This is a genomic window from Embleya sp. NPDC020630, assembly GCF_044334985.1.
Taxonomy (GTDB): domain Bacteria; phylum Actinomycetota; class Actinomycetes; order Streptomycetales; family Streptomycetaceae; genus Embleya.
In genome coordinates this window covers 616,435-674,105 of record NZ_JBIRUB010000001.1, presented here as the reverse complement: position 1 = coordinate 674,105, position 57,671 = coordinate 616,435, and the positions used below count along the sequence as shown (strand labels likewise).

The following is a 57,671-nucleotide window of genomic DNA, read 5'->3' as shown; positions in this document are numbered from 1 at the left end:
TCGCCGATCGTCATGGTCCTGGCCTTCGTCCCGATGTTCCTGATCGCCTACGGCTACAAGGAACTCAACGAGGACAACCCGGACTGCGGCACCACCTTCACCTGGGGATCACGCACGTTCGGCCCGATGACCGGCTGGATGGGCGGTTGGGCCATCATCGTCGCGGACGTCATCGTGATGGCCAACCTCGCGCAGATCGCCGGCCAGTACGGCTTCCAACTGGTCGGCGCCCACGGCCTCGCCGAGGACACGTTCTGGACCACCTTCGCGGGCGTGGTCTGGATCATCCTGATGACCTGGATCTGCTATGTCGGCATCGAACTGTCCGCCAACCTGCAGAAGGTATTGCTGACCATCGAGATCGTGGTCCTGGTCGCCCTCGGCCTCACCGCGCTCTGGAAGGTCTACTTCGGCAACGCCCCCGATGGCTCGGTCCACATCGCGGGATCCTGGTTCAACCCGTTCGAGATCGACTCCGTCGACGCGCTGACGAAGGGCGTCCTGGCCGCGGTGTTCATCTACTGGGGCTGGGACACGGCCGTGTCGATCAACGAGGAGACCGCGGACTCCGCGCGCACCCCCGGCCGGGCCGCGGTGATCTCGACCGTCCTGCTGCTGCTGATCTACGTCCTGATCAGCACCTCGGCGCTGTCCTTCGCGGGCGCCGGCGACACCGGCAGCGGTCTGGCCAACCCGGACAACTCCGGGGACGTACTGTCCGGCCTCGGTTCGAGCGTCTTCGGCAGTGTCGGATTCGGCTGGTTCATGGCCAAGTTGCTGGTGTTCATGGTGCTGACCTCGTCGGCGGCGTCCACCCAGACGACCATCCTGCCGACCGCGCGCACCGCGCTGTCGATGGCCGCGCACCGGGCCATCCCGGAGAAGTTCGCGCGCGTGCACACCCGCAACCAGGTGCCGACCTGGTCCACGGTCGGCATGGGGATCGCGTCGGTGGCCTTCTACGTGGCGATCACCCGGGTCAGCACGAATGTACTGACCGACTCGATCGGTTCGATCGGCCTGGCCATCGCGTTCTATTACGGCATCACCGGTTTCGCCTGCGTCTGGTACCACCGGCGCGTGCTCACCCGCAGCCGGCGCGACCTGATCACCAAGGGCGTCATGCCGGGGCTCGGCGGCGCACTGCTGGCGTACTTCTTCATCGACGCCTGCTACGTCTACTCGGACAAGGACTACGGCACGACGTACTGGACCCTGCCGTTCGCGCCGCACTGGCAGCTCGGCGGGGTGTTCCTGACCGGGATCGGCGCGCTGGTGCTGGGCGCGGTACTGATGCTCGGGTACCGGTTCGTCGCGCCGTCGTTCTTCCGGGGCGAGACGCTGCCGCGCGCGGTGGCACCGAGGGACGCCGTGGTCGAGTGGGCGGGGTCGGCGGGGGCTGCCGGGTCTCCCGGTTCGGCGGGCGCTGCGAAGAACGAGGGGTCCACGGGATCCACCGCGCTCTGACCCGCGTGGGTGGGCCCACTCCGCTCGGTGGGCCCACCGCGCCGTCGGTCGGTGTTCTCGATCAGTGTTCGCGGAACTGCTCCAAGAGGCGACGGTCGCGCTTGGTCGGGCGGCCCGTGCCACGGTCGCGCTGGGGAACCATCAGGAGCTCGTCCCGAGGCGGACGCGGCGGGCTGTTGTCGGTCAGGCACTCGGCGGCCACCGGCGGCCCGACCCGCTTGCGCACGACGCGCTTGACCACGACGATCCGCTCGTAGCCGTCCACGCGCACCCGCACCTCGTCCCCGATCTTGACGGTCTGGGCGGGCTTGACCTTGTCCCCGTTGACCCGCACGTGCCCGGCCTTGCAGGCCGCGGCGGCAAGCGAGCGGGTCTTGGTCAGCCGCACCGACCAGATCCAACTGTCGACCCGAACGGTCGTCGCCTCGTCTGTTGCCATGCCCCGACTCTAACCCGGCCGGTTCGGTTCACCCCACCTCCGCACACCGGGCTGCACCCCGGCCGGTTCGGGTGTCCGCACGGTCGTTGCGGCACCCCGCCGGGCGGGACCCTCGGGGGAGACCCGTACGTCCCCGAGGAGTCGGCGTGTTCCCGAATACGATCCACCTGCCCGGCAATCCCACCGTCGTGACCCGTCGTCGCTGCTGTGTACTGGCCGTGACACTGGCCGGGTCCGCCGTGGCCGCCACCGTGCCCGCAACCGCTGCCGCCGGCACGCAGCGGGCCCGGGTGAGTGGTGTACGACTGCGTCGGGAGGCGGAGTGGCTGCTGCGCGAGGGTGGCTACGTCAATGTCGCGATCCTGCTCCGGGACGGGTCCGAGCGGATCGAGGCAAGTGCCGGACCCGGCGAGTTGCACACCGGGCAACCGATGCCGCGCGGCGGCGCGTTGCGGGCAGGCAGTGCCACCAAGGCGTTCGTGGCCACCGTCGTCCTGCAACTGGTCGCCGAGGGGCGGTTGTCGCTCACCGATCCGGTGGACCGGTGGCTGCCGGGCGTGGTGGCCGGCAACGGCAACGACGGACGCCGGGTGAGCGTGCACAACCTGCTGCGCCACACCAGTGGGCTGCACAACTACACCATCGAACTCGGGGACACCGCAGCCGACTTCGAACGGCTGCGGTTCCGCCACACGGGGCCGGCCGAACTCGTCGCCGCCGCGCTGCGGTTCCCCCCGAGCTTCCCGCCCGCCTCGACCGACGACCCGGCGCCGAACTGGGAGTACTCGAACACCAATTACGTCCTGGCCGGGATGATCATCGAGCGGATCACCGGCCGACACTGGGCCGAGGAGGTGCGCGCCCGGGTGCTTCGACCGCTCGGTCTCACCGGCACCCACGCCCCCGGCGACGACCCGACCCTGCCCGCGCCGTACGCCCACTCGTACCACCGCTTCCCGGACCGGGACGAGTGGGTGGACACGACCGTACGCGCCATGTCCTGGGCCGACGCCGCCGGCGAACTGGTCACCACGCACGCCGACTTGGAGCGTTTCTTCACCGCGCTGCTGCGCGGCCGGCTGCTCCCGCCGGCGCAACTCGCGCTGATGCGCGAGACCGTGCCGATGCCGCCCGACTTCGAGCAGGTGATGCCGGGTGTGCGGTGCGGCCTCGGCCTGATGCGCCAACCGCTGCCGTGCGGCGGGTATCGCTGGGGCCACGGCGGGGACGTCGAGGGCTCCAAGATCCGCATGGGCGTCACCGAGCACGGCCGGCGCAGCGTGGTGATCGTGGCCAACGGCACCTACACGGACGACGAACACGGCCTGCGTGCCGAGGTGGCCGTGCAACAGCTCACCGACCGCCTGCTCTGCCCCGAAGGGAGTGCGCCACGATGACCGCGCCGAATCGGATCCACGGAAGGTTGTTACGCCCGGCGGCCCTCGCCCTGGGCATCGCCCTGACCCTGACGGCGGCCGCCCCGGGCTCGGCGAGCGCCGACGCCCGTGCCTCCGGCCTCCAACGCGATACCGACGCGGTCCACGCGGCCGGCGCGATCGGCGTCACCGTGTACTACACGGCTCGCCCGGCGCCCGGCGGGCCCACCACCGTCCGTACCGCCCGCAGCGGCGAGGCCGAACTCCACTCCGGTCGGCCGCTGCCCCCGAACGGCCACTACCGCACCGGCAGCACGACCAAGACATTTGTCGCCACCGTCGCCCTCCAACTGGTCGCCGAGGGCCGGTTGCGGCTCGACTCCCCGATCGAGACCTGGCTTCCGGGTGTGGTGCGCGGCAACGGCAACGACGGCCGCCGGATCACCCTGCGCCACCTGCTCCAGCACACCAGCGGCATCCCCGGCTACACCGCGCTGCCCGCCGCCGTACCCGCCCTGTACTCGGCGCGCGGCTACCTGGAGAACCGCTTCCGGCACTACCGGGCCGAGGATCTGGTCGCCGCCGCGCTGACCCTGCCGAGCCGCTTCGAGCCGGGGAGTTCGTGGGCGTACTCGAACACCAACTACGTTCTGGTGGGCCTGATCATCCGGCAGGTCACCGGCCGCTCGTGGGGCGAGGAGGTCCGGGATCGCATCATCCGCCCGCTCGGTCTGCACGACACCCGCGTCCCGGGCGACGATCCGTACCTGCCGCGCCCGCACGCACAGGCGCAGCACACGTTCACGGGCGACACCCGGCCGACCGACACCACCGTGCTCAACCACACCGTCGCCGACGCGTCGGGCGCCATCCACGGCACGCCGAGCGACATCGACCGGTTCTTCGTCGCATTGTTGTCCGGCCGGCTGCTCGGTCCCGCCGAGCTGGCCGAGATGCAACGCACCCATCCGATCCCCGACGAACCCGGGCGCGGTTACGGTCTGGGCCTGGAAAGCACCGGGCTGAGCTGCGGTGGTCGGTACTGGCAACACGGCGGCGACGATCTGGGCTTCTCCAGCGAGAACGGCGTCACCGGCGACGGGAGTCGCGCGGTCCTGGTGGTGCGCAACGGCGTCGACGAGAACGACGAGGCGGGCGGTGCACGGGTGGACGCGGCGACCCGGGCGCTGATCGACCACGCCCTGTGCGCCCCGGATCCACGCCACCCGTGAACCGGGCGACTACGGCCTGGGCGCGAGCAGTTCGGACCACCCCTCCAGTGTCGGCCGCTCCGCCAGGTCGGCGAAGTCCACGCTCACCCCGTGGTCGCGGGTCCAGCGCTCGACCAGCGCCATCACCCGCACCGAGTCCAGGCCGTAGTCGACCAGGTTCTCGTTGTCCGGGATGTCCGCCGGGTCCTCGCCGAGGATGTCGGCCACGTCGGTGCGGATCAGTTCGAGGGTCAGGGCCATGTCCGGTCTACTTTCCCGCGAAGAGTGATTCGGTATCGGTGACCACCGCGCAGTTCGCGGCGGCCCAGGACAGGGCCATGCGGTGGTTGTCCGAGGTGAAGTCGGCCACCGCGTCGGCCACCACGAACGTCTGGATGTCCTGCATCCAAGCGTCGCACGCGGTCGTGGTCACGCCGATGTGCGCGTACACCCCGACGATGATCAGTTGGTCGCGCTCCAGGTCGCGCATCCAGCGGCGCAACTCGGTGCGGACGAAGGCGCTGTACTTCCACTTGGTGAGCACGGTGTCGGCGGGGCCGGGCGCGACCGGTGCGGCGATGGCCGCCGCGTCCAGGTCGTCGGGCAGCCCCGGGCCCCAGAAGTCCTGTTGCAGGCCGCGCTGTTCGGCGGTCTGGCCGCCGGGCTGGGCGGAGTAGACCACGGGTACGCCGAGTCGGTCGCAGTCGTCCTTGAGGCGGGCGACGTTGGCGAGCAGTTCGGTGATCGGCGAGGCGTTCGGGGTGAACGCGGACAGGAAGTAGTTCTGGAGGTCGTGCACGAGGAGCGCGGCGCGGGTGGGGTCCACGGTCCAGTCCACCCGATTCGTCGGCAGGTCGGCCGAGGTCGGCATGGGATAGGGGGCGATCTTGGGGAGTGCCATCGGGGAGGCGGTCCTTCGGGAGGTGGATGTGTGGGGGTGGACGCGCGCTCAACCGGCCCGGGTGGCCAGTCCGGCCGCGATCGCCGCGCGCAGGTCCTTCTTGCTGACCTTGCCGACGCCGGTATACGGGAACGTCTCGACGAACTCGACGTGGTCGGGCACCTTGTAGCCGGCCAGGCCGCGTTCGCGGACGAAGCGGCGGATGGCCACGGGCTTGAGCGGTTCGGCGCCGGCGCGCAGGATCACGTACGCGCAGGTGCGTTCGCCCAGGTAGGCGTCCGGTACGGCGACCACGGCCGCGTCGTGCACGGACGGGTGGGCCAGGATGTGGTTCTCCACCTCCTCCGCCGCCACCTTCTCGCCGCCGCGGTTGATCTGGTCCTTGGCCCGGCCCTCCACCACGAGGTGGCCGGAGGCGAGTCTGCGGACCACGTCGCCGGTGCGGTAGAAGCCGTCCTCGGTGAACGATCTCGCGTTGTGCTCGGGGGCGTTCCAGTAGCCGCGGATGGTGTAGGGGCCGCGCGTGAGCAGGTGTCCGGTCTCGCCGTCGGGGACCGGGACGTCGGCGTCGTCGACGATGCGGATCTCGTCGTCCGGGGAGATCGGCCTGCCCTGTGAGGTGACGATGATCTCGTCGGGGTCGTCGAGGCGGGTGTAGTTGACCAGTCCCTCGGCCATGCCGAACACCTGTTGCAGGGTGCAGCCGAAGGTCGGGGTGATCCGGCGGGCCGCCTCCTCGCTGAACTTGGCGCCGCCCACGAGGAGTACGCGCAGACTGCTCAGGTCGAAGCCGCCGCGCTCGGCAGCTTCGGTCCAGGCCAGGGCGAGTGGCGGCACCACACCCGTGATGGTCACCCGTTCGCGTTCGATCAGCGCGAAGGCGACGTCGGGGGTGGGCTTGGGGCACAACACCACGCGCGCGCCCGCGTACAGCGCGCCGAGCGTGCCGGGCGAGCTGAGCGGGAAGTTGTGCGCGGCGGGCAGCGCGCACAGGTACACACTGTCCGCGTCGACCGCGCAGATCTCGTTGGAGCCGCGCAGCGAGTAGATGTAGTCGTCGTGGGTGCGCGGGATCAGCTTGGGCACGCCCGTACTGCCCCCGGACAGTTGCAGGAAGGCGAGATCGCCCGGGGCCGGGGGGTCGGTGATCTCGACCGGGTCGCGCTCGATGTCGACCAGCGCGGTGTGTTCGCCCGGGTCACCGACCACCAGGACGTGCCGGAGTGTGGGTGTGACCGCCTGTACGGCGCTTGCCAGGGTGCGGTGGTCGAAGCCGTCGGACACGTCGGGGATCACGTAGGCGACGGCCTCGCTGAACGCGCAGAAGTGGCCGATCTCGGTCTGGCGGTGTGCGGGGAGCGCGAAAACCGGCAGGGCGCCGATCCGGAACAGGGCGAAGATCACGGCGAAAAACTCGGCCACGTTGGGCAGTTGCACCACGACTCGCTCGCCCCTGGCGACGCCGAGCGCGAGCAGCCCGGCGGCGACGCGGTCGGCTCGCTCGTCCAGGTCGCGGTAGGTCCAGTGGCGTTCGCCGTCCACGATGGCGACCCGGTCCGGGTGCGCGGCGGCGCGGTCGCGCAGGACGCCACCGAAGGTCTCGCCGCGCCACCAACCGGCCGCCCGGTAGCGCTCGGCGAACTCGGCGGGCCAGGTGGGCGCGAGCGGGCCGGGGCTGGGGGTGCTGGGGGTGCTGGGGGTGCTCGGCGTGGTCGCGGTGCTCGGCGGCTTCGGGGTGCTCATCGTTCACCCGCCACGGCGTGCAGGAAGGTGCGGAACTTGGCCTCGGTCTCGGCGGTTTCGGCGTCCGGGGAGGACTCCGCGACGATCCCGGCACCGGCGTACAGGCGCAGCACGTCGCTCGCCGCCTCGGCGCAGCGGATGGTGACCACCCATTCGCCGTCGCCGTCCGCGTCGCCCCAGCCGACCATGCCGGTGTACAGACCCCGGTCGAAGGGTTCGAGGTCGGCTATGGTCTGCCGCGCGGTGGTGGTCGGGGTGCCGCAGACGGCCGGCGTCGGGTGCAGTGCGCAGGCCAACTCCAATGCGGAGGGCCGCCTTTCCGGGTCCACGGTGGCGGTGACGGTGGTGGACAGGTGCCACATCGCGGCGGTGCAGACCAGGGTCGGCCGTTCGGGGATCTCCAGGGTGGCGCAGTGCGGGGCGAGCGCGTCCCGCACGGCCGCCACCACGACGGCGTGTTCGTGCAGGTCCTTCTCGGATTCGAGCAGGGCCATCGCGCGGCGTACGTCCTCGGCCAGGTCGGTGCTGCGTTTGGCGGATCCGGCGAGCGGGTTGGCGATCACCCGGTCGCCGTGCCGGGAGACGAGCAGTTCGGGGCTGGCGCCGATCAGGGTGTGGTCGGGCCGGGTGGCCGGGACCGCGAAGGTGTATCCCTGCGGGTCGCGGCGGGCCAGGCGCTGCAACAGGACGGGTATGTCCGGCGGGTCGGCCGCGTGCAGTTCCAGGGTGCGGGCGAGCACGACCTTGTCGAACGCCCCGGCGCGCATGCGCCGTACGGCCTCCGCGACGCCCGCGCGGTAGGTCTCCGGCGCGGGTACCGGACGGATGTCCCAGTCGGTCGGCGGCGGCGCGGGGGCGGCCAGTGCGATCAGCGGGTCGGCGGACAGCGGCGGCCCCCAGTCGATCGTGCCGGGCACCACGAGCGCGGCGGGTGCGCCCTGGTCGAACGGCACCGCGCCGAGCACGATCGGGGGCCGGCCGCCCACCGGGCTCGCGTCGGCCAGTGTCGCGGCCACGCGGGTCGGCAACGGGCTTGCGTCATGCGGGACTTCGGCCTGGGTGCCGTGCGCGAGCAGGGTGCGGGTGGGGGACGCGAAGAAGCGTGTGTCGCCCGGACGATACGCCTCCAGCAGCGCGGTCGCCGCGCCCACTGTGGCCAGGCCGGTGGCTTCTGGGGTGGTCACCTGAGGCTCCTTTGATTCTCCGACGGGGTGGTACGGAGTCCGTGCGGCACCGACGACCGGCCGGTCGGCCGGTGGGCCGGGCGAGTGGGGCACGTCGAACCGGTGCGCGCGGTCCGCTGCCACGGTCTGCGGTACCGGTCGCCGCGCGCGGTGTTTGCGATGCGGGTGTGCGTGCGGGTACAGGTGCATGGCCGTTCCGCCGGGCGGCTCGTGGCCGAAGTCCCATACGAGGGGCGCCCGTTCGTCACACGTGCAGCGTGGCGCCGCCGTCGACGTACATGTTGTGCATGGTGATCTGCCGCGCTCGGTCCGAGGCCAGGAACACGACCGCCTCGGCGATGTCGGCGGGGTCCGCGATCCGGCCGAGCGGAATCCCGGTGCGCCACGTCGCCGGATCGCCATCGAGCACCCGCTTCGGCGCCTCGGGGTCGGTCCACAGGGCGCGTTGCATCGGGGTGTCGGTGGAACCCGGCGAGACCACGTTACAGCGCACACCGCTGCGTGCCAGCTCGAGTCCCAGACACATCGTGAACATCGTGGCGGCGGCCTTGGATGCCGCGTAGGCCGCCATCCCGGTGCGTGGGATGCCGGCCGCGTTGGAGCCGACCGTGACGATGCTGCCACGCCCGCGCTCGGCCATCGATCCGGCCACCGCCCGGCCGGTGTGGAACACCCCGGTGGTGTTGACCGCGAAGGTGTCGGCCCAGTCCCGATCGGTGAGTTCGGTCACCGGCGAGACGTGCAGCACGCCGGCCACGTTGACCAGGATGTCGATCGGCCCGAGCCGGCTCTCGATCGCGGCGATGGTGGCCTCGACCGCCGAGGCGTCGGTGACATCGAGCGGGTAGGCGATCACCGCGTCGGTGCCGTCGTCGGCCATCAGGTTCTTGACGCCGGTCGGATTGCGGTCGGTGGCGGCGACGGTCGCGCCGTGGTCGACGAGGGCCCTCACGACGGCGGCACCGATGCCCTGCGCGGCTCCGGTGACCACCGCGACGCGACCGGCGAGGTCTGATGGGTGCACGAAACTCCCCTTGGCAAGCACAACCCCGTTGGTCGGGATTTAGGTTAGCCTAACCTAATATCGATCTCGTGGTCGATCCCGGTGGGGCCCTCGGCGCGGGCTCGAAGTCGGCGTGATGCGGCCTTCCAAGGGTGCTCGGTAGTTAGGTTAGCCTCACTTTATGACTGTGCATCAGCCGATTCTGCAAAACCTGGGTGGCCCGCCGAGCATGTCCACCGACGCCACGCCCGGGGTGCACTCGGACGATCGCCGCGACGACCCCTCGGGGGGCGCGGCCGGTCGGCGTACGGTCCTGATCGCCGCGATCGCGCTGACCGCGACGGTGGTGGTGCTGACCGGGATCTCGCTTTCGGTGGGCGCCGGCGAGGTCGGTGTCGGCGGCGCCTTCGACTACATATTCAACCGGCACGGCGCCCGCTCCGACAGTCATCTGACCCTGGTCGTTCGCGACCTGCGGCTGCCGCGCACGCTGACCGCGTTGCTCACCGGCGCCGCGCTGGGCACGGCGGGCTGCCTGTTGCAGACCGTCACCCGCAATCCGCTGGCCGAGACCGGCCTGCTCGGGGTCAACGCGGGGGCCTCGCTCGGCGTCGTGCTCGGCATCACCCTGGTCGGTGTGCAGACCGGATACGGCTATCTGGTCTGGGCGTTCGCCGGTGCCGCCGTGGCCGGGCTGCTCGTCCTGGCCATCTCCGCCCGGCGCGGCGGCGGTTCGCCGATGCGACTGGTACTCGCGGGCGCGGCGCTGAGCGCCACCTTCGGCGGGATCACCAACATCCTGATCGTCAACTCCACCGAGGCGTACGACAACTTCCGCTTCTGGATCCTCGGTTCGCTGGCCGGCATCCAGGGCTTCGACTCGCTCGGCAGCCTGGCGCCGGTGCTCGCGGGCGGGTTCGTGCTCGCCGTGCTGGTCTCGCGGTCGTTGTCGGCGCTGGTCCTGGGCGACGACCTGGCTCGCGGGCTCGGCCATCGCCCGGCGCTGACCCGGGCCGTGGTCGCGGTGTCGGTGACCCTGCTGACCGCGTCGTCGGTGGCCCTGGTCGGCCCGATCTCCTTCCTCGGCCTGCTCGCCGGCTTCCTCGCCCGGACGCTGGCCGGTCCGCGCATCCTTGCCCAACTGTGCTTCTCCGCGCTGATCGGCGCGGCCGTACTGACCGCCGCCGACGTCGCGGCCCGGGTGGTGGCTCGGCCGTTCGAGGCGCCGGTCTCGGTGATCGTGGCGCTGATCGGCGCGCCGCTGTTGATCGGCGTGGTGCGGTCGCGGCGGCTGGGCGCGCTGGGGCTGACGGACGCGCCGGAGTCGGTGGCGGCGTCGGGTGGGGGTGTCGGCGGTGCGGCGCGGGTGCGGCGTCTGATCGGGCGCGGGGGCGCGGGGGCGGGTGCGGCGCGGGTGGGCGAGGCTGCGCGTGAGGGCAAGGATGTGCCCGAATACGAGGCGGCGCGCGCGCACGCGCGTACGGCTGCGCTCGGGCGGAGCCTTCGGCGGTTGCCCGAGCATCTGGTGTTGCGCCGGGGCCGGTTCTCCCTGCTGTTGCCCGGTCGGGCGGTGCTGGTTACGACGCTGCTCGCGGTCGCGCTGGCTGCGGCGATCGTGGTGTCGGTGTACTCCGGCCGGCGCGAACTGGGCCTGGTCCGTACCTTCGACGCGATTCTCGGCCGGGGCGACCGCTTCGACGTGCTGTTGGTCCGCGAGTTCCGGTTGGGTCGGATCGTGGCCGGCGCGGCGGCGGGCGCGGCGTTGGGCGTCGCGGGCTGCCTGACCCAGACACTGGCCCGAAACCGGCTCGCCACCCCGGAGTTGCTCGGCGTCAACGACGGCGCCACCGCCGCCGTGCTGGTCTCGGTCAGCTTCAGCGCGAGCGGCTCGTTCGGTGCGTGGTGGGCCGGACCGGTCGGCGCGCTCGTCGCCGCCGTGGTGGTCACCGCGGTTGCCGGCGGCCTGGGCCGACGCGGCTATCGGGTCCTGGTGGTCGGCCTGGCGCTGTCCGCGCTGGCGTCCGCGATCACCCAGGTGGTGCTCGCCCGGCGATCGCTCAACTCGGCGAGCGCGCTGTACGTATGGAGTTCGGGCAGCCTGAACGGGCGCGGCTACAGCGTGGCGTGGCCGGTACTGATCGGGCTCGCCGTGCTGGTCCCGCTCGCCCTCGCCCTCGGACGCAAATTGGACGTGTTGCGCTTCGACGACTCCACCGCCTCCTCGCTCGGCCTGGATCCGGGCCGGATCCGGCTGATCTGCCTGGTCGCGGCGGTCTGCCTGGCGGGTCTGGCGGTCGGGATCTGCGGGCCGGTGGGCTTCGTCGCGCTGGCCGCGCCGGTGATCGCCGCACGGCTGACCGGGCCGCTGCGGGTGCCGATCCTCGGCTCGATGCTGGTCGGCGCGATCCTGATCGTGCTGGCCGACATGCTGGGCCGAATCGTCCTGGACGGCGCGGAGATTCCGGTCGGCGTGGTGACCACGGTGCTGGGCGGTCCGTTCCTGCTGTGGGTACTGCTGGGTAGGTCCGGCTCCGCACGCGCGTAGGGTGGGGTCGAGGCCGGATCGCAATAATCCGCGGCGAAGGGGTGTACGCCGAAAGAGGCGGGGCAGTATGCCCGGACGTCGGAACAATGCACTGCGCCCACGCACCGTGTACGACAAGAGGGGAAAGCAGACGATGAACCCGAGCACGACGACCGCGACCACAGCCGCCGCGGAGATTGCTCACACGGCTCGTTCCGTCGCATTCCCGGCACTCGCGTCCTCGGCTCCGGAATCCTCGGTCGGCACGTCCGACGAGTTCACCGACCGGGTTTTCGACACCTTGGCCTCCCCGGATCACGCGGAGCCGACCGCGAGTGACGCGCGAGCGATGTCCAAGGTCCTCTTCGACCGACTGAGGGTGTTGGAGGAGGGCACGCACGAGTACCAGTACGTGCGCAACACCCTGATCGAACTCAATCTCCCCCTGGTCCGGTTCGTGGCCGGCCGCTATCGCTCGCGGCACGAGTCGATCGAGGAGATGGTCCAGGTCGGCACCATCGGACTGATCAAGGCGATCGACCGATTCGACGCCTCGTTCGGGACCGAGTTCCCCACCTTCGCGATACCCACCATCTCGGGTGAGATCAAGCGCTTCTTCCGGGACACCAGCTGGGCCGTGCACGTGCCGCGGCGCCTTCAGGAGTTGCGACTGGAACTGGCCCGCGCGCGCGACGCGTTCACCGGTCGATTCGACCGTGAACCCACTCCCGCCGAGCTGGCCGAATACCTGGACCTCAGCATCGAGGAGGTCACCGAGGGGCTGACCGCGGCGGCCGGCTACTCCGCCGCCTCGCTGGACGCGCCCACCTCGGAGGACGGTCCGGGTGACGGCTACTCCGGCCGTTCGTCCTACGTCGACCCCGGCTACGAGGTCGCGGAGAACCTGCACGTACTGAAGCCGCTGCTGGCCGCGTTGCCGGAGCGGGACCGTGAGATCGTGTCGATGCGGTTCGGCCAGGAACTGACCCAGGCCCAGATCGGCGCCCGGCTCGGCATCTCCCAGATGCACGTATCGCGCCTGCTCAGCCGCATCCTGACCCGGTTGCGCACGGAACTGCTCGCAGACTGAGCACACTTTGTACGCTTCGTGCAGTTGGCGCACTTGGCGTACTTTGCGTACTTCGTCCACTTCACACACGGAGCGCATCGACTCGGGGCGGGACCGCGCGAATTCGCGGTCCCGCCCTCCTCGTTCACTCTGGGCACTGTTTCAGGCCGCCGCACGGCCGAGCAGTGCGTCCATCGCCTCCGGGAAGTCGGCCGTGATCGCCGGTCCCAGCTCCGGGCCCACCCGGTCGGCGTCCGGGCCGGTGATCTCCAGGCGGTGCACCACCCGAGTGCCGACGCCGTTCGCGAGCCGCTCCAGGGCGTGGCTGAAGCGCAGCCGCACGCCGCCGAACTCGGTTTCGTCCGCGTACAGTTCGTTCTCCTCGACGGCGACGATCACGGACCGGATCGGGTCCTGCCCGGTCGGCGTCATCGAGACGTGCGACCCGACCTCGAACGGTCCCTCCAGCACGACCGCCTCCATCGAGGTGTCCCAGCACGCCCAGTTGTTTACGTCCCGAAGCACCTTCCAGATCGCCTCGGCGCCGACCTCGGTCTCGACCGTGTGCTCGTGAATCCACATGATGTGCCCGCCCCGCTCGCTCGGCAGCATTTAACCTCCGCAGAGATTATCTGTGCGACGACTGAATCACAAGGAATCCGGGTCGTCGCACCGGTCTCCGGCCGGATGCCGCCGATCGGGGTCACGGATTGCGGGGTATGCGATCACGGACAGGGAATCCGGATCACGAACAGGGAACAGCCGTGGACCTCGCTTCGTTGTCCGAACGGCCGCACCGACCGGATCCTCGGCGACGTGGGGCCGAGGTTGTGATGTGTGTGTCGGGCTGCGGGGGCACGGTACGGAACGGGCGGGCGCGGGTGGGTACACCGCGCGTCGCACGGCATCCGACCGACGTCGCCGTCGCCTCGGCTGCCGACGACAGGGGCGCCACCCGCCCCGCGGAAGTGGAGGCCCAGTGGGTTCGTCCGGCGCTCTGACCCGGTCCGTTCGTCGTTTCCTGGGCAAGCCCGGAACCGTGACCCCGACCGGCCTGCGCCCCCTGGTCCGGCGCGCCGCCGAACGCGAGGCGGCGCTGCGCGATCTGTCCGACGCCGAACTGCGCGCGGCGGCGCACACGCTACGGGTACGGGTCGGCGGCGCGGAGCCCGAACCGGAGGTCGCCGCGCGTTCCGGCGGCCGGTTCGGTCGGGCCGGCCGGGCGTCCGGGATTTTGGGCACACCCTGGGACGACGACGCCATGGTCGAGTTGTGCGCGCTGGGGCGCGAGGCCGGCCGCCGGGCCCTGGGCGAGCGGGCCTACGACGTGCAACTCCTGGGCGTACTGAGCCTGTTGCGCGGCACCGTGGTGGAGATGGCCACCGGCGAGGGCAAGACCCTGGTCGGCGCGCTGGCCGCCGCCGGGTTCGCGCTCCAGGGCCGCCGGGTGCACGTGTTGTCGGTCAACGACTACCTGGCCCGCCGCGACGCCGAGTGGATGGGGCCCGTCTACGACCTGCTCGGCGTGCGCGTGGCGCACGTGACCCAGGAATCCACCCCGGCGCAGCGGCGGGCCGCCTACGGCCGCGACGTGGTGCACGTGCCGGTGACCGAGGTCGGCTTCGACACGCTGCGCGACCGGTTGCGTACGGATGTCGCCGAACTGGTGTTGCCCGCACCGGATGTGGCGATCGTCGACGAGGCCGACGCGGTGCTGATCGACGAGGCCCGGATCCCGCTCGTCCTGGCCGGCGGGCTGGCCGCGGGGTCCGACGAGGCGGAGGCGGCCCGGGTGGTGGCGGACCTGGTCGAGGGCCGGCACTACGAGGCCGCGTCGGACGCGATGACCGTACAGCTCACCGACACGGGCGTGACCGAGGTGGAGCGGGCGTTGGGCGTGGACAACCTGTACGCGCGGGGTATGGACGCGCGCCTGTCCCAGGTCAACGTCGCCCTGTACGCGCGGGCTCTGCTGCGCCGGGACGTGGACTACCTCGTGCGCGAGGGCGGCATCAAACTCGTGGACGCCAACCGGGGCCGGGTCGCCCAACGGCAGCGCTGGCCCGACGGGTTGCACGCGGCGGTGGAGGCCAAGGAGGGGCTGACCGCCGGGCCGCGCGGGGAGGTCCTGGACCAGCTGATCGTGCAGGACCTGATCGGGAGTTATCCGACGGTGGCCGGGATGACCGGCACGGCGGTGATCGTCGCCGAGCAACTGCGCGAGTTCTACCGGTTGGAGACGGGAGACCTGCCACCGAACGTGCCCTGCGTGCGGGTGGACGAGCCGGATCGGCTCTACGACGACGAGGAGTCCCGGGACGCGGCGCTGATCGCGTTGGTCGAGCGCACCCACGCCACGGGCCGGCCGATCCTGATCGGCACGCGCGACGTCGCCGCGTCGGAGCGGATCGGCGCCGCGCTGCGCGAGGCGGGCCTGCCGTGCGCGGTGCTCAACGCCCGGGACGACAGCCGCGAGGCGGCGATCATCGCGGAGGCCGGGGCGATCGGCGCGATCACCGTGTCCACCCAGATGGCGGGGCGCGGTACGGACATCCGCCTCGGCGGCGCGGACGAGGCCGACCACGAACGGGTCGTCGAACTGGGCGGGTTGCTCGTGGTCGGGGTCGGCCGACACCACACCCGACGGCTGGACGACCAGTTGCGCGGCCGAGCCGGCCGTCAGGGCGACCCGGGCACCTCGGTCTTCCTGACCAGCCTCGACGACGAGTCCATCACCCGGCACACCACCGAGCCCCCGCCCCGCGCGGCCCGGGTCGAGTCCGACGGCCGCATCCTCGACGCGGCCGTGCGCCGCTACGTCGAACAGGCCCAACGAGTCGCCGAAGGCGCCCTGTTCGACACCCACCGCACCACATGGATGTACAACCAACAACTCCACCTGCAACGCCAGGAGGTCTTGGCCCTGCGCCACGACGTCCTGCACGATGACGCGGCGTCCGCCATCCTGGCCGACCTCAACCCGGACCGCTGGGCCGAACTCCACGAAGAGGTGGGCGATTGCGTCCTGGCCGAAGCCGCCCGCCAACTCCTCCTCCACGCCCTCGACCGCGCCTGGACCGACCACCTGGCCCGCACCGCCGACCTCCGCGAGGGCATCCACCTACGCGCCCTGGCCCGCCAAAACCCCATAGACGCCTTCCACGCCGAAACCCAACGAGCCTTCGCCCCCCTGATCCAACGCGCCCAACGCACCGCCGCCGAATCCCTCGACACCGCCACAATCACCAAGTCCGGCCTCGACAGCGAAGCCTCCGACCTCACCCGCCCCAGCACCACCTGGACCTACATGGTGGACGACCAACCCTTCCCAAGCCTCCGAGACCCCTTCCTCACCACAATCACCCGAAAACTCCTCCCCACCCCACCCGAAACCGACTGACCAACCACCCCGAAAGCGGATGGGAACGCGGGTTCGGGAGGGCGCGGGGTGGGGTCAGTGGGGGGTGTTGTGGCGGAGGGTTGCGTAGTCGGCGGCGGTCCAGGCCATGGCGATTGCGGCGTCGAGTAGGGCCTGGTCGGCCTGTGGGGAGATGGCGGCTTCGGCGAAGGCGGGTTCGTGGGGAGCGCTCGTGCCGCCCGTGATGTCGAGGACCGGGTGGATCGTGGGGATGACGTGGGAGACGTTGCCCATGTCGGTGCAGGCGAAGGGTGGGCGCGTGGTGGGTTCCGGGCGGCCCAGCTCCCGGGCGTTGGCGCGCCACAGGGCGATCAGGGTCGGGTCGGTGCGGAAGTCGAGGTAGTCGGGCTCGGGGCGGGTCAGCCGGACCTCGCAGCCGATGGCCAGTGCGCCGGCGCGGAAGCATGCCTCGACCCGGGTGCGCAGTTCGGCCAGGTCGGCGGCGTCGGTGGTGCGCAGTTCGTACTCCGCCGTGGCGCGCTCCGGGACCACGTTGGGCGCGGTGCCCGCCGCCGTGGTGATCCCGTGCACCCTCCAGTCGGCGGGCAATTGCCGCCCCAGCAGCCCGAGGGCGACCTGAGCCACCGTCAGCGCGTCGGCGGCGCTGCGGCCCTCGTGCGGATTCAGGCTCGGGTGCGCCGCGGTGCCCAGGAACTCCACGGACAGCGTGCCGAGCGCGAAGGAGCGGAATTCGGCCACCTCGAACGGACACGGGTGCACCATCATCGCCGCGTCCACCCCGTCGAACGCGCCCGCCTCCAGCAACAGCGCCTTGCCCGCGCCGCGTTCCTCGGCCGGCGTGCCGATCACCCGTACGGTCAGGCCCAGTTGGCCGGCGACCGGGGCGAGCGCCAGGGCCGCGCCGACCCCCGCCGCCGCGATCAGGTTGTGTCCGCACGCGTGGCCCAGACCCGGCAGGGCGTCGTATTCGCACGCGATGGCCACCGTCACCGGCCCCGTGCCGACGGTCGCGACGAAGGCGGTCTCCAGGCCGTGCGCGGGCGCGGTGACGGTGTAGCCGTGCGCCCGCAGCAGTTCCACGCACCAGGCGGAGGCCCGGTGTTCGGCGAACGCCGGCTCCGGGTAGGCATGGATGCGTCGACTCAGCGCGAGCAACTCGTCGCGGTTCGTCAGGACTCGATCGCGAATCGCGGCCCGGTCGGCGTCCGAGGCCGGTAGGTTCGCCACGTCGGCCACGCTCATGTTCCGCTCCAGTTCATGTTCTTCAGCGAGAGCTGCATCGAGAGCCGCTTCGAGAGCAGCGTCCGGAACCGCACCGAGAGCCCCATCGCGGGCCGCATCGACAGCTCCTTCGCGAGCCGCGTAGCGCACGTCACCGAGAGCTCCGTCCCTTCGGGAGCTCCGCCTGATCGAGAGCTCCGCCTGATCGAGTTCCGCCGCTCCCGGGGGCACCCCGTCGAGCATTCGAAAGATAGCTTAGGCTTACCTAACTTGGCGTGCCGGGGATCGGTACGCTCCGCCTGCCCTCGTCGCATTCCGGGAGTCCCCACACCATGCGTCACTACCCGGCCCAGCCCACGGTCACGGACGCCGACCCGAGTCAGGACGGCCCCGAAGTCCCCGAATCCGTACGGCTGCCCCTCCTCGCCGCCCAGGCCGGCATCCACTACGCGCAGGCCCTGGCCCCGGACGACCCCGAGTACAACACCGCCGACCGGATCGAGATCCGCGGCCCGCTGGACGCCGACCTGTTCGCGCGGGCCCTGCGCCAAGTGGGTGCCGAGGCCGAGACGCTGAACCTGCTGGTGTCGATCGGCGCGGACGGAACCCCGGTCCAGGGCGTACGATCCACCGCCGACGGCCGCGAGGATCCCCTGCACCGCATCGACGTGCGCGCCGCCGCCGACCCGGAGGCGGCGGCCGAGGAGTGGCTGCGCGCCGACCTGGCCCGGCCGATCGACCCGACCACCGGTCCGTTGGTCACCCACGCCCTGTTCCGGCTCGCCGACGACCGACACTGGTGGTACCGGCGCGTCCACCACATCGCCGTGGACGCGTACGCACTCACCCTGATCGGCCGGCGCGTGGCCGAGCTGTACACCGGATTCGCCACCCATGCCCCGACCACCCCCAACCCCTTCGGCACCCTGCGCGAACTGGTCGCGGAGGAGGCCGACTACCGAGCGAGCGAAGCGTACGACACCGATCGCGCATTCTGGCTGGAACATCTCGCGGACCGACCCCGATCCGTGACCTTGGCCGAATCCCGACCCACGCCGCCGGTTTCGCCGTCGCAGGCGGAACCGGAGCAGGCGGAACCGGAGCAAGCGGAACCGCAACGGGCGAAACCGGAGCACCCGGAGCCTGCGCAGCCGCAACCCCCCTCCCCCGCCTCGCCGATCCTGCACCGCACCCTCGAACTCGACGCCGACCGCACCACCCGCCTCACCGAGGCCGCGACCACCGTTCGCGCCACCTGGGCCGAACTCCTGCTTGCCGCCACCGCCGGATACCTGCACCGCGTCACCGGGGCGCGGGAAATCACCCTCGGACTGCCCCTGCTCAACCGGCGCAGCGTCACCGCCCTGCGCACGCCCGCGATGACGGTCAACATCCTGCCGATGCGCATCTTCGTCCAACCCCGCGACACCGCGCCCGAGTTGCTGCGCCGGGTCGTGCTCGAACTGCGCGCGGTACGCCGCCACCAGCGCTTCCGCCAGGAAGACCTGCTGCGCGAGTTGGGCGCCGCCGGTCGCGAACAGTCGCTCTACGGACCGATGGTCAACATCAAGACCTTCGAAGGCGACCTGGCCTTCGGCGACGCGGTCGGCCGGGTGCACAACCTCGCTGCCGGACCCATCGACGACCTGGCCCTGGGCGTGGTGCCGACCCCGGCCGGCGGCCTGCGCATCGACCTGGACGCGCACCGCGACCACTACGACCCGACCTCCCTGGCCGAGCACGAACGCGGACTGCTGCGCTACCTCGACGGCCTGGTCACGCTGCTCCACGAGGCACCGGCGCTGCCGATCGGCCGGATCGACCTGCTCACCCCCGCCGAGGTGCACGCGGCGACCGAGGGTCGCGCCGAACCGCCGGTCGACGCCACACTCCCCGAGTTGTACTCCCGCCGGGCCGCCCGCACACCCGACACGATCGCGGTCCGCGCCGGTGCCGACGCGCGTACGTTCGCCGAGCTCGAATCGGCCGCCAACCGGCTCGCGCACGAGTTGATCGCGGCCGGTGTCACCGCCGAGGTCCCGGTCGCGGTCGCCCTGCACCGCGGCGCCGACACCGCCGTCGCGCTGCTCGCGGTGCTCAAGGCGGGCGGCGTCTGCCAGTTCCTCGACCTGGGCCACCCCACCCGGCGTATCACCGACGTACTGGCCGACACCCGTCCCGCATGCCTGATCGGCACCGCCCAGACCCTCGCGGCCCTGCCCGCGCACGACATCCGCGTCCTGCTCCTGGACCACCCCGACACCCGCGCCCGGCTCGCCGCGCACCCGGACCGGGCCCCGCGACCGCCGCGCCCCGAGCAGACCGCGTACGTGATCCACACCTCCGGCTCGACCGGCCGGCCCAAGGGCGTCGCGATCACCCACGCCTCGCTCGCCAACCTGTACGCCGGGCACGGCACCGACCACATCGCGCCCGCCGTCGAGCGCACCGGCCGGGAGCGGCTGCGGATCGGCCACAGCGCGTCGTTCGCGTTCGACGCGTCGTGGGACCCGGTCCTGTGGATGGTGCACGGCCACGAACTGCACCTGCTCGACGACGCGACCTACCGCGACCCCGGCGCGCTGATCGCCTACGTGAGCGAACACCGCCTCGACTACCTGGACGTCACCCCCACCTACGCCGAAGTCCTGCTCGCCGACGGCATGTTGGATCCCGACCGGCACCACCCGGCGATCCTGGTGGTGGGCGGCGAGAGTGTGCCCGAGCCGCTGTGGCGCCGCCTGGCGGCCACCCCCGGCAGCCGGCCGCTGAACCTGTACGGGCCGACCGAGACCACCGTCGACGCCTACTTCTGGGGCGCGGACGGCGTCGGCCGGCCGGTGCGCGGCTCGCGCGCCTACGTCCTGGACGGCGCGCTCCGGCCGACACCGGTCGGCGTCACCGGCGAACTGCACATCGCGGGCGCCTGCCTGGCCCGCGGCTACCTGGGCCGGCCCGACCTGACCGCGGAGCGCTTCGTCGCCGACCCGTTCGGGGCCGCGCACGGCGACCCCGGCGCCCGGATGTACCGCACCGGCGACCTCGCCCGCCGCCGCGTTGACGGCACCCTCGAACTGCTCGGGCGCGCCGACGAGCAGGTCAAGATCCGCGGCTTCCGGATCGAACCGGGCGAAATCCAGGCGGTGTTGGCCGCCCACCCCGATGTCGCCCAGGCCGTGGTGATCGCCCGCGAGAGCGCGCACGGCAAACGTCTGCTCGGCTACGCGGTGCCCGTCGCCGGCCGCTCCCCCGCGCCCGAGACGCTGCGCGCGCACCTGGCCGACATCCTGCCCGAGCACATGGTGCCGGCGGCGATCCAGGTGCTGCCCGCGCTGCCGCGCACCGCCAACGACAAGATCGACCAGCGTGCACTGCCGGAGCCCGCACCGACCGCGCCGGGGCTGCGCGAGGGCCCGCGCGGACTGCACGAAGAGATCCTGTGCGATCTGTTCGCGGCCGTCCTGGCACTACCCGAACAACCCGACCGCAACGCGGACTTCTTCGAACTGGGCGGCCACTCCCTGCTCGCCGCGCGGTTGGCCGCCCGAGCCCGGGAGAGCTTCCGGTCCCCGATCGGCCTCGCCGACGTCTTCCGTCGGCCGACCCCGGCGGGCCTGGCCGAACTGGCCCGCGCCGGCGCCCGTCCCGAGCCGCGTCCCGCGCTCGCCCCCATCCCGCGCGACACCGACCGGCTGCCGCTGTCCCCGGCGCAGCGGCGCTTGTGGTTCATGTACCGGCTCGAAGGGCCCAGCCCCACCTACAACATCCCGCTGGTGCTGACCCTGACCGGACCGCTGGACCGCGCCGCGCTCGACCTCGCGCTGGCCGACCTGGTCGAGCGGCACGAGACGCTGCGCACCGTGCACGCGGCCGTCGAGGACACGCCGTACCAGCACATCCTGAGTCCCGATCAGGCCCGCCCCACCCTGCACATCGCGGGCTCCGCCGCCGAACTCGCCGCCGCCGTGCGCCACCCCTTCGACCTCGCCGTCGAAACACCGCTGCGCGCCACGCTGTTCACCGCCGACCGCGCCACCCACACCCTGGTTCTGCTGCTGCACCACATAGCCGGCGACGGCGCCTCCACCACCCCGCTCGCCCGCGACCTGGCCGCCGCGTACACCGCGCGCGTGGCCGGTCGCACGCCCGATCTCGCGCCGCTGCCGGTGTGCTTCTCGGACCATGTCGCGTGGCAGGCCCGGCTGCTCGGCGACCCCGACGATCCGACCCCCCTCGCCCGGCGACAACTCGACTTCTGGCGCCGGACGTTGACCGGGCTGCCCGACGAACTGGCGCTGCCCACCGACCGACCCCGGCCCCGGATCGCCTCGACGGCGGGCGACACCGTGCCGTTCCGGCTCGACGCCACCACGCACACCGGCCTGGTCGAGTTGGCCAGGGCAAGCGGGACGAGTGTGTTCATGGCCGTCCAGGCCGCGTTCGCCGCACTGCTCACCCGGCACGGCTGCGGTACCGACATCCCGCTCGGTACCCCGGTGGCGGGCCGCGACGACGACGCCACCGCCGACCTGGTCGGGTTCTTCGTCAACACCCTGGTCCTGCGCACCGACACCTCCGGCTCCCCCGACTTCCGCACCCTGCTCGACCGGGTCCGCACCACGACGCTGGCCGCATACGACCATGCCGACCTGCCCTTCGACCGGGTCGTCGACGAACTCAATCCGGCCCGATCGTTGGCCCGGCACCCGCTGTTCCAGGTGATGATCGCGTGGCAGTCCCGCCCCGACGCCGAGTTCGCGCTCGGCCCGCTGCGCGCGCGCATGGTGGCCACGCCCACCGGCACCGCGAAGTTCGATCTAACCCTGAACGTGGGCGAGCAACCCGGCCTGGGCCTGGGCGGTTTCCTGGAGTTCCGCACCGATCTGTTCGACCGGACCACAGCGCTGGGCCTGTCCCGCCGGCTCGCCGCGCTGCTGAGCGCCGCCGTCGCCGCACCCGACACCCCGATCGACCGACTGCCGCTGCTCGACGACGCCGAACGGCACCGCGCACTGGTCGAGTGGAACGTCGGCCCCACCGCGACCGCCACCTCCTCGACCACCCTGGTCGCCCGCTACGAACGCGTCGCGGCGGAGCACTTCGCGCGGACCGCGGTCGTCTGCGAGGGTCTGTCGCTGAGTTACGCCGAACTCTCCTCCCGGGCCAACCGCCTGGCCCGGCTCCTGGTGGCGCGCGACATCGGCCCCGGCGACATCGTCGCGCTCGCCCTACCGCGCTCGCTCGACCTGGTCGTCGCGCTGCTCGCGGTGGCCAAGGCGGGCGCCGCCTACCTGCCGCTGGACCCCGACTACCCGGCCGACCGGCTGGCCTACATGCTCGACGACGCCCGCCCCGCCGCGCTGCTCACCGACACCGCGACCGCACCCCGCCTGCCCGCCCACGAGTTGCCCCGAATCCACGTGGACGGCCACGATGCCGACGCCCACCCGGGCTTCGACCTGGCCCAGGCCCAGCGCAAGCGCCCGCTGCGCCCGTCGGACCCGGCCTACGTCATCTACACCTCCGGATCCACCGGCCGGCCCAAGGGTGTGCCGGTCACCCACCACAACGTGGCCCGCCTGTTCACCGCGACCGACCACTGGTTCGGCTTCGGCCCGGACGACGTGTGGACCCTGTTCCACTCCTACGCGTTCGACTTCTCCGTCTGGGAGTTGTGGGGCGCTCTGCTGTTCGGCGGCCGATTGGTGGTGGTGCCGCACACGATCAGCCGGGACCCGGCGGCCTTCCTGGATCTGCTCGCCCGCGAAAAGGTCACCGTGCTCAACCAGACGCCGTCCGCCTTCCATCAGGCGGTGGCCGCCGACCGGGAGCGCCCCGGCCGCGAACTGGCGCTGCGGTACGTCGTGTTCGGCGGCGAGGCGCTGGAGCCGGCCCGGCTTGCCGACTGGTACGAACGGCACGCCGACGACGCCCCGCGCCTGGTGAACATGTACGGGATCACCGAGACCACCGTGCATGTGTCCTACCATCCGCTGGATCGCGCCTCGGCCGCCGCCGGCACGGCGAGCACGATCGGGGTGAACATCCCCGACCTGCGCGTCTACGTCCTGGACCGGTACCTCCAGCCCGTGCCGCCCGGGGTGACCGGCGAGATGTACGTCGCGGGCGAGGGCCTGGCCCGGGGCTACCTGGGTCGGCACGCGCTCACCGCCGAGCGCTTCGTCGCCGACCCGCACGCGGCCCGGTTCGGCGAGCGCGGCACTCGGATGTACCGCTCCGGCGACCTGGCCCGGCGCCGCGCGGACGGCACGCTCGACTACCTCGGGCGCGCCGACCAGCAGGTGAAGATTCGCGGCTTTCGGGTCGAACTCGGGGAGATCGAGGCGGTGTTGGCCGCGCACCCGACGGTCGCCGACGCGGCGGTGATCCTGCGCGAGGACACCCCGGGGGACAAACGCCTGGTCGGCTACGTGGTCGCCGAACCCACCCCCGAACCGGCACTCGAACCCGGCGCCGAACCACCCGCGAAGCCGGCCCCCGACGGACCCGCGCTGCGCGAACACGCCGCCGCGACGCTGCCCGTGCACATGGTCCCGTCGGCCGTGGTCGTGCTCGACCGCCTGCCGCTGACCGCGAACGGCAAACTCGACCGCAAGGCGCTGCCCCGCCCGGAGTACACCCCGACCACCACCACCGGGCGGGCGCCGCGCGGGCCACGCGAGGAGTTGCTCTGCGCGCTGCTCGCCGAGGTCCTGGGCGTGCCCCGCGTCGGCGTCGACGACAACTTCTTCGACCTGGGCGGCCATTCGCTGCTCGCTGTGCGCCTGGCCGGTCGGATCAAGGCCGCGCTCGGCGTCGACATCGGCATCGGCACCGTCTTCCAAGCACCCACCGCCGCGGGCCTGGACGCCGCCCTGGAGGCCACCGACCGCACCGACGCGCTGGACGTACTGCTGCCGCTGCGCCCGGCCGCTCCCGGCGATCGTACGCCGCTGTTCTGCGTACATCCGGCGGGCGGACTGTCGTGGTGCTACGCGGGGCTGATCCGCCATCTGCCGGCCGACGTGCCGATCCACGGCCTCCAGGCGCAGGGGGTCGGTGCGGCGACCGCCGACAAGCCGCTGCCCGCCACGCTGGAGGAGTTGGCCGCGCACTACGTGGACCGCCTGCGCGAGGTGGACCCGAGCGGGCCGTACCGACTTCTCGGCTGGTCCACCGGCGGGATCATCGCGCACGCGATGGCCACCCGGCTCCAGGACCTGGGCCTGCCGGTCGAACTGCTCGCGATCCTGGACGCCTATCCGGCCGAGGGTTTTCGCGAACTGCCCGTCCCCGACCGGGCGGAGGCACTGGAGGCGCTGCTCACGATGGGCGGCTACGGACCGGAGAGCCTGGCCGGTGCACCGCTCGAACTCGGCCCGGTGATCGAGGTGTTGCGCCGCGAGGGCAGCCCGCTGGCCGGTCTGGAACCGGCCACGATCGAGGCGCTGGGCGACATCTACCTGAACACCAATCACCTCGTCCGCGCCTACGACCACCGGGTCTTTTGGGGCGACGTGCTCTTCTTCCGGGCCACCGTCGACACCATCGACGACACGCTGACCCCCGACACCTGGACCCCGTACGTGAGCGGTCGGATCGTCAACACCGACGTGGCCTGCTCGCACAAGGACATGACCCTGCCCGGCCCGATCGCGTACATCGCCCGCGTGGTCGCCGACCGCCTGACCGCATTGGAGAGCAAGACCGATGAGCAGCCGTGATCGCGAGACCCCGACAAACCCGTTCGACGACGAGGACGGCGAGTTCCTGGTGCTGGTGAACGACGTCGGTCAGCACTCCCTGTGGCCGGACTTCGCCGCCGTGCCGGACGGTTGGGCCATCGCACACGGGCCGTGCTCGCGCCCGGCCGCGCTGGACTGGATCACCGCGCACTGGACCGACCTCGGCCCGGTCGCGCGGTGAACCCGGAACACACCGAACAGGGCGCGACCCGGACCGCCACCTCGCAGGGCTCCGCCTGGATCGTGGTGCTCGTCTACACAGCCGCGATGTGCATGAACGGCCTGGACTCGACCATCGTCAACCCGGCGCTGCTCACCATCGCGGAGGACTTCGATCGCCCGGCGGTGGCGGCCAATACGGTCGAGATCGCCTTCCTGGTCGCGTTGGTGGCCGCGTTGCCGGTGGCCGGGCGGCTGAGCGACCGCCACGGCACCAAACGGGTCTTTCTCGGCTCGCTCACGGTGTTCACCGCCGCCTCGGCCGCGTGCGGGCTTTCGCAGAACCTGGTCTCGCTGGTCCTGGCCCGGGTGGTCCAGGGCCTGGCGGGCGGGCTGCTCACGCCGGTCGGGATGACCATCCTGTTCACGGCGTTCGCGCCGCACGAGCGCATGCGGCTGGCCAAGTGGCTGATCGTGCCGACCGCGCTGATGCCGGCACTCGGCCCGCCGCTGGGCGGGTTCCTCACCGAACACCTCTCCTGGCACTGGCTGTTCCTGGTCAATGTGCCGATCGGCACGGCCGCGGTGTTGCTCGGCCTGTACGGGCTGAGCGAGCATCGGGCGGGTGCGGTCGGCCCGTTCGACCGCACCGGGTTCTGGCTCACCACGCCCACCCTCGGACTGCTCACCTACGCGCTCGGGTTCGGCCCGTCGCAGGGGTGGACCACGCCCGCCATCGCCGTCTCCGGCCTGCTCGGCCTGATCCTGCTCGCGGTCGCGATCGCCCATCAACTGCGCGGCGCCGAACCGCTGTTGCGGCTTCGCCTGATGTCCGACCGGGCGTTCGGCGCGGCCACCGCACTCGCGCTGGTCACCTCGGCGGGGCTGATGGGCGTGTTGTTCGTCTTCCCGCTGCTGTATCAGGCGGCGCTGGGCGCCTCGGCGTTGGACGCCGGGCTCGGGGTGTTCCCGGAGGCGGTCGGGCTGATGTTCGCCTCGCAGGTGGTGGACCGCCTGCTGCCCCGACTGGGCCCGCGCCGGCTGACCACTCCCGCGCTGGTCCTGGCCGCCCTGGTATTCGGCGCGCTCGCGCTGCCGGGGGTGGCCGATCACGTCTGGGCGGTGCGGGTGTTGATGTTCTGCGTCGGACTGGTCCTGGGCACGGCGGTGCTGACCGTACAGATCGCCGGGTTCGGCGGGATCGAACCACCGGACATGGGCCATGCCATGGCCCTGTTCACGATTGTGCGCACGCTCGGCGGCTCGCTGGGCATCGCGGCCGGCGCGGCGGTGATCGAGGCCGGCGGCGCGAACGGACACGACGCGAGCGCGCCGGGGCCGTATCGGGCCGCGATCTGGGTCACGGCCGCACTGGTGGCCCTCGGCGCGCTGTTCGCCCTGCGGCTGCCGCGCGAGGCGCCGGAACCGCCGCCGTTCGACGACGAGCCGGACGACGCGGAACCGGCTGCGGCCCAGGGCGAGCCGGCCGCGCCCACCGGCGCGTCAGCCGCCGGCTGACAGCAGTCCGACGAGTCCGACGGCGAGCCCGCCGCGCCAGCAGGCGTAGTCGTGGCCGCCGTCGAACTCGACGTAGGTGAGCGGGTATCCGCGCTCGCGCAGCACGTCACGCAGCCGCCGGTTCTCGGCCACGAGCATCCATTCGAGCAGGCCCACCTCGACGTGGAACCGGATCGGCAGCCGCTCGGTCGCCGCGAACCGCCGGGTCAACCACTCCGGCCCGTCGTTGCTCTCGTCCGGATCGGGCCACCAGAACGACCCGGACTGGGACAGCGCGTTGCCGAAGCGGTCCGGCCGATGGAACGCCCCGAACGCGGCGGTCAGCCCGCCCGCGCTCTGCCCGGCCAGTACGGTGTGCGCCGGATCCGCGCTCACGCCGTACCGTTCGCGCGCCCACGGCAACAACACGTCGGCGAGCCAGTCCACGAACGGTTCGCTACAGGTGAGATCGACCATCCGCCGCTCCCGCCCCATCGTATCCACGAGCAGCGCAACCGTCGGCGGGATGCGGCCGTCGGCGTGCAGATTGTCGAGGGTGTCGCCGATCGCGAGCACCGATCCCCACACCTCCCCGTCCAGCAACACCACCACCCGGCAGGGTTGTTGTCCCATGGCGGGCGGCAGCAGCACACTCACCCGCCGGCCGTCGACCGTGGTGTCCTCGCGCGGGCCGCGCGGGATCCCCGGCCGACGCCGCGCCCACGGCTGCGCGGGGGCGTCCGGCAGCGCCAGGACCGAGGACGGGTTGCGGCCGTCCCGGGCGGCCAGGGTGGGTGCGTGGTTGTACGGATCGGGCACCGCGGCGTCCAACACTTCCAGCCAGGCCGCCCGATCCGTACGCAGCGTCTCGGCCCGCGAGCCGGTGCCGACGAAGAACTGGTACGACGCGCGCAACCCGGCCGGCAGCCGGTGCGTGATCGCCCGTACGTCCGTCCCCGGCACCCGACGCAGCAGATGCGGCGTCAGATCACCCGCGTGCCGGTCCCGATCCGTGAAGGTGTGCAGCAGCGCCAGCACGTCGCCGGTGGGCCCGGCCGGGTCGTCGCGCCACACGAACGTGACCAACCGCTGTCCGGGATCGTCCGGATCCGGCTCGACCAGCGGGGCGCCGACCGCCTCGACCCGGGCCCAGAACTCGGCGCAGGCGTCGGCGCGTCCGGCGTCGACCGCCCGGCTCAGCGCGTGCAGGATCGGAGTGTCCATGGTGCCGGTCGCCTTCCGCGGGTCGAGAACAGTCGAAACACAAGCAGCCGGCCCCGAGCCGGTCGGGCCGGGCTCCTCGAGCCCGGGGCCTGGGGCCCGGAATCACCGAGCCCGGCTCACCCGACCCGTGCTCAGGAAGTCGCCGACAGCGCCTTCGCGATGTCGCCGAGCACCACGTCGGCCGCCAGCGGCCCGCCGCGCGTGGACCACACCGAACCGTCCACCGTGACCACGTGGTTCTTCTGCACAACGTTCAACTCCTTGTACGCCGGCTTGCTCTGTACCTCCTTGAGCGCACTCGCGCCGTCCGCCGTGAGCGTGCCGAGGAAGAGCCAGTCGCCGTCGATCTCGGAGATCTTCTCCAGGCTCAGCGCGGGCGTGTGCGCGTTGCCGTCCTTGTCCTGCGCCTTCGGCCGGGTCAGGCCCATGTCCAGCGCCACCCCACTGGCGAACTGGCGCTTCTCCATCCAGCTCGGGCCGTTCGGGTTCCAGCGCACGATGCTCACCGCGGCGCCCTTGTTCGCGGTCAGGTCCTCGCCGGTCTTCCTGGCCTTGGCCTCGTAGTCGGTGATCACCTTGTTCGCCTGCTCCAGCTTGTTGACCGCGTTGCCGACGCCGCGGAAGGACAACTTCCAATCGTCGGTGGGCGCCATGGTCACCAGCGTCGCCGGGGTGATCTTGCGCAACTGGCCGAGCATCTGCGTGTCCTGCATGTCGCCGGCCAGGATCAGGTCGGGCCTGGCCGCGATCACCTTGTCCATCACCGGTTGGAGCAGGTTGCCGACCACCTCTATGCCCTTGACCTTGTCGGCCAGGTAGGCGGGCGGCTTGTCCAGGCCCTGGCCGTTGGTGATGCCGACCGGCTTGACGCCGAGCGCGAGCACCGCGTCCAGGTCCTCCTGGGTGAGCACCACGACGCGCTTGGGGTTGGCCGGCACCTGCACGGTGGTACCGGTGGCGTCCTTGACCGTCCGGGTGCCGCCGGCCGCGTCGCCGCCGCCGCTGCCGCCCTGGCTCGCGGCGGACTTCGAGTCGGACTTCGCATCGGACTCGGAGCCGGAGTCGGATCCGCATCCGGTGAGCAGCAGACCGGCCGCCCCCGCCACGGCGAGCAACCGAACCGCGCGCCGCCGGGCGGTCGCGAGCGGGCGAAGAGAAGGGGTCATGTGGGGCTCCGGGCGCGAGAAAGGACGGGGGCGAACACGGCAGCACCCCCAGGACGTCACTTAGGTTAGCCTTACCTTCCGCATGTGGCGCAAGGTGGTCCGGGCCGGCGAACACATCCGCCCGCGCGGATCGACGCGCCACCGGAATGCGGAATCGCCCCATGCCCACGCTCCCATGCGGGCATGGGGCGCCCGATCGGGTGACCTCGGCGCGGTTTCGCCGGCCCGAACCGGGCGTGATCCGTACGGTCTTCCGCATGAAGCGGACCACGCGGACCACGCGGAGCACGGTGACGCGGTCGACGGGGGCGATGGCCGCGGCGGTCGTCCTCGTGCTCACCTCGCTCACCACCCCGGCCGGCGCCGACCCGGCCGGCTCCGGTTGCCTGACCGACCGGCTCGACCGACTGCGCGCGCTGCACGGCCGCCTCGACGCACTCGCGCTCGACGGCCGGGCCGGCGCCGGCCAGTACTGGTACGTCGACCAGCGCCGCTGCACGCTGACCCTGGCCATCCTGCGCGGCGCCGCCGACCCGCTCACCGCCGCCTTCACGACCGCCGCCCGCCTGGTCCCCGCACTGGTCGAGATCACCGAGGTGGACGCCCCGATGCGTCCGCGCGTGGCCCGGGCGCCGGCGGGCGGGGCGACACCGCGGCCGGCGGCCGGCTTCCACGGCGGCAGCACCCTGTACAGCGGCCTCACCGGCACGGTCTACATCTGCACCGCGGGCTTCAACGGCTACCGCCCGAACATCACCACGACGGCGGGCCATTGCGCCCACGACGCGTCCACCTGGTACGACGGCACCGGCACCCTCATCGGCACAGTCGGCGACTCCCGCTTCCCCGGCGCCGACTGGGCGGTCGTCCCCGGCGCGGACGGTGTCACCCTGACCCCCGACATCCTCGACGGCGACGCCACCACCCCGATCACCGCCTTCGGCCGCCCCCGCCTCGACGACCGGGTCTGCGGCACCGGCGCGTCCAGCGGCACCCGTTGCGGCACCATCGACGCCCTCGACGTCACCGTCAACTATCCCGAGGGCCCGGTCACCGGCCTGGCCCGCAGCACCCAGTCCGGTGCCGCCGGCGACTCCGGCGGCCCGGTCCACACCGGCTCCACGGGGGTGGCCCTGATCAGCGGCGGGCCGACCGAGGGGGCGCCGACCTTCGTACAACCGCTGAACTTCTGAAACCGAGCGCCACGGCCCGACTCAGGCGTCGAGCAGCCTCAGTTGGGCCGTCAGCGTGTCGACTCCCCGGTAGGTGAGTCCGACCAGCGCCACGTGCTTCCAGCGCAGCACACCCTGGGCGTCCACGATGAACACCGCCCGGCGCAGCGCCTTGCCGCCCATGCCGATGCCGTAGGACTCGACGGCCCGATGTTCGGTGTCGGCGAGCAGCGGCATCCGCAGACCGTGTTTGCGGGCGAAACGCTCGTGGCTGTCGAGTCCCTGCGGGCTGATCCCCCAGACCACCGCGTCGAGATCGGTGAACTGTTGGAAACCCGAGGAGTACGAGCACAGTTGCTTCGTACACACCGCGGTGTCGTCGCCGGGGTAGAAGGCGAGCACCACCGGACGGCCGCGCTGCGCCGACAGGGTGAGCGGTTCGCGGATCGCCTCGCCCTCGGTCAGGCGTACCGCGTCGAGGGTGAAGTCCGGTGCCGGGGCGCCGATGTCGGGGGTCTTGGACACGTGGGGGGCTTCCTCGCAGGGGTCGGACGTCCGGGCCGGAAAGCCGCCCTCGGGCGCGGAACGCGAAGCGTTCCGGGTGGTGACGTTACCCGCCCCGGTCAGGGCCGGGCGATCGTCGTACGCCGCACGAGCCGGGCGAGCGCGGGCAGCGGGAACAGCAGCAGGAACAGGTTGGGCAACCACCACTCGATCGCGAAGTCGCCGCGCAGGGTCCAGAACGCCACCGCCTGGAGGCCGGCGACGGCGGTCAGCACCAGCGAGATCGGCAGCAGCGCGTGCACCCGGTCCGGTGCGATCCGCCGCCCCACGCGCAGCGCGGCGAGCCCGGTCACCGCGGCGGCGACGTCGAGCGGCACGAACGAGTAGTTCCAGTCGCTCATCACCGGATCGGCGTAGTCCTTGTACGCGTACTCGGCCGGGAGCAGCGCGAGGAGGGTGACCGTCCAGTAGAGCAGGAAGCCCACGTCGGCGACGGCCATCGAGACCCGGGTGAAGCACATCACGTCGACCGTCCGCACCCGGGACACGACACGGCCCGCGCCGCCCGGGAGCAGTTCGCGCACACACGCGCCCAGCCCCGCGCTCACTCGGCGCCGCCTCGGGTACGGATCAACTCGACCAGCAGCGCCCGCAGTCGGGTGTGCGCGTCGTCGTGCGGCACGCCCAGATCCAACAGCCGCGCGGCCCACCAGCCGTCCACGGCCATCCGAACCAGATCGGCCACGGCCGGCTCCAGACCGTCGTCGGCGAGCCGGAGTTGCCAGTGGGCGTAGCGGGCGCGCAGCGCGGCCAGGACGTCCGGTCCGCCCGCCGCGGCGAGCAGCGCGAGCGGGACCTGGTCGGCGCCGCTGCGATCGCCGGTCGGCGACTCGGCCGGGATGCTCGCCCGCAACCAGGCCAGCGTGAACGCCCCGGGTGGCGCGCCGGGTTCGGGCAGCGCGGCCTCGAACCGGTCGGCCAGCCGCTCGACCACCCCGCGCACCAGGTCCTGCTTGCTCGGGAAGTGGTGCAGCAACCCGCCCTTGCTGACCCCCGCCTCCCGGGCCACCGCGTCCAGCCGCACCGACTCCACGCCGTCCCGAACCAATACCCGTTCCACCGCGTCCAACAGCCGATCACGCATCGGCACGCCCCCGTCCCCGTGTGAAAACCCACTCGAACTCTCCGGACCGTCCGGACGGTCGGGAGCCACCGTAGCAGCCGCCGCGCCGAGCGCAACCCTGATCTGCCGCTTGCTGCACGGGAGTTACCCCGCCACGACGGGCCTGCCGCCGGCCGTCAGGAGGCGAGCGATACGACCACCACGGCGGGTACGACCGGCCCCAACCCCGGCAGCGTGTAGTCGGTCGCGGTGACCCCCGCCGACGCGGGCGCGGGCTCGGCCGCACCCCCGTCCGAGGACGGAGACACCGCATCGCCCTGGGAGGAGGTGTCCGTCGGGTCCGGGGAGGCCGATTCGGACTCGACCGCCGCCGGACCGCTCGTACTCTCGTCACTGCCGCCGCCGCCCCCATCACCGCGACCGTTCGGAAGCAGGCTCACCACCACGATCACCACGAGAATCCCGCCGAGCGCCCCGAGCACGGCCCCGACCCGGCGCCGCCGACGACGTCGGGGCACCGCATCGCCCGGGTGCGCGACATCGCCCGAAGCCACCCGATCAACCGGCAATGCCACGGCACGCCGTCCTCGACCACCACGTCGTGCACGCTGACGATGTGCGGATGCTCGCGCAGCCGCGCGGCGTTGCGCGCCTCGCGCATGGCCCGGGCCACCCGCTGCTCGCGTTCCGCGTCCGGCAGCCAGTCGCCGATGGTCACCTGTTTGAGCGCGACCTCGACGTGCAGCAGCTCGTCGTCGGCGCGCCAGACCACGCCCATACCCCCGGCACCCAACCGCTCGCGCAGCCGATACCGGCCCGCGACCGAGCGCCCCGAACCCCGCATGTCCATGGCAGGCCACCCCCGAAGGACAGTGTGCGCCGGGATCCGGTCATCGCGTCGGAAAACGGTCATCCCCGATTCCGCCCCGACGACGTCGGGTCGTCCGTCCCGGCGACGTTGGGCCGTCTGTTCGACCGACCCGACTTGTTGTCCGGACCTGCGCGCGAGTCTCTGCCGTAGCGCTCGTCGATCCGGCACCATGACCTAATGAGCCGTGTGGAGAAAGGCACGTCGACCGAACCGTTGCTGCCTGCCCCGGCCCCGCCCACCCTGCCTCCGCTCGCCAAGCGACCGATCGTGCTGATCATGGTCGCGGTATTCGCACTGCAGGCGGCGGTGTCCGCGCGCTACGGATTCCACCGCGACGAGCTGTACTTCGTCGTGGCCGGTCGACATCTCGCCTGGGGCTACGTGGACCAGCCTCCACTGACCCCGCTGCTCGCCCGGGCGTCCGGCGAACTGTTCGGGGACGACCCGCAGGACCTGCGGATATTCGCCGCCCTCGCGTGCGCCGGGACGGTGCTCCTGGTCGCCCTGATCGCCCGGGAGTTCGGCAGCGGACGGGCCGGCCAGCTGCTCGCGGCGGCCTGCGCGGCCACCTCCGGGATCGTGCTCGGCATCGGTCACCTGTGGTCCACCGCGACCCTGGACATCGTCGCGTGGCTGCTGATCGCGTGGTTCGTCCTGCGGCTGCTGCGCACCGGCGACGGGCGCTGGTGGCTCGCGGTGGGTACCGCCGTCGGCTTCGCGATGCTGAACAAGTACCTGGTCGGCTATCTCGTAGTGGCCCTGCTCGTGGGCCTGTTCGCGGTCGGCCCCCGCGAGGTGTTGCGCAGCCGGTGGCTGGTCGGCGGCGCGGCGATCGCGATCGGGCTGAGCGCGCCGGGTCTGTGGTGGCAGGCCACCCACGACTGGCCGCAGTTCACCGTGGCCGGCGGGATCAGCACGGACGACGGCATCAAGAACCGGATCATGTTCGTCCCGCTGCAAATCGCTTATCTGTCACCACTGTTCGTGCCGATCTGGGTGGCCGGCGCGCGCCGGCTGCTGCGGGCGCCGCAGATCGACTGGGCGCGCTCGATAGTGCCGGGCTACGCGGTCCTGTGCGTGCTGGTGATCGCCTCCGGCGGCAAGTCGTACTACGCGCTGCCGCTGCTCCTGGTGCTGGTCGCGGCAGGGTGCGAGCCGACCGTGCAGTGGGCCGCGAGCCGGCCCGGGCGGCGGGTGCCGGTGGGTTCGATGCTCCTGGTCGCCACGGTCACCAGTGCGGTCATCTCGCTGCCGCTGTTGCCGGCCGGTCGGGTGAACGCGGTGATCGGGATCAACCCCGAGCAGGGCGAGCAGATCGGCTGGCCGGAACTGGCCGACGCGGCGGCGGTGGCCTGGGGGCGGATCCCGCCGGACCAGCGCGGCCGGGCGGTGCTGTTCGCGGGCAACTACGGCGAGGCCGGCGCGCTGGACCGATACGGCCCGGCCCGGGGGTTGCCGAAGCCGTACTCGGGCCATATGTCCTTCGCCGACTGGGGCCCGCCGCCGGATCGCGCCGACGGGCCCGTCGTGGTCGTCCGCGAGGGGGAAGTCACCGCGCGATACCGCGACTTCGTCGACTGCCGGCTGGTCACCCGGGTGGACAACGGCAAGGGGGTCGACAACGAGGAGCAGCACGCGGTGGTCGAACTGTGCGCCGGCACCACGCAGCCCTGGTCCCGCATCTGGCCGGACCTGCGGCACTTCTACTGAGCACTGCGCCCTGAGCACTGCGCACCGAGCCCGCACGGCACCGAATCGCACCATCGCACGTCCCACCGCACCCGGTCCCACCGCACCACCTCGCACCACATCGCACCCGACCGAGTCGTATCGAGTCGTACCGAGTCCCGAGGAGTGTCATGGCGCAGGCGAGTCCGCCCGGGTACCGCACCGGTGGCGAGGGGCGACCGGGGTCGCTGACGGGATCGGCGTATCGGGAGATCCGACGCCGGGTGTTGTACCTGGAGCTGGCCCCGGGCTCGCGGTTCACCGAGAAGGCGGTGGCCGAGGAGCTGGGCATGAGCAAGACACCCGTACACGAGGCGCTGGCGCTGCTGGCCGAGGACGGGTTCGTCGACGTGATCCCGCGCAGCGGCTATCGGGTCACCCGGGTCACGCTGCGCTCCGCGCGCGAGTTGTTCGACCTGCATCGGGTGCTCGCCCGGGACGCCTCGGCGGCGGTGGCCCGGCGCGCGGCGGAGGTCGGCTCGGCGCCGGCGCGCGAGGGCGCGTGGGTGCGTACGCCGACCCCGGTGGCCGGGCCGGACGCCTGGCTGGAGCGGTACACCCGGCTGCATCTGGTGATCGCCGATCTGGCGGGCAACCGGCATCTGCGGCGCGCGCTGGCCGGCACGCTGTACGCCCACCACCGGCTGCTGCGGTTGTGCGTCACCGCCGACGGGCCGCACCTGCGGGTGATCGCGGGGGACGACGGTCCGCTCCTCGACGCGCTGGCGGACGGCGATGCGGACGCGGCCGGGCGGGCCGCGCACACCCGGCTGACCGGCTGTCGGGAGCGGGTGCTCGACACGCTGCTGGCCAACGACGCGCTGCTCGACGTGAACATCACCGGGCCGTCGCCTGGGCGGTGATCACCCGGCCCGGCCGCACGACGACGGCATCGGCGCCGTCGCCGTCGCCGTCGCGGAGCAGCGTGCCCAGGTCCAGATCGAGCACCGCGTCGGGCGGCAGGCCCCCGGGCCCGCCGTCCGCGGGCCGGTTCAGGTACGCGGCCACCACCGGCACCAGCGCCGCGAACAGCGCCGCGCCCAGGGACCGGATCCCGTCCTCGACCACGGCCGCCGCGCCGTCCGGGTCGCCCGCGGCCAGCGCGGCCGACAGCGCGGAGCGGTCGGGCGTGGGCCAGTGCGGGTCGCCGAGCGCGGTGGCCAGGTACAGGTGCCGCAGCTGGTGGCGCAGTACATACCCCTCGACCTCGGCCGCCCGCGCGTTGCCGGCCCGTTCGGCCAGCGCGGCGCCGTAGGCCAGGCCCTGGACCGGCCTCGGCACCGCGTCGGTCCGCTCCCCGCTGGCCGCCTGCCACCACGCGAGCGCCGCCGCGTCCAGGCCGGCCGTGCCCTCGCCCCGCGCGGCCGCCAGGCGCGCCGGCAACGTCTCGACCGTCACCCGCAGTTCGAGCAGTTCCCGGACGTCGCGCAGGGTGACCGGCATGACCAGATAGCCCGAGTGCGGCGCGACCGCCACCAGGCTCTCGTGGGTGAGCAGGTTCAGCGCCTCGCGCACCGGCGTCTTGCCCAGGTCCAGGGCGGCGGCCAGGTCGCCCTCGCTGAAGACCGTTCCGGGCGGCATCTCCAGGCGCAGGATGCGCCGCCGGATCACCTCGCGGGCAACCGCGGTCCGGCTCTTCGGGCGCGCCGGCGAGCTCGATGTCATGCCCGGATTCTCTCCGGATCCCGGCCCCGGTCGGCTCCGCACACCCGAATCGGCGAAGACCGGCAAAGCCCGATCGGCGCCCGGATCGGTTCGGCCGGGCGCCGACACCGCGCGAACCCGAGGCGGCCGGCACCTTCCCGGACCGGTGCGCCTAATATCTCAGGCAGCAGGATCGGCGACATGGACGCGGGGGCGCGTCGCCCCCGGACATGGCCCGTCATGGCGCCCGGCAGGTGGGGCCTTCGCCCTCCCCGGGGCCGGCTCCTGCGATGATCCTCGCGACGAGGAAGGTGGTTTCGGATGCTCGCCGGCGTGACCTGCGCGGCCCGTACGCCGCTCGGCGTCCGGCCGGGGGTGGTTCCGCCCGCCGATCCCCCTCGTCCACGGCGCGACCGGGCCTACCATCGAAACCGTGTCGAAGGCTCCACCGACCGCATCCGCGAGCCGCAGCCGCACGCCACCCCCTCGGGACGAACGACCTTGGACATCGACATATGACCGCGTCGCAGCACACCCGATCCGCATCCCCCGTCACGCTCTTGCGCGAATGGCGCGAGCGCGCCGACGGGGCCGCCCTGCACGAGGCGCTGTTCCTCGGCCTCGGCGTCGACCTGCCCTTCCTGGAGCGGGTCGCCGTACCGCTCGCCCGGGACCTGTCCGCCCGCGTCGCCATCCTCGGCGACGCCGCCCAGGAGGCGCACGACCCGAGCCGGGTGCGCGGCGCCGGTCGGGACTACCTCTACGCACCCACCGTGTGTCCCGGCTCGCTGCGCGCCAAGCTGGTCGTACTGATCGGCGAACACGCCTGCCGGATCGCGATCGGCGGCGGCTCCCCCGCACTGCCCGGCTGGGCTGGCGACGACCGCCTGTGGACGGTGGTCGAGACCGAGGACGACGCCTCCAACGCACTGCTCGCCGACGTCGCGGACTGGCTGGACAAGCTGCCGGACCTGGACGCGGTGGCGATGGCGCCGTGGGCCGCCGAGCACCTGCGGGAGATCGCCGGGCTGCTGACCGAGCGGCACATCCTGGCGGACGAGACCCCGGGTCCCGAGGCCCGGCTCCTGGACAACCTCGACCGCCCGCTGCTCGACCGGCTCCCGAACGGTCCGGTGGACGAGCTGCACCTGTACGCCCCCGCCGTGGACCCGGGCGGTGAGACGCTGCGCGAGCTGATCGCCCGGCTGGCTCCCGCGCGGGTGGTGCTGGGCGTACACGAGAACTGGTCCGGCTACTCCGGCGCGGTGCTGCGCTCGGCCCTCGCGGGGCGGCCCGCCGAGGTGCGGGTGCTGCCCGAACAGCGGCTGACGCACGGCCGGTTCGCGCAGTGGCGGATCGGCGAGCAGTGGTCCGCGCTGACCGGCAACGCGGACCTGAGCCGGGCCGGTCTCGGCACCACCGCGGCGGCCGGCGGCGGTCTCGACCTCGTGGTACACACCGTCGGCGGCCCGGTCCTGCCGCTCGACGAGGGCCGCACCGTCGCGCCCGCCGGCCTGGACGCGCTGCGCGGCGTGGCGGCCACGCCCGAACTGGTCCTGCTCGGCGCCCGGGCGGACGGCGCGGGGCTGCACGTGGTGCTCGCCGGGCCCGCTCGCGAGCCGGTCACGATCGCCACGTCCGTCGACGGATCGGCGGGCTCCTGGCGGGAGTTGGGCGTCGTCCCGGCCGGCGCGACGAGCGCGACCTTCCCGCCGGCGGCCGGTCAGGGCCCGGCGGTGCGGGGCAGCCTTCCGCGCGCCGACGGCGGCGTGACGCACTCCGGCGTGGTCTTCGCGTACAGCCCGGCCACGGCCGCACGGCCGAGCGAGCAGCGAGCAACGCCGCGAGCCGAGCCGACGCCGGCCGCGCCGACCCCGGCTCCCGTTCCCGCCGCGCCCAGGGCCCCCGAGCCGCCCCGGGCGCCGGCGGCACCCGTGAGCCCGCCGCCGCGTCCGGTCGAGGTCGCCGCGCACGCTCCGACGCCCCCGCCGGCTCCGGTGGTGACCCCGCCGCCGCTCTACGTCGCCGCCGGGACCGAGTTCGAGTCGGCCGGCACCACCACCTTCGCCCCCGCGCCGGAGGACAGCTCGTACGCCGAGGCCATCGAGGAATTCGCCGCGCACGGGTGGGTGGCCGGCATCGAGGACGGGATCTGGCGGATCACCGGCTCGTTCGGCAACCCGGTCCCGATCGCGGCGGTGGCCGCGACCCGGCTCGCGCAGTACGGCGAGCCGGTGCTGATCCAGGCCGGCAACGAGCGCCGCTGGGCGTTCATGGCCTGGGAGGCGCCCGAACTGACGCTGCTGAACTGGCCCGCCCGGAACTGGCGCAGCTACCAGATACGCCCGCCGGCCGACCCTGAGTCGCGCTTCCGCGGCGGCGACCTGGCGAGCGTCCCGGGCCGGGTCGGCCCGCTCAACCGGCAGATCGGCGACCCGCCGCCGGCCCTGCTCCGGGTGCTGGACGAGGTGGGCATCGGCTTCGCCGAACTGGTCAAGACCCTGCAGGAGATCGGCGGCTGACCCCGGCGCGACCCGGACCGCGGTCCGGGTCGCGCGGGGCGGCGCACGGGTACGGGTACCGAGCGAGCGATCGTTAGAATGCCCGGCAACCAAGACGATGCGTCCCGGAACGGCCGGAGCAAGTCCGCGGAATCAGGAGGCGGACCCATGGCGGAGCCATTGGCGGCGGATCTGCGCGCCGACGGTCACACCGACTGGCGCGGATACCGACCGCTGCTGCTGCCGCCCATCCTGGCCGCGTCGCTCGCCGCGTTCGACGAGCACGGCTATCACGGTACGACGGTGCGCGACATCGCCCGCCGGGTCGGCGTGACGGTGCCGGCGCTGTACTACCACTACCGGAACAAGCAGGCCCTGCTGGTCGAGTTGCTGATCGGCTCGATGAACGCCGCCCTGGGTCGCTGCCGGGCGGCGCTCGAAGAGGCCGAGGACGCGCCGGCCGCACGATTCGCCGCGCTGGTCGAGTGCATCGTCCTGTACATGGCCAACCGCGCACCGCTGGCGTTCCTGGACACCGAGATGCGCAGCCTGGAACCGGCCAACCGGGCCCGCTACGTGGCGATGCGCGACGAACTCGAATCCCTGATGCACGCCGCCGTCCGCGACGGCGTGGCCCTGGGCGAGTTCACCACCCCGTACCCGATCGACGCCGGCCGAGCAGTCATCACCTGCTGCCAGGCAGTAGCCAACTGGTACCGCCCCACAGGCCCCCTGACCCCCCAACAAATCGCCGACCGCTACGTACAAATCTCCCTGTCCACAGTCGGCTACACAGGCACCTTCAGCCCGGCAACCTCCAGCCCGGCCGGCGTTTGAGGCCACCTCACAAAACCAATACGAAACGCCGGCCGAACCCCCCAACCCAACAACATCCAGCCCGGCCGGCGTTTGAGGCCAAAAGACCTAGGCCGAAGGCCAGGTCCCCTGCGCCCCGGCGCCGAGCGTCACCGAGGAGCCATTCGGATCGCCCCATCCAGCCGGATGACCTCCCCGTTCAGCATCTGGTTCTCCACGATGTGCGCGACCAGCGCCGCATACTCCGCCGGCCGCCCCAACCGACTCGGGTGCGGCACCTGCGCACCCAGCGACTCCCGCGCCGCCTCCGGCAACGACCCGAGCAGCGGCGTCTCGAACAACCCGGGCGCGATCGTCATCACCCGCACCGCCAACCCCGACAGGTCCCGCGCGATCGGCAGCGTCATCGCCGCGATCCCGCCCTTGGACGCGCTGTAGGCGGCCTGCCCGATCTGCCCGTCGAACGCGGCGACCGACGCCGTGTTGACCACCACGCCGCGCTCGCCGTCCACCGGCTCGTGCGTGCTCATCCGCTCCGCGGCCAACCGCAGCACGTTGAACGTGCCGATCAGGTTGACGTTGACCACGCGGGCGAACACGTCCAGCGGGAAGGCGCCCTTCTTGCCCACCGTGCGAGCCGCGTTCGCGATGCCCGCGCAGTTGACCGTGATCGCCAGCGTGCCGTCCGCGTCGGCCGCCTCCACCGCGGCCCGCACCTCGTCCTCACGGGTGACGTCGCCGGGTACGAACAGGGCCCGCTCGCCCAGCCGTTCGGCCACCTCCTTGCCCTGCGACGAGGGCAGGTCGACGAGCACGACCGACGCGCCCTTCGCGACGAGCAGTTCGGCGGTGGCCAGGCCGAGCCCCGAGGCGCCGCCGGTGATCAGGGCGGTGGTGCCTTCGATGCGCATACGTGTGTCTCCGTAACTCGCTACTCACTGACAAAAACCCGGCCGACGAACCCGACCGAAAACCCGACCAACCGAACCGACCAACCGACCAACCGACCGAACGACCTCAGAGCCGTTCGATGATCATCGCGTTGGCCATCCCGCCGCCCTCGCACATCGTCTGCAACCCGTACCGCCCGCCCGTGGCCTCCAACACCCCGAGCAGCGTGCTCAGCAGCCGCCCACCGGAGGCACCGAGGGGGTGCCCGATCGCGATCGCCCCGCCGCGCCGGTTCACCTTCTCCAGGTCTGCGCCCACCTCCGCCGCCCAGGCCAACGGCACCGGCGCGAACGCCTCGTTGACCTCGAACGCGTCGATGTCGTCGATCCCCAGGCCGGCCCGCTCCAGCACCTTGCGGGTGGCCGGGACGACGCCCATCAGCATCAGCAACGGGTCGTCGCCGGTGACCGCGAACGCGTGGAAGCGGGCGCGCGGGGTCAGGCCGAGCGCGTTCGCCCGTTCCTCGCTCATGATCAGCGCGGCGGACGCGCCGTCCGTCAGCGGCGAGGAGTTGCCCGGGGTGATCCGCCAGTCGATCTCCGGGAAGCGCGCGGCCATGCCCTCGTCCACGAACGCGGGCTTGAGACCGGCCAGTCCCTCCTCCGAGGTGCTCGGACGTACCGTCTCGTCCACCCGGTGCTCGCCGCCGGCCACGGCGATCGGCACGATCTCGCGGTCGAACGCACCCTCGGCGGCGGCCTGCGCGGCGAGGCGGTGCGAGCGGGCGGAGAACCGGTCAAGCGTCTCCCGATCCAGGTTCCACCGGGCCGAGATCAGCTCGGCCGAGTAGCCCTGCGGGATCAGGCCCTCGGGGTAGCGCGCGGCGAGCAGTTCGCCGCCGAGCGGGTTGCCGCCGTGCGAGGCCAGACCCATCGGCACCCGGCTCATCGACTCGACACCGGCCGCGATCACGATGTCGTACGCGCCGGCGATCACGCCCTGCGCGGCGAAGTGCGCGGCCTGCTGGCTGGATCCGCACTGCCGGTCCACCGTGGTCGCGGGCACGCCCTCGGGAAATCCGGCGGCCAGGACCGCGTTGCGGGCGATGTTCAGCGACTGGTCGCCGCCCTGGGTGACGCAGCCCGCGATCACGTCCTCGACCAGGGCCGGGTCCAAGCCGTTGCGCTCGACCAGGGCCCGCAGCGTGTGCGCGAGCAGGTCGACGGGGTGGGTGCCGGACAGGGCGCCGCCGGGCTTGCCCTTGCCGGAGGCGGTGCGTACGGCGTCGACGACGACGGCTGTGGTCATGGCGTTGCGTCTCCTTCACGACGGTGGAACCGGCGCACCGCGACGGCCGGACCCGGTCGTGGCATCCGGTGCGCGGTCCGCGCGATCGTGCCGCGATCCCGCTGTGGGCCGGCCGCTCCCGGATTCCCGCAGGGTCCTGCCGACAAGGTTACTGAACGTTCGCTAAGACATTCGACCCGCCGGCGCAAATGCTGTCAAGCATCGACCCGGGCGGCGACACGCTCGTGCGGGTCTCGACGATCCCGCGCACGTCAACCGACAAAACCGGCATCGAGCCCCGTCCCCGGGGGTTAGGCTGACCTACGTGACCAGCGCACCAGTACGCGAACCACGTCAACACCGCAGTCGTGTCACCCGTGCCCGACTCCTGGACACCGCCGTCGACGTGCTGGCCGAGCTGGGCTGGCTCGGCGGCACCGTGACCGTGGTCGCCGAGCGCGCGGGCGTCTCACGAGGCGCCGTGCAGCACCACTTCCCCACCCGCGAGGACTTGTTCACCGCCGCGATCGACCACATCGCCGGTGACCTGGTCGCCCGTACCCGCCTGGACGGCGCCCGGATCCCGCCCGGCCCCGCGCACACCGAGGCGGTGGTCGAGGCACTGGCGTCGATGTTCCGGGGCAGGCTGTACCGGGCCGCGCTCAGCCTGTGGACGGCGGCGGTCAACGATCCCGTGCTGCGCGCGCGGGTGATCCCGCTGGATCTGCGACTGACCGCGGCGATATACGACATGGCCGTCGAGCTGCTCGACGCCGACGTCTCCCTGCCCGGGGTGTCCGCCGCCGTGGAGGCCACCCTCGACGTGGCCCGCGGTCTGGGCATCAGCGCGCTGGTCATCGATTACGACGAGCGTCGGCGGGCGGTCGTACGGCAGTGGGCGGCGAGTCTGGACCACGTTCTGGCCGGGAATGGCGTGCCCTGACCGGAGCGTACGACCTCATTTCACGCTTCGATGACCAATCCTTGGTACGGACCCGGTCGAATCGTGAACGTGGCCGGGTCGGAAGACCGTAACTTCACGGCGTGGACTGGAATCGACGGGCCTGCGCACGGCGCGGCCATGAGACGTACGCTCCCGACGAACCCGCGCTGCGCGCCCGGCTGCACGCGACCACGCCGGTCGGCGAGGCGTGGCGTTGCCTGCGCTGCGGCGACTACGTGCTCGGCGAGGTCAAGGGCCGCGGGCCCGCCGGCGACGCGCCGGTGGTGATGCGCGGTCGGGCGCTGCGCGATGTGTTGATCCTGCGCTTCCTGTCCATCGAGCGGGCCGCGCGCGGCGTACTGATCCTGCTCGCGGCCTACGCGGTCTGGCGGTTCAGCAACTCGCAGGACTCGGTGCGCCGGTTGTTCGAGGACGACCTGACCGCGTTCCGGCCGGTGGCCGAGCACTTCCACTACGACCTGGACCACTCGCCGATCGTCGACTCGATCCGCAAGACGTTCGACTACAAACGCTCGACGCTGATCTGGGTGGCGATCGGGATGGTCGCCTACGCGGTCATCGAGATCGTCGAGGCGGTCGGGTTGTGGTACCTCAAGCGCTGGGCGGAATACCTCACGGTGGTCGCCACCGCGGCGTTCCTGCCGCTGGAGGGCTATGAGATGCGCGAGCACGTGAGCTGGTTCAAAGTCTGCACGCTGGTGCTGAACATCCTCGCGGTGGTCTACATCATCGTCGCCAAGCGGCTGTTCGGGGTGCGCGGCGGGGCCGAGGCGTTCGAGCGCGAGCGGCACAGCGAATCGCTCCTGGAGATCGACGAGGCGATCCACCCCGGGCCGCCCCGGCAGCCATGGGAGGAACACGTACACGCGACCAAGCCCCCGTCCGCCCGCACCCCGTAAACCCGCGGGCCTCGACCCGCACCCCCGGGCGCCCCGCCCGAAAGCCGCCCGGGGCGCCCGCTTACTTCCACCGGGCCACCGAATCGCTCCCGGGGCCCGGCATCTCGCCGGGGGCAGTGCCTTGGCCGAACCCGGCACCTCACCCGAGCCGGGGGTGAACCAGCGCGACCTCCACCGCGCGCATCTCGACGCGAGGAGTCCCCACACGCGTGGGGCTGATGCCCCATAGGGCGCGCGCGGCCCCGACGCATCACCCGGCTCCGGCACATCACCCGAGCCGGCACCTCACCGAAAGCCGGTGCCCCTCGCCGGAAGCCGGTGCCCCACCGAACCCCGCCCTCGCCCGGGCCGGTAAACCGTCCGAAGCCCGGCACATCGCCCGGGCCTGCACCTCGACGGAAACCGGTGCCCCACCGGGGCCGGTGCCTGACCGAACCCCGCACCTCGCCCGGGCCGATGCCCGCCCGGGGACTGACGCATCACCCGGCCCGGCACACCGCCCGAGGCCAGTGCCCGCCGGGCCGGTGGCCGCCCGAGGACGGGGCCTGCACGGGCCCGGCACAGCGGCCGGGACCGGCGCCTGTCCGGGTGTGGGTCGCCGTTTCTTCCGGGGCGAGGTCGGTGGGCGGGAGCCGTGCCGTCTCGGTCTACGGCACCAGGACGATCCGGCCTCGGAGGCCGCCCTCCGCGACTGCGGCGAAGGCGCGGGGGGCGTCTGTGAAGGGGAAGGTTCGGGCCACGCGTAGCGTCAGTTCGCCCTTGCCGGCCGCCGTCGCGAGTTCGGCCAGCCGGGTGGCGTCGGCGCGCACCCACACCTGGTGTACCCGGATCCCGCGCAGCCCGGGCGGCGCCGCGCCCGCGTTGACCGCCACGAACGCCCCGCCGCCGCGTACCGCGTCCAGCGCGTCCGGGCCGAGCATGGCCGCATCCAGCGCGGCGTCCACCCCGCCGGGCACCAGCGCCCGGATCCGGTCCGCCAGGTCGGCGCCGCGCGGCACGAACCACCTCGCGCCGAGGTCCCGCACCGACGCCTCGTCGGCGGCCCCCGCGACCGCGACCACCCGTACCCCGCGCGCCGCCGCCAGTTCGACCGCGAACGCGCCGACCCCGCCCGCCGCCCCGGTGACCAGCAGGGTGTCCCCCGCCGCCGAGCCGAGCAGGTCGAGCCCCTGCCACGCCGTCGAGCCGTTCAGCGGGATCGTCGCCGCCGCCACCGGATCCAGGCCGACCGGCCGCGGCGCCACCGCGTCGGCGTCCAGCACCACGAACTCGGCCAGCGCGCCGGTCCGTACATCCAACCGGTCGCGCAACCCGAGCACCGCGTCGCCGACCGCGAACCCGGCCACGCCCGCCCCGACCGCGTCCACCTCGCCCGCCACGTCCCACCCGAGCCCGAACACCGCACGCTCGCGCACCAGTCCGTACCGCACCGGCGCGCCCTCCACCACCATCAGGTCCACCGGATTCACCGTCGCCGCCGCGACCCGGATCCGCACTCGACCGGGCCCCGGCTCGCACACGGGTCCGTCCACGACCTCGACCACCGACGCACCGGACCGAGCGATCACCGCACGCATGACCCACCACTCCCACACTCTCCGCGGCCACGGGCCGAACTCCCGACCCCCTCGACCGCCAACCTAGGAAGAGCTACTCTCCGAGAGGAAGTACTCACCCGGAAGTGCGTATCCCACCCGAAGGAGAGCCATGGCCACCCGCACCGCCGCCGAACGCCGCGCCCAGGCCCGTACGGAGTTCGACGCGTACATGGCGAGTTGCCCGGCGCGCCGGCTCCTGGACGGGATCAGCGACAAGTGGGTCAGCCTGCTCGTCAACGCGCTCGCCGACGGCCCGCGGCGCTACAGCGACCTGTCCCGACGGGTGGCCGGGGTCAGCCAGAAGATGCTCACCCAGACCCTGCGCAACCTGGAGCGCGACGGACTGGTCGAGCGCACCGTCACCCCGTCCGTCCCGGTCCGCGTCGACTACGCGCTGACCCCGCTCGGCGCGAGCCTGCTGCCGCTCATGCAGGCGGTCAAGACCTGGGCGGAGGAGCACATCCCCGAGGTGGACCGGGCCCGCGAGCGCTACGACGCCGCGCACATGGACCCGAACCGCCCGTGATTCGGGTGGCACCGACCCGGGACACCGAGGGGCCGCCAGAAGATCGCCCGCTGTTCATTTTCCGGTCCGCCGGGGGTGTTTCCCGCTCCATATCGTGATCTTGACCGGCGGAACGGACGCCGGCCGAGCCTCCGAGGAGCCCAGTTTCGTGTCGCCTGGCCGGGAGACCTACGAGCGCGAGCGGCGGATCGACCTGCTGATGGCGGAGAGCACGCCGTTGCGCAGATATGTGAGCGGGATCCTGGGGGCGGATCTGCACACGGTCGAAGACGTGGTCCAGGAAACGCTGTTACGGGCCTGGGAGGCCGCGGACCGCCTGGACTGGGACGGTCGTCCGATCCGCATGTGGCTGTTCCGCGTGGCCCGCAACCTGGCCGTCGACGCCCGACGGCGCAATCGTTCGTTGCCGGTGGGCATCGACCCGAGCGAGTTCACCGGGCTGCCCACGGTGCCCGATCCGGCGGCGTCGGTGGTCGATCGTTGTGTGCTGGTGGGGGCGTTGCGCCAACTGGCGCCCTCGCATCGCGAGGCCGTCGCGCACGTGCACCTGCTCGACCGCAGCGGCGCCGATGTCGCGCGCGCCCTGGGGATACCGCACGGGACGGTCAAGTCCCGTACCTACCACGGGATCGCGGCGATCCGGCGTGAGCCGGCCGCGATCGAGGAGAGCGGATGACCGGCTCCGAGGACCTCGCCATGCGGGTCGCCGGACACGATGTGATGACCCTGCTCGGCTGGACCGGGATCCTGGTCCTCGTGTTCGCCCTGGCCCACTGGGCCGCGATGCGGCGCGGCGGCTGGCGCTTCGTCCGGCGTCGGCTGCGCCGCGAAATCGCGCTCACCGTGGCCGCGTTCGCCGAGCCGATCGCCGCGCTCGTGCGGTTCCGCCGCCGCCGCCGGCTCCTGGTCCGCACGCTGCGCGCGCCCGGCACCTGGACGGACGCGGAGCACGCGGCGATGCTGGCGGCCGAGGTGAGCGCGAGCGCGCGCCCGTACGCCGTGCTGGTCGAGCGCGACGTGGTGGGGGTGTTGGTGGGCTGCGGCCCGGACCTGCCCGTGCCCGCCGAGCCCTGGGCGGTGGACGAACTCGACCCCCGTCTGTGGTGGATCGCCCGTTCCGACCTGGAGCCCGGATCCGGTCCCGCGCCGCTGCTGGTCGCGATCGGCACCCGGCACGAGGCGGTGGTCTTCCTGGACCTGCTGACCGGACCGCGCGTGCTGGCGGTCTCCGGCGAGCGGCGCGGCGCGCGGGCCACCGTCCAGTCGCTGGCCGCCCAGCTGGACGCCAGGTTGCCGGCCGGCGCGGTCACCGTCGCCGCCGGGGTGCATCCGCGCTACGCGGGCCCGAGCGCCGCCGACGCGTTCGCGCATGCCACGACGGTCGCCGCGACCCGCCGCTACCCGCAGGTGGTGGCCTGCGCCGACACCCCCGAACTGCCCGCCGCCTCGCCCGTGTCGGTGCTGACCACGGGTCAGCCCCGTGGCCACGCCCGGCTGTTGGCGATCGCGCCGAACGGCGCGCTGCTCGTACACGGCACGCCGCTGCGGGTGGACGCGCGCCCGCTGCCGCGCGCGGTGGCCGCGACGGTGTGGCGCCTGCCGCCCTGGTCCACGGAGGACGCGATACACCCGGCCCCGGCCGGGATCGACCCGGACCTGGACCTCGACCCCGAACCGACCCCGGCCGCGCCGCCCCCCACGACGCGGGCTCAGGTCCCGGCGCAGGCCCCACCCCCCGCGCACGACGACCTCACCGAGCCCGCCGACAGCGACAAGCCGAGCGGCGTCTCCATCGACGTGTGACCCGCGTCCCCGCACGCCGGATGGGCGGCCGGGCGGCGTGTCCTCGATCCCCCGCCGAGCACCACCGCGCGGGCCCGGGACACGCCGCCGGGCACCCGTCCGGCGTGCGCCGACATCCCGGCCCGTCCCACCCGGCCCTGCCCCGCCCCACGCCGACCCCTCCCCGCCGACACCCCCGGTCGGCCGGACCCGACCCCCGTCCCCCACCCCCAGGAGCACGACGAACGTGAGACTCACCGTCACCACCGTGGACGCCGCGGACGGCCTGCGCCGCGACCATCTCCTGGACCTCCCGCCCGGGAGCATCGTGGCGGACCTCGCAACCGCCGTGCACCGCCCGACCGCACCCGCCGACGACGCCCCCGGGTCCGGCGCCGCCGACCTGGGCGCGTTCCTGGACGGCGAGGCGCCGGCGACCGGACAGTCGCTCTACCTCGGCGACACCGTGCTCGACCCGCAGGCCCCGCTGACCGTCTCCGGCATCCGCGAGGCCACGGTCCTGGGCCTGGGCGCCCCGCCCGCCGAGCCCGACCGGGTGCACGCCCCCCGGCATCCCTTCGACCCGCAGACCCTGGTCCAGGTGCACGCGGTGTCCGGCCCGTACACCGGCCGGGTCTGGCCGCTGGGCCCGGGCAGCCACGAGATCGGCGCCGACGAGGGCTGCGCGATCCGACTTCCGGTGTCCGGCGTACCGGCCCGGGGCCTGTGGGTGACGGTGTGCCCGGACGGCTCGGCGTACTGGCATCGCACCGGGCCCGACGACGGCGCGGTGCACGGCCGCGAGGTGGCGCCGCCGCCCACCGACGCGATCACCGCCGCCGCGGCGCTGCCCCGCAAGCACGAGGAACGCATTCTGGAGGACGAGCGCGAGGCGGACCGCAAGGTCGAGCGGGAGAGCGCCCGGATCGCCCCGCCGAAAGAGCCGGTGCTCCGCCCCGAGGCGCCGCCCGGCACCCCCTGGCCGCACGCCTCCGACCTGGTCGTCGGCCCGTCGCTGCTGCGCCTGTGCGGACCGGTCGAGGCGGACGCCGACGTGACGCCCTCCGACGACGGCATCGGCCTGGACTACAACCGGCCGCCCCGGATCGCCCCGCACCTGGACGCGGAGAAGATCCGGCTGCCCTCACCGCCGCTGGAGCCGAACCGGGTGCCGTTCCCGCTGCTCGTGATGATCGCCCCGCTGGTGATGGGCCTGGCGATGGTCGGGTTTTTCCACTCGTACTTCTATCTCATCTTCTGCATCATGAGCCCGTTCATGGCGATCGCGAACTGGGTCTCCGGCCGCCGCAGCAATCGGGTCAAGCACCAGCTCGACGGAGTGCAGTACCGGCGCCGGCTGCGCGTATTGCACGACGACATCCGCACGGCCGTGCGCCGCGAGCGCATCGTCCGCGCCGAGGTCGGCCCCGACCCGGCCGCCGTCGCGCTGATCGCGACCGGGCCGGGCAGCCGGTTGTGGGAGCGGCGGCGCCGCGACGCCGACCACCTGGTGCTGCGGATCGGCACCGTCGACCAGCCGTCGGTCAAGGAGGTCGAGGACCCGGCCCGGGACGAGCATCACCGCACCGCGAGCTGGACGTTGCCCGACACGCCCATCGGCGTCGAGATCCCCGACCACGGGGTACTCGGCGTGGCCGGCCCCACCGAGCCGATCCAGGCGCTGGCCCGCTGGCTGGTGATCCAGTCCGCCGTCCTGCACAGCCCGCGTGACCTGCGCGTGGTGGTGCTGACCGATCCCGAGCGGGCCGGCGACTGGGCCTGGGTGCGCTGGTTGCCGCATCTACGTCCGCAGTCCCGCTCGGCCGCGCCGGTCGCCCTGCTCGGCACCGATCCCGAATCCACCGCCAACCGCATCTCCGAACTGGTCGCGCAGATCCAGAGCCGACAGCGCAGCATGGGCTCCTCGATGGGCCAGGCCATGTTCAGCGGCCCCGACATCCTGGTGATCGCCGACGGCGCCCGGCAGTTGCGCGAGGTACCCGGCATGGTCCAGGTGCTCACCGAGGGCCCGGCGGCCCGGGTGTTCAGCGTCTGTCTGGACGAACGTGAGCGGCTGCTGCCGGAGGAGTGCACCGCCGTCGTGCTGGCCGCCGGCCGACACCTCACCGTGCGCCAGACCGGACTGCCCGACGTGAAGGACGTACGCGCCGACCACGTGGACGCGGCGTGGTGCGAGCAACTGGCCCGCGCCCTGGCACCGTTGCGCGACGTCAGCCCCGAGCACGACAGCGGCCTGCCGCAGACCGTCAAGCTGCTCGACCTGGTCGACGCCGAACCGCCGAAGGCGGCCGACTTCGTGGCCCGTTGGGCTCGCCGCCCGGCTTCGACAACCTTCACGCTGGGCGCCGGCTACGACGGTCCGCTGCGTATCGACCTGGTGCGCGACGGTCCGCACGGCCTGATCGCCGGCACCACCGGATCCGGCAAGTCCGAGTTGTTGCAGAGCTTCGTCTCCGCGCTCGCGGTGGCCAACCGCCCGGACGAGCTGACCTTCGTCCTGGTCGACTACAAGGGCGGCAGCGCGTTCAGCGAGTGCGCCGAACTCCCGCACACCCTCGGCATGGTCACCGACCTGGACGAGCACCTGGCCACCCGGGCGCTGGAGTCGCTGGCGGCGGAACTGCGGCGCCGCGAGCAGCTGTTGGCCGACGTCGGTGCCAAGGACCACCCCGAGTACCGGGGCAAGCGCGCCGGCGACCCCGCCCTGGCGCCGCTGCCCCGGCTGATCCTGGTGATCGACGAGTTCGCCACCCTCGTCCGCGAGGTGCCCGACTTCGTCACGGGGCTGATCAACATCGCCCAGCGCGGCCGTTCGCTCGGGATCCACCTGGTGCTGGCCACTCAGCGTCCGGCCGGCGTGGTCACCGGCGACATCCGCGCCAACACCAACCTGCGAATCGCCCTGCGGGTGACCGACGCGGGCGAGAGCCAGGACATCATCGACACGATGGAGGCCGTGCACATCTCGGCCGGCACCCCGGGCCGGGCGCTGATCCGCACCGGCCCCAACGCCGCCGTGCCGTTCCAGGCCGCGTGGGTGGGCGCCGAGCGGCCCGTCCCCGGCGGCGCCGCCGAGAAGACCGGCCCCACCCGCGCGGTGCGCGCCACCGAACTGACCCTGGCCGGCCTGGGCCGCCCCGCGTCGCTGCCGACGGTCGACGAGGGCCCGGACACCGCGGACACGCCCAACCCGACCGACCTCAACGCCCTGGTCCTGGCGCTGCGCGAGGCGGCCGAGACGCTGCCCGACTACCGCCCGCTGCCCAGCCCGTGGTTGCCGCCCCTGGCGGAGCGGGTGCTGGTGGACGACCTGCCGCCGGTGGAGCGGACCGGCGTCGACCCGTCCGACCCCTGCCCGCCGCCGATCCCCTACGCCCTGGAGGACGTTCCGCAACTCCAGGAGCAGCGGGTGACCACGATGGACCTGGCCACGTTCGGCCACCTGTACGTGATCGGCTCACCGCGCTCGGGCCGCACCCAGGTGTTGCGCACCCTCGCGGGTTCGGCGGCGGCCACGGCGAGTTGCGCCGACGTGCACCTGTACGGGATCGACGCGGGCGGCGGCGGTCTGGCCGCGCTGGAGACCCTGCCGCACTGCGGCGCGGTGGTCTCGCGGCACGACATGGAGCGGATGGGTCGGCTGTTGGGCTACCTGGTCCGCGAGTTGACCGAGCGTCAGGAACGGTGCAGTGCGCACAACGCCGCCGGGTTGGTGGAGTTGCGCCGGATCCTTACGGCGGCCGAGCGGCCCGCGCACATCGTGATCCTGCTCGACGGCTGGGACTCCCTGGTCGCGCTGCTCGACGACCACGACGGCGGCCGGCTCGTGGACGACACGATGCGCCTGCTGCGCGAGGGCGCGGCGGCCGGCATCCACATCGTGGCGACGTCCGAACGGGCGCTGCTGAGCGGGCGGTTGTCCGCGCACAACGACCACAAGCTGCTGCTGCGCCAGGCGGATCGCAGCGACTACCAGATGGCCGGCATGCCGATCCGCAAGGTACCGGCGGTGATCTCGCCCGGTCGCGGCTGGCACGTGTTGTCCCAGACGGAGAGTCAGGTCGCGCTGCTCGCGCCCGATCCGAGCGGACAGGAACAGGCCGAGGCGCTGCGCCGAATCGGCACGGCGGCGGCCCTGCGCGACACCTCGGTGCCGCGCGAGCGCATGCCGGTACTGATCCCGACGCTGCCGCGTGTGGTCGAGTTCGCCACCGCGTACGAGCGGGTGCCGGCCGAGGTGCGCCGCCCGATGTGGGGGCTGCTCGGCATCGGCGGCGACAGTGCGGAGCCGATCGGGGCGGACTTCGCCGCCAGGTCGGTGTTCTGCGTGATCGGGCCCGCCGGGACCGGGCGCAGCACCACGCTCGCGTCCTTGTCGGTGTCGTTGCTCGCGGGCGGCACGTCGCTGGTGGTGCTCACCCCACGCGAGTCGCCGCTGCGCGGGCTGGCGCAACATCCCCAGGTGCGGCTGCTGACCGAGGAGGATCCCGCCGCCGAGGCGGTCGAGCGGGCCCTGGACGAGTTGTCCGGTCCGCGCGTGGTGGTCGTGGACGACGCCGAACTGCTCGGGATGCCCGCCGCCGACCGGGTCCTGCGCGACCTGGCGGTCGCCGGCCGCGACCGGGGGCAGGGGCTGTTGTACGCGGGGTCCTACGACGCCCTCCAGGTGGCGATGGGCAGTTGGCTCACCGCCGCTCGACGCGGCAGCCGCAGCGGCGTCCTGCTCGCGCCGAAGAACATGCAGGAGGGCGACATGATCGGCGTACGGCTGCCGACGAACGTGGTGCGCTCGGCGCCGCCCGTGCCCGGGCGGGCGTGGACCGCGGGGCCGAACGGCGCCCCGATGGCGGTGCAGGTGCCGTTGACGGTGTTGCGGTCCGCCGAGTAGCCGGTCGAACCTCCGCTTAGCGCATACGGATTCGGGCCGCTTCCCCCCCGAGGGAAGCGGCCCGAATCGGTGCGGCGAGGGTTCAGCTCTTCTTCAGGTTCTTCGCCATCTCCACGTCCATCTCGTGCATCTGGGTGCGGATCTTGGCGAACATCTCGGAGAAGATCAGGATGCCGTCGACGGCGGCGGTGAGGCTGGTGTTGAACTTCGAGTAGGCCTCGCGCATGGCCGGGCTCGACTCCTTGAAGACCATGCCGTTGTCCAGCAGCCCGTTCACGTCGGAGAGCAGCGTGTTGATCATCGGCGTGATGGTCTCCTTCGCCTTGGTCAGCTTGCCGGCGACCTCGTCGATGCGGCCGAAGTCGAGTGCGATATCGGGCATGGTTCCTCCAGGGAAGATCGGCTCGTCGTGGGGGTACGACGAACGGGGACTACGGGGGGCTACAGGGGACTACCGGGCGATGCGGCTCAGTCGCGGCGCGGGATGTGCCCGCCACCGCCGCCACCGCCCGGCGGGACGGGCTTCTCCGGCGGCTTGGGTGTGGTGTCCACCCATTCGTGCTTGCCGTCGGCGCGCGCGTAGGTGTGCGTCTTTCCTTCGGAGTCGACCACCTTCTGCGTGCCGCCCCCGTTGGCGTTCAGGTGCGTCTCGGTGGTGGTCACGCCGCCGTCCGGCGCGGTGGACACGGTGGTGTAGTTCAGCCGGCTGGAGTCGTAGGTGGTGACCGAGGTGTACGTCTGGCCGTTGTTGACGACCTTGGTCTCCTCCTTGATCACGTTGCCGTCCGCGTCCAGGGTCAGGTGGGTCTCGATCCGGCCGCCGTTGGGCGTGGTGATCACCTTGTCCAGCGGCGGTTTGTCGCCGGGGTCGGTGGCCTTGCAGAACTCCGGGTAGGTGCCGTCGGGTCCGGGCTTGGCGCACTCGGCCAGGTGCTCCTGCTTGTACTTCCAGGCGGCGACCTTGTTGCGCCACTCCGCCAGACCCATCGTGGCGCCCATCACGCCCAGGCCCTCGGTGATCTGCGCGTCGGCGTTGAAGTAGGCGTCGCCGACCTTGCCGAAGCAGTCGCCGAGCTTCTTCAGCAGGTCCTCGGCGCGGGTCATCGGGCCGGCGGACAGCCGGTACAGGCTGCGGAACGCGGCGGTCAGGGTCGGGTCGCCGAACACCGCCTGGGCGTCGGTGTAGCCGCCCTTGCCCAGGGTCGCGAAGTCGCTCGACTTGAGCGTGGGCGAGATGCGGTCGGCCAGGTCGTACATGTCCTTCTTGGCCTCGGCCAGCGTGCTGTAGTCCAGCGCGAAGTCGACCACGTCCGCTCCCGTCGGGCATCGCGGATCCCTCGGCCGGATCCGTCGCCGTGACCACGCCCGGGCCCACCACCCGGTTCACCGCGGCCGGACACGTCATCCGATGAACCGTCCGGTGGGCCCGGGCGTGGTCACGGCGAGGTCCGGCGAGCACGGCGAGGAGACGACGGGTCATGGGCAATCGCCCCACCGACTGGAACGCGATCGGCCTGAGCACCGATCCCACCCCGGGCGACCCCGTTCGGCTGCGCACGCTGATCACCTCGATGGAGAGCCTGGGCAAGGTCGCCCGCGAGATCGACGACGCGTTGAACTCGGTCCTGGACAAGACGGGCAACGGGGCGTTCGTCGGGCAGACCGCCGACGCGCTGCGGGAGAAGATCAGCGGCCCGCTCCGCGAGTTCGTGACCAGCATCGCGGACGCGTTCGAGCACTCGGCCAAGGCGCTGCACACATACGTCGACGTGATGGAGGCCCAGCAGCGGGTCGCCGACACGGCGTTGGCGAACGGCCGGGATCTGCCCCTGGAGGATCCGCAGCGCGCCGCCTACGGCACGACCGCGCGCAACGCGGGCACCGCCCAGCGCACCCAGGCCGAGACCGCCGCGAAGGTGCTCAACACCTCGGCGACCGGGATCAAGCAGCCGGTGTCGAACTGCGACCTGTTCTGGGAGGCGTTCAACTGGCTGGCGATCATCCTGATCCTGCCCGCGCTGCTCCTCGGCGGCCCGCTCGCGCTGCTCGCGATCGGGATCAACCTGGTCCTGTTCGTCAAGACCGCGGTGGACGTCGCCAACGGCAAGGCCGGGTTGCTCGACCTGTTCCTGGCGGGTCTGGGCATGATCGCGCCGACCACCAAGGGCCTGAACCTGTTCAAGCTGTTCAAGGACGGCGCGAAGTTCCTGTGGACCAAGGGCATCAAGCCCTTCGCGCAGGGCGCGTGGGGCGCGCTCAAGGGCGCCTTCAACGCGGGCGCGTTCCGCTCGTTCGCGTTCATCCCGGGCCTGAAGGACTTCGCCCGGCTCGCGGGGGGCTGGATCAAGACGGGCGCGTTGTGGGTGGGCGCGGCGGCGCTGAAGATGCCGTCCTGGGTCGGCGGCATGGTGATCAAGGGCGGCTTGACGGTGGTCACCGGCCTCAAGGCGATACCGGCGCTGTTCCGCGCCATCCCCGGGGCGATCAAGGGGGCCGCGGGCAGCACCTGGAAGTTCCTGAAGTCGGAACTCGGCGGCACCAAGTGGCTGCGGCTGATCCTGCCGGTGGACGCGGCCGAGATCAGCCGGTTCGGGCTCAAGCGCGCGTTGCAGATCGGCTTCTACGAGCGTGGTGTGCTCGGCAGGTTCCGCTACGCCTCGCCGCTGCTCGGCGCGGGCGGGCGCGGCCTGAGCCAGCTCCCGACCACGCCGCCCCTGGGCGCGCTGCCCGAGATGCCGGTAAACGACCTGGCCCGGATCCGGGCCGGCGACTGGTCCGGGTTCGGCGCGAACGAGTTGCGGATGAAGGCCCTGGACCTGCCGACGACCAACCTGACCGTCACCTCCCCCGCCGGCCTGCACATCCCGACCAGCCTCGGCGAGGTGATGCAGTTCGCGCCGGACGCGGTGCGCCGCATGGACGCGCTCCTGGACATCGGCGCGCGCGACATGAAGATGGTGCAGATCGGCGACTGGGCCAAACTGCCGACACCGGCGAACAGCGGCCGGATGGAGCTGAACGCGCTCCACTCGATCGGGCAGCTCTCCCCGACCACCGGCGCGGCCGGGGCGGTACACGCGCTGCCCACCCCGTCCGCGCTGCCGGGCGTCACGCACACCCCGTCCCTGTCCACGCTGACCGCGCTCGACCTGGTCCAGACCGGGGCCGGGCACCGGCCGAGCGTGCCGTCGCTCGTCACCGGCAACACCCCGAGCCCCGGCGCCGGTATCGCTCACCTTCCCGCCCCGACCGGCCATGTGACCGCGCCGAGCCTGCCCGCGGCCGGCCTGAACCACGGCCTGCCGGCGCCGAGCCTGCCCGCGCCGAACCTGGCCGGCCACGGCCTGTCCGGCCCGGGTCTGCCCGGCCATGGCGCCCCCGCTCCGCATGTGGAGTTGCAGTCGACCGGGTTCGGCTCGACGGCGACCCTGTCCGCGCCGAGCCCGACGGCGCTCGCGGGCGGCCCGCCGCCGACGGCGCTGGTCCCGGACCACGCCGGGAACGCGCTCAACCTGCTCGACCACGGCCCGAAGCCGATGCCGCGCCCGGACGGGCCCGCCCATGCCGGCGCGCTGCCGACCGCCCCGCCACCGCACGGCCCGGGTGGCGGCGGCGAGTTGCGGCCCGGCACGCCGACCGCGAACCAGGTCGCCGTCGCGCCGACCCCGCCGCCCGGCGGTCATCTGGCCGGCCCGCCCAACCGGCTCACCGGCGCCCAGTTGGAACAGCTGTGGCAGCGCGACGCGGACCGGATCGGCGCGCTGTTCGGCAAGGCCGACGACCCGCTGCGGGCCGAGCGGATCGAGGCGTGGCGCGACCTCACCTCGGCGCGCAACGAACTGGGCCGGGCCCAGCAGGTGTTGCACGACCTGGAGGTCCGCCCCGGCGGCTCGTCCAAGCCGTCCGTATACGAACGCGACGCCGGGATCGCGGTGCAGACCGCGTCGGCGAAGGTGGAGACCGCGACCACCCGGCTGGACGCACTGGGCGTGGACCCGGGCCGGATCGACAAGGGCATGGCCCAGATCCAGGCGCAGAGCCTGCTGGAGCGTCCGCGGGTGGTCGGCGGCACCCACCACGACCTCGGCGGCGGCAACACGCTGCCGACGACGTCGGCCGCCGGAGCCGTGCCGCCGCCGAACACGACCGTCACCTCGCACGTCGGCGCCGGTTCCACCGGACTCGACGGTGCGACGGTGCGCACACCGGTGCACGGCGGCTACCGGATCACCGATCCCGCCACCGGCCACTCCGTCCGCTACGCCCACGACGGTCGCCTCGTCGACGAGGCGCTGGCACTGCACTCGCCGGGTGAGCCCCGGTTCATCGTGGACGACGGCGGCGGCCGGCCGTTCCTCACCAACGCGAACGGGGACCCGGTCCTCGGCTTCGACGTCACCGTCGTGCGCGGCGGCTACCGCGTCACCGACACCGCCGGCGGGCAGACCGTCCGCTACCGCACCAACGGCGCCGTCGCCGAGCAGGGCATCGCCCTCGGCGGAGCCGGCGCGCCCCGCTTCGTGGTGCACGGCAACGACGCCCGGCCGCCGATACTGACCAACGCACACGGCAAGCCGATCACCGATCGGGTCTTCACCCCGTTCGAGAACGGCTACCGGGTGACCGATCCCGCCACCGGCGGCTCGATCCGATACGGCGCGGACGGCCACGTCGTCGAACACGGCCTCGCGCTCCGCGGTCTGGACGAGCCACACTTCGTCGTCCCCGGCGAGCGGGGTCCGGTGCTGACCGACCTGCGCGGCAACCGCATCGACGACGTCCACGTCACCCCGACCGACGGCAACGGCTTCCGCGTCACCGAACCGACCAGCGGACAGAGCACCCGCTACCGAGGCGACGGCACCGTCGCCGAGCACGGCCTCGCCCTCCAAGGCGCCGGCGACGCACACTTCGTCATCCCCGGCGAACACGGCCCGGTGCTCACCGACCTCCACGGCAACCGCATCGACGGCGTGAACGTCACCCGGGTGGACGGCGGCGGCTTCCGCGTCACCGAACCGACCAGCGGACAGAGCACCCGCTACCACGGCAACGGCACCGTCGCCGAGCACGGCCTCGCCCTCCAAGGCGCCGGCGACGCACACTTCGTCATCCCCGGCGAACACGGCCCGGTGCTCACCGACCTCC

Annotated in this window: 42 protein-coding genes and 1 pseudogene (1 of these 43 running past the window's edge); 21 read left to right on the top strand and 22 right to left on the bottom strand. The window is 72.6% G+C overall.

Going from position 1 to position 57,671, the window contains the following annotated elements; translation table 11 throughout:
• A protein-coding gene (locus ACH4XV_RS02790) for an APC family permease (RefSeq protein WP_395786473.1) crosses the window boundary here: on the top strand, positions 1 to 1,467 show its 3' portion. The gene continues 189 nt to the left of window position 1, outside the view; the window shows 1,467 of its 1,656 coding nt (coding positions 190–1,656); its start codon lies off the left edge, out of view; its stop codon occupies positions 1,465 to 1,467.
• Between the two features lie 61 nt (positions 1,468 to 1,528).
• On the opposite strand, the gene ACH4XV_RS02785 is transcribed toward ACH4XV_RS02790, so the two are convergent.
• On the bottom strand, positions 1,529 to 1,906 hold the full coding sequence (locus ACH4XV_RS02785) for an RNA-binding S4 domain-containing protein (RefSeq protein ID WP_395786471.1): 378 nt from the start codon (positions 1,904 to 1,906) through the stop codon (positions 1,529 to 1,531).
• 146 nt (positions 1,907 to 2,052) lie between these two features.
• Between ACH4XV_RS02785 and ACH4XV_RS02780 the strand changes: the two genes are divergently transcribed.
• Both ACH4XV_RS02780 and ACH4XV_RS02775 read left to right on the top strand, forming a co-directional pair.
• The gene (locus ACH4XV_RS02780; RefSeq protein WP_395786469.1) at positions 2,053 to 3,303 is read left to right on the top strand and encodes a serine hydrolase domain-containing protein; all 1,251 of its coding nucleotides are present in this window, start codon (positions 2,053 to 2,055) and stop codon (positions 3,301 to 3,303) included.
• Entirely contained in the window at positions 3,300 to 4,514 is a 1,215-nt protein-coding gene (locus ACH4XV_RS02775) for a serine hydrolase domain-containing protein (protein ID WP_395786467.1), read from the top strand. Before ACH4XV_RS02780 ends, ACH4XV_RS02775 begins: the two co-directional genes overlap by 4 nt.
• Before the next feature lie 9 nt (positions 4,515 to 4,523).
• Here ACH4XV_RS02775 and ACH4XV_RS02770 read toward each other — a convergent pair whose 3' ends face one another.
• The 5 genes from ACH4XV_RS02770 to ACH4XV_RS02750 all read right to left on the bottom strand — a co-directional run bounded on the left by ACH4XV_RS02770 (position 4,524) and on the right by ACH4XV_RS02750 (position 9,345).
• Entirely contained in the window at positions 4,524 to 4,754 is a 231-nt protein-coding gene (locus tag ACH4XV_RS02770; RefSeq protein WP_395786465.1) for a phosphopantetheine-binding protein, read from the bottom strand.
• Positions 4,755 to 4,761: 7 nt separating this feature from the next.
• Complete coding sequence (locus tag ACH4XV_RS02765; protein ID WP_395786463.1) at positions 4,762 to 5,394, bottom strand: isochorismatase family protein; 633 nt, start codon at positions 5,392 to 5,394, stop codon at positions 4,762 to 4,764.
• A 48-nt stretch (positions 5,395 to 5,442) separates the two neighbouring features.
• Positions 5,443 to 7,137 (bottom strand): (2,3-dihydroxybenzoyl)adenylate synthase, encoded by a 1,695-nt coding sequence (locus ACH4XV_RS02760; protein WP_395786461.1) that lies wholly within the window; start codon positions 7,135 to 7,137, stop codon positions 5,443 to 5,445.
• On the bottom strand, positions 7,134 to 8,321 hold the full coding sequence (gene dhbC, locus ACH4XV_RS02755; RefSeq protein WP_395786459.1) for an isochorismate synthase DhbC: 1,188 nt from the start codon (positions 8,319 to 8,321) through the stop codon (positions 7,134 to 7,136). The genes ACH4XV_RS02760 and dhbC overlap by 4 nt, the downstream gene beginning before the upstream one ends.
• A gap of 244 nt (positions 8,322 to 8,565) precedes the next feature.
• Entirely contained in the window at positions 8,566 to 9,345 is a 780-nt protein-coding gene (locus tag ACH4XV_RS02750) for a 2,3-dihydro-2,3-dihydroxybenzoate dehydrogenase (RefSeq protein WP_395786457.1), read from the bottom strand.
• Positions 9,346 to 9,505: 160 nt separating this feature from the next.
• Between ACH4XV_RS02750 and fhuB the strand changes: the two genes are divergently transcribed.
• Positions 9,506 to 11,869 (top strand): Fe(3+)-hydroxamate ABC transporter permease FhuB, encoded by a 2,364-nt coding sequence (fhuB, locus tag ACH4XV_RS02745; RefSeq protein WP_395786455.1) that lies wholly within the window; start codon positions 9,506 to 9,508, stop codon positions 11,867 to 11,869.
• 133 nt (positions 11,870 to 12,002) lie between these two features.
• Complete coding sequence (locus tag ACH4XV_RS02740; RefSeq protein WP_395786453.1) at positions 12,003 to 12,938, top strand: SigB/SigF/SigG family RNA polymerase sigma factor; 936 nt, start codon at positions 12,003 to 12,005, stop codon at positions 12,936 to 12,938.
• Between the two features lie 141 nt (positions 12,939 to 13,079).
• Here ACH4XV_RS02740 and ACH4XV_RS02735 read toward each other — a convergent pair whose 3' ends face one another.
• A complete protein-coding gene (locus ACH4XV_RS02735; protein WP_395786451.1) occupies positions 13,080 to 13,529 on the bottom strand; it encodes an SRPBCC family protein in 450 nt (149 codons plus the stop codon).
• A gap of 427 nt (positions 13,530 to 13,956) precedes the next feature.
• Between ACH4XV_RS02735 and secA2 the strand changes: the two genes are divergently transcribed.
• Positions 13,957 to 16,317, top strand: a complete 2,361-nt coding sequence (secA2, locus tag ACH4XV_RS02730) for an accessory Sec system translocase SecA2 (protein ID WP_395786449.1) — start codon at positions 13,957 to 13,959, stop codon at positions 16,315 to 16,317.
• Between the two features lie 54 nt (positions 16,318 to 16,371).
• Here the strand turns inward: secA2 and ACH4XV_RS02725 are convergent, their stop codons facing one another.
• Both ACH4XV_RS02725 and ACH4XV_RS02720 read right to left on the bottom strand, forming a co-directional pair.
• On the bottom strand, positions 16,372 to 17,538 hold the full coding sequence (locus tag ACH4XV_RS02725) for a M20 family metallopeptidase (RefSeq protein ID WP_395786447.1): 1,167 nt from the start codon (positions 17,536 to 17,538) through the stop codon (positions 16,372 to 16,374).
• Entirely contained in the window at positions 17,535 to 17,672 is a 138-nt protein-coding gene (locus ACH4XV_RS02720) for a hypothetical protein (protein WP_395786445.1), read from the bottom strand. Before ACH4XV_RS02720 ends, ACH4XV_RS02725 begins: the two co-directional genes overlap by 4 nt.
• Before the next feature lie 177 nt (positions 17,673 to 17,849).
• Here ACH4XV_RS02720 and ACH4XV_RS02715 point away from each other — a divergent pair, with 177 nt between their 5' ends.
• From ACH4XV_RS02715 to ACH4XV_RS02705, 3 genes are all read left to right on the top strand, one after another.
• Positions 17,850 to 25,241 (top strand): amino acid adenylation domain-containing protein, encoded by a 7,392-nt coding sequence (locus tag ACH4XV_RS02715; RefSeq protein ID WP_395786443.1) that lies wholly within the window; start codon positions 17,850 to 17,852, stop codon positions 25,239 to 25,241.
• Complete coding sequence (locus ACH4XV_RS02710; protein ID WP_395786441.1) at positions 25,228 to 25,443, top strand: MbtH family protein; 216 nt, start codon at positions 25,228 to 25,230, stop codon at positions 25,441 to 25,443. Before ACH4XV_RS02715 ends, ACH4XV_RS02710 begins: the two co-directional genes overlap by 14 nt.
• A 62-nt stretch (positions 25,444 to 25,505) precedes the next feature.
• Positions 25,506 to 26,939, top strand: coding sequence for a DHA2 family efflux MFS transporter permease subunit (locus ACH4XV_RS02705; RefSeq protein ID WP_395787043.1), 1,434 nt, complete (start codon positions 25,506 to 25,508; stop codon positions 26,937 to 26,939).
• Here the strand turns inward: ACH4XV_RS02705 and fes are convergent.
• A complete protein-coding gene (gene fes / locus ACH4XV_RS02700; protein WP_395786439.1) occupies positions 26,925 to 28,142 on the bottom strand; it encodes an enterochelin esterase in 1,218 nt (405 codons plus the stop codon). The two genes, ACH4XV_RS02705 and fes, sit on opposite strands and share 15 nt — an antisense overlap.
• A 131-nt stretch (positions 28,143 to 28,273) precedes the next feature.
• Positions 28,274 to 29,308: an ABC transporter substrate-binding protein gene (locus ACH4XV_RS02695; RefSeq protein WP_395786437.1), complete on the bottom strand. Its 1,035-nt coding sequence runs from the start codon at positions 29,306 to 29,308 to the stop codon at positions 28,274 to 28,276.
• A 257-nt stretch (positions 29,309 to 29,565) separates the two neighbouring features.
• On the opposite strand from ACH4XV_RS02695, the gene ACH4XV_RS02690 reads away from it, so the two are divergent.
• Positions 29,566 to 30,501, top strand: coding sequence for a S1 family peptidase (locus tag ACH4XV_RS02690; RefSeq protein WP_395786435.1), 936 nt, complete (start codon positions 29,566 to 29,568; stop codon positions 30,499 to 30,501).
• 21 nt (positions 30,502 to 30,522) lie between these two features.
• On the opposite strand, the gene ACH4XV_RS02685 is transcribed toward ACH4XV_RS02690, so the two are convergent.
• The 5 genes from ACH4XV_RS02685 to ACH4XV_RS02665 form a co-directional block, all read right to left on the bottom strand.
• Positions 30,523 to 31,005, bottom strand: coding sequence for a peroxiredoxin (locus ACH4XV_RS02685; protein WP_395786433.1), 483 nt, complete (start codon positions 31,003 to 31,005; stop codon positions 30,523 to 30,525).
• A gap of 98 nt (positions 31,006 to 31,103) precedes the next feature.
• Positions 31,104 to 31,592 (bottom strand): DUF5360 family protein, encoded by a 489-nt coding sequence (locus tag ACH4XV_RS02680; RefSeq protein ID WP_395786431.1) that lies wholly within the window; start codon positions 31,590 to 31,592, stop codon positions 31,104 to 31,106.
• Complete coding sequence (locus ACH4XV_RS02675; protein WP_395787042.1) at positions 31,589 to 32,128, bottom strand: TetR/AcrR family transcriptional regulator; 540 nt, start codon at positions 32,126 to 32,128, stop codon at positions 31,589 to 31,591. Before ACH4XV_RS02675 ends, ACH4XV_RS02680 begins: the two co-directional genes overlap by 4 nt.
• Positions 32,129 to 32,283: 155 nt before the next feature.
• Entirely contained in the window at positions 32,284 to 32,559 is a 276-nt protein-coding gene (locus tag ACH4XV_RS02670; protein WP_395786429.1) for a hypothetical protein, read from the bottom strand.
• Entirely contained in the window at positions 32,556 to 32,957 is a 402-nt protein-coding gene (locus tag ACH4XV_RS02665) for a hypothetical protein (RefSeq protein WP_395786427.1), read from the bottom strand. The genes ACH4XV_RS02670 and ACH4XV_RS02665 overlap by 4 nt, the downstream gene beginning before the upstream one ends.
• A gap of 198 nt (positions 32,958 to 33,155) precedes the next feature.
• Here ACH4XV_RS02665 and ACH4XV_RS02660 point away from each other — a divergent pair, with 198 nt between their 5' ends.
• A complete protein-coding gene (locus ACH4XV_RS02660) occupies positions 33,156 to 34,688 on the top strand; it encodes an ArnT family glycosyltransferase (protein WP_395786425.1) in 1,533 nt (510 codons plus the stop codon).
• Positions 34,689 to 34,837: 149 nt separating this feature from the next.
• Entirely contained in the window at positions 34,838 to 35,569 is a 732-nt protein-coding gene (locus tag ACH4XV_RS02655; RefSeq protein ID WP_395786423.1) for a GntR family transcriptional regulator, read from the top strand.
• On the opposite strand, the gene ACH4XV_RS02650 is transcribed toward ACH4XV_RS02655, so the two are convergent.
• Entirely contained in the window at positions 35,544 to 36,371 is an 828-nt protein-coding gene (locus ACH4XV_RS02650) for a GntR family transcriptional regulator (RefSeq protein WP_395786421.1), read from the bottom strand. The two genes, ACH4XV_RS02655 and ACH4XV_RS02650, sit on opposite strands and share 26 nt — an antisense overlap.
• A gap of 494 nt (positions 36,372 to 36,865) precedes the next feature.
• Between ACH4XV_RS02650 and ACH4XV_RS02645 the strand changes: the two genes are divergently transcribed.
• On the top strand, positions 36,866 to 38,872 hold the full coding sequence (locus ACH4XV_RS02645) for a hypothetical protein (protein ID WP_395786419.1): 2,007 nt from the start codon (positions 36,866 to 36,868) through the stop codon (positions 38,870 to 38,872).
• 147 nt (positions 38,873 to 39,019) lie between these two features.
• The gene (locus tag ACH4XV_RS02640; RefSeq protein ID WP_395786417.1) at positions 39,020 to 39,688 is read left to right on the top strand and encodes a TetR/AcrR family transcriptional regulator; all 669 of its coding nucleotides are present in this window, start codon (positions 39,020 to 39,022) and stop codon (positions 39,686 to 39,688) included.
• 128 nt (positions 39,689 to 39,816) lie between these two features.
• Here ACH4XV_RS02640 and ACH4XV_RS02635 read toward each other — a convergent pair whose 3' ends face one another.
• Together ACH4XV_RS02635 and ACH4XV_RS02630 are read right to left on the bottom strand one after the other, a co-directional pair.
• On the bottom strand, positions 39,817 to 40,578 hold the full coding sequence (locus tag ACH4XV_RS02635; RefSeq protein ID WP_395786415.1) for a 3-hydroxyacyl-CoA dehydrogenase: 762 nt from the start codon (positions 40,576 to 40,578) through the stop codon (positions 39,817 to 39,819).
• A 106-nt stretch (positions 40,579 to 40,684) separates the two neighbouring features.
• Positions 40,685 to 41,866 carry a thiolase family protein gene (locus ACH4XV_RS02630; protein ID WP_395786413.1) on the bottom strand — a complete coding sequence of 394 codons (1,182 nt, stop codon included), beginning with the start codon at positions 41,864 to 41,866 and terminating at the stop codon, positions 40,685 to 40,687.
• 304 nt (positions 41,867 to 42,170) lie between these two features.
• Between ACH4XV_RS02630 and ACH4XV_RS02625 the strand changes: the two genes are divergently transcribed.
• Entirely contained in the window at positions 42,171 to 42,788 is a 618-nt protein-coding gene (locus ACH4XV_RS02625; RefSeq protein WP_395786411.1) for a TetR/AcrR family transcriptional regulator, read from the top strand.
• A 101-nt stretch (positions 42,789 to 42,889) separates the two neighbouring features.
• Positions 42,890 to 43,708: a DUF2127 domain-containing protein gene (locus ACH4XV_RS02620; RefSeq protein ID WP_395786409.1), complete on the top strand. Its 819-nt coding sequence runs from the start codon at positions 42,890 to 42,892 to the stop codon at positions 43,706 to 43,708.
• A gap of 647 nt (positions 43,709 to 44,355) precedes the next feature.
• Here the strand turns inward: ACH4XV_RS02620 and ACH4XV_RS02615 are convergent.
• Entirely contained in the window at positions 44,356 to 45,285 is a 930-nt protein-coding gene (locus ACH4XV_RS02615) for an NADP-dependent oxidoreductase (protein ID WP_395786407.1), read from the bottom strand.
• 130 nt (positions 45,286 to 45,415) lie between these two features.
• On the opposite strand from ACH4XV_RS02615, the gene ACH4XV_RS02610 reads away from it, so the two are divergent.
• From ACH4XV_RS02610 to ACH4XV_RS02595, 4 genes are all read left to right on the top strand, one after another.
• Entirely contained in the window at positions 45,416 to 45,832 is a 417-nt protein-coding gene (locus ACH4XV_RS02610; protein WP_379998059.1) for a winged helix-turn-helix transcriptional regulator, read from the top strand.
• Positions 45,833 to 45,980: 148 nt separating this feature from the next.
• Positions 45,981 to 46,508, top strand: a complete 528-nt coding sequence (locus tag ACH4XV_RS02605; protein WP_379998061.1) for a sigma-70 family RNA polymerase sigma factor — start codon at positions 45,981 to 45,983, stop codon at positions 46,506 to 46,508.
• Positions 46,505 to 47,635, top strand: coding sequence for a hypothetical protein (locus ACH4XV_RS02600; RefSeq protein ID WP_395786405.1), 1,131 nt, complete (start codon positions 46,505 to 46,507; stop codon positions 47,633 to 47,635). Before ACH4XV_RS02605 ends, ACH4XV_RS02600 begins: the two co-directional genes overlap by 4 nt.
• Before the next feature lie 226 nt (positions 47,636 to 47,861).
• Complete coding sequence (locus ACH4XV_RS02595) at positions 47,862 to 52,523, top strand: FtsK/SpoIIIE domain-containing protein (RefSeq protein ID WP_395786403.1); 4,662 nt, start codon at positions 47,862 to 47,864, stop codon at positions 52,521 to 52,523.
• A gap of 82 nt (positions 52,524 to 52,605) precedes the next feature.
• Here ACH4XV_RS02595 and ACH4XV_RS02590 read toward each other — a convergent pair whose 3' ends face one another.
• Positions 52,606 to 52,905, bottom strand: a complete 300-nt coding sequence (locus ACH4XV_RS02590) for a hypothetical protein (RefSeq protein ID WP_078978201.1) — start codon at positions 52,903 to 52,905, stop codon at positions 52,606 to 52,608.
• Between the two features lie 86 nt (positions 52,906 to 52,991).
• Positions 52,992 to 53,831, bottom strand: coding sequence for a hypothetical protein (locus ACH4XV_RS02585; protein WP_395786401.1), 840 nt, complete (start codon positions 53,829 to 53,831; stop codon positions 52,992 to 52,994).
• 170 nt (positions 53,832 to 54,001) lie between these two features.
• Between ACH4XV_RS02585 and ACH4XV_RS02580 the strand changes: the two are divergent.
• Positions 54,002 to 57,671 (top strand): annotated as a pseudogene (locus ACH4XV_RS02580) (hypothetical protein); the annotation flags it as partial.

Coding starts and splice junctions, on each gene's coding strand:
- ACH4XV_RS02785 (WP_395786471.1), bottom strand. CDS start 1,906: ATGGCAACAGACGAGGCGACGACCGTTCGGGTCGACAGTTGGATCTGG.
- ACH4XV_RS02775 (WP_395786467.1), top strand. CDS start 3,300: ATGACCGCGCCGAATCGGATCCACGGAAGGTTGTTACGCCCGGCGGCC.
- ACH4XV_RS02770 (WP_395786465.1), bottom strand. CDS start 4,754: ATGGCCCTGACCCTCGAACTGATCCGCACCGACGTGGCCGACATCCTC.
- ACH4XV_RS02765 (WP_395786463.1), bottom strand. CDS start 5,394: ATGGCACTCCCCAAGATCGCCCCCTATCCCATGCCGACCTCGGCCGAC.
- ACH4XV_RS02760 (WP_395786461.1), bottom strand. CDS start 7,137: ATGAGCACCCCGAAGCCGCCGAGCACCGCGACCACGCCGAGCACCCCC.
- fhuB (WP_395786455.1), top strand. CDS start 9,506: ATGACTGTGCATCAGCCGATTCTGCAAAACCTGGGTGGCCCGCCGAGC.
- ACH4XV_RS02740 (WP_395786453.1), top strand. CDS start 12,003: ATGAACCCGAGCACGACGACCGCGACCACAGCCGCCGCGGAGATTGCT.
- ACH4XV_RS02735 (WP_395786451.1), bottom strand. CDS start 13,529: ATGCTGCCGAGCGAGCGGGGCGGGCACATCATGTGGATTCACGAGCAC.
- ACH4XV_RS02725 (WP_395786447.1), bottom strand. CDS start 17,538: ATGAGCGTGGCCGACGTGGCGAACCTACCGGCCTCGGACGCCGACCGG.
- ACH4XV_RS02715 (WP_395786443.1), top strand. CDS start 17,850: ATGCGTCACTACCCGGCCCAGCCCACGGTCACGGACGCCGACCCGAGT.
- ACH4XV_RS02710 (WP_395786441.1), top strand. CDS start 25,228: ATGAGCAGCCGTGATCGCGAGACCCCGACAAACCCGTTCGACGACGAG.
- fes (WP_395786439.1), bottom strand. CDS start 28,142: ATGGACACTCCGATCCTGCACGCGCTGAGCCGGGCGGTCGACGCCGGA.
- ACH4XV_RS02695 (WP_395786437.1), bottom strand. CDS start 29,308: ATGACCCCTTCTCTTCGCCCGCTCGCGACCGCCCGGCGGCGCGCGGTT.
- ACH4XV_RS02690 (WP_395786435.1), top strand. CDS start 29,566: ATGAAGCGGACCACGCGGACCACGCGGAGCACGGTGACGCGGTCGACG.
- ACH4XV_RS02675 (WP_395787042.1), bottom strand. CDS start 32,128: ATGCGTGATCGGCTGTTGGACGCGGTGGAACGGGTATTGGTTCGGGAC.
- ACH4XV_RS02665 (WP_395786427.1), bottom strand. CDS start 32,957: ATGGACATGCGGGGTTCGGGGCGCTCGGTCGCGGGCCGGTATCGGCTG.
- ACH4XV_RS02660 (WP_395786425.1), top strand. CDS start 33,156: ATGAGCCGTGTGGAGAAAGGCACGTCGACCGAACCGTTGCTGCCTGCC.
- ACH4XV_RS02655 (WP_395786423.1), top strand. CDS start 34,838: ATGGCGCAGGCGAGTCCGCCCGGGTACCGCACCGGTGGCGAGGGGCGA.
- ACH4XV_RS02650 (WP_395786421.1), bottom strand. CDS start 36,371: ATGACATCGAGCTCGCCGGCGCGCCCGAAGAGCCGGACCGCGGTTGCC.
- ACH4XV_RS02645 (WP_395786419.1), top strand. CDS start 36,866: ATGACCGCGTCGCAGCACACCCGATCCGCATCCCCCGTCACGCTCTTG.
- ACH4XV_RS02640 (WP_395786417.1), top strand. CDS start 39,020: ATGGCGGAGCCATTGGCGGCGGATCTGCGCGCCGACGGTCACACCGAC.
- ACH4XV_RS02635 (WP_395786415.1), bottom strand. CDS start 40,578: ATGCGCATCGAAGGCACCACCGCCCTGATCACCGGCGGCGCCTCGGGG.
- ACH4XV_RS02630 (WP_395786413.1), bottom strand. CDS start 41,866: ATGACCACAGCCGTCGTCGTCGACGCCGTACGCACCGCCTCCGGCAAG.
- ACH4XV_RS02615 (WP_395786407.1), bottom strand. CDS start 45,285: ATGCGTGCGGTGATCGCTCGGTCCGGTGCGTCGGTGGTCGAGGTCGTG.
- ACH4XV_RS02610 (WP_379998059.1), top strand. CDS start 45,416: ATGGCCACCCGCACCGCCGCCGAACGCCGCGCCCAGGCCCGTACGGAG.
- ACH4XV_RS02600 (WP_395786405.1), top strand. CDS start 46,505: ATGACCGGCTCCGAGGACCTCGCCATGCGGGTCGCCGGACACGATGTG.
- ACH4XV_RS02590 (WP_078978201.1), bottom strand. CDS start 52,905: ATGCCCGATATCGCACTCGACTTCGGCCGCATCGACGAGGTCGCCGGC.